Annotated in this window: 57 protein-coding genes and 1 tRNA gene (1 of these 58 cut by a window edge); 32 read left to right on the top strand and 26 right to left on the bottom strand. The window is 57.3% G+C overall.

Annotated elements, in window-relative coordinates:
* The 8 genes in view from AC2FNR_RS01105 to radC are tightly spaced (at most 35 nt apart) and all read left to right on the top strand, a layout consistent with a single transcriptional unit that may run on beyond the window.
* A protein-coding gene (locus AC2FNR_RS01105) for a thiazole synthase (protein WP_496847675.1) crosses the window boundary here: on the top strand, window positions 1–83 show its 3' portion. Its footprint begins 682 nt before the window's first position; the window shows 83 of its 765 coding nt (coding positions 683–765); the start codon falls outside the window, past its left edge; the stop codon is at window positions 81–83.
* Entirely contained in the window at window positions 80–676 is a 597-nt protein-coding gene (locus tag AC2FNR_RS01100) for a thiamine phosphate synthase (RefSeq protein WP_496847674.1), read from the top strand. Before AC2FNR_RS01105 ends, AC2FNR_RS01100 begins: the two co-directional genes overlap by 4 nt.
* The gene (locus tag AC2FNR_RS01095) at window positions 673–1,638 is read left to right on the top strand and encodes a ThiF family adenylyltransferase (protein ID WP_496847673.1); all 966 of its coding nucleotides are present in this window, start codon (window positions 673–675) and stop codon (window positions 1,636–1,638) included. The genes AC2FNR_RS01100 and AC2FNR_RS01095 overlap by 4 nt, the downstream gene beginning before the upstream one ends.
* Window positions 1,639–1,655: 17 nt before the next feature.
* A complete protein-coding gene (locus AC2FNR_RS01090; RefSeq protein WP_496847672.1) occupies window positions 1,656–2,591 on the top strand; it encodes an ABC transporter substrate-binding protein in 936 nt (311 codons plus the stop codon).
* Complete coding sequence (tenA, locus tag AC2FNR_RS01085) at window positions 2,588–3,262, top strand: thiaminase II (RefSeq protein ID WP_496847671.1); 675 nt, start codon at window positions 2,588–2,590, stop codon at window positions 3,260–3,262. Before AC2FNR_RS01090 ends, tenA begins: the two co-directional genes overlap by 4 nt.
* The gene (locus AC2FNR_RS01080) at window positions 3,259–3,984 is read left to right on the top strand and encodes an ABC transporter ATP-binding protein (protein ID WP_496847670.1); all 726 of its coding nucleotides are present in this window, start codon (window positions 3,259–3,261) and stop codon (window positions 3,982–3,984) included. Before tenA ends, AC2FNR_RS01080 begins: the two co-directional genes overlap by 4 nt.
* Complete coding sequence (locus tag AC2FNR_RS01075) at window positions 3,981–4,715, top strand: ABC transporter permease (RefSeq protein ID WP_480868973.1); 735 nt, start codon at window positions 3,981–3,983, stop codon at window positions 4,713–4,715. Before AC2FNR_RS01080 ends, AC2FNR_RS01075 begins: the two co-directional genes overlap by 4 nt.
* A 35-nt stretch (window positions 4,716–4,750) precedes the next feature.
* Entirely contained in the window at window positions 4,751–5,506 is a 756-nt protein-coding gene (gene radC / locus AC2FNR_RS01070; protein ID WP_496847669.1) for a RadC family protein, read from the top strand.
* A gap of 3 nt (window positions 5,507–5,509) precedes the next feature.
* On the opposite strand, the gene AC2FNR_RS01065 is transcribed toward radC, so the two are convergent.
* The 3 genes from AC2FNR_RS01065 to secA form a co-directional block, all read right to left on the bottom strand.
* The gene (locus AC2FNR_RS01065) at window positions 5,510–7,066 is read right to left on the bottom strand and encodes a substrate-binding domain-containing protein (RefSeq protein WP_496847668.1); all 1,557 of its coding nucleotides are present in this window, start codon (window positions 7,064–7,066) and stop codon (window positions 5,510–5,512) included.
* A gap of 24 nt (window positions 7,067–7,090) precedes the next feature.
* On the bottom strand, window positions 7,091–8,011 hold the full coding sequence (locus tag AC2FNR_RS01060) for a hypothetical protein (protein WP_496847667.1): 921 nt from the start codon (window positions 8,009–8,011) through the stop codon (window positions 7,091–7,093).
* A gap of 99 nt (window positions 8,012–8,110) precedes the next feature.
* Window positions 8,111–10,828: a preprotein translocase subunit SecA gene (secA, locus tag AC2FNR_RS01055; RefSeq protein WP_170755467.1), complete on the bottom strand. Its 2,718-nt coding sequence runs from the start codon at window positions 10,826–10,828 to the stop codon at window positions 8,111–8,113.
* A gap of 176 nt (window positions 10,829–11,004) precedes the next feature.
* Here secA and AC2FNR_RS01050 point away from each other — a divergent pair, with 176 nt between their 5' ends.
* The 3 genes from AC2FNR_RS01050 to mutT are packed head-to-tail and all read left to right on the top strand — an operon-like array spanning window position 11,005 to window position 13,480.
* Window positions 11,005–11,853 carry a peptidylprolyl isomerase gene (locus AC2FNR_RS01050; protein WP_496847666.1) on the top strand — a complete coding sequence of 283 codons (849 nt, stop codon included), beginning with the start codon at window positions 11,005–11,007 and terminating at the stop codon, window positions 11,851–11,853.
* A gap of 5 nt (window positions 11,854–11,858) precedes the next feature.
* Complete coding sequence (gene argJ / locus AC2FNR_RS01045) at window positions 11,859–13,085, top strand: bifunctional glutamate N-acetyltransferase/amino-acid acetyltransferase ArgJ (RefSeq protein ID WP_170755465.1); 1,227 nt, start codon at window positions 11,859–11,861, stop codon at window positions 13,083–13,085.
* On the top strand, window positions 13,082–13,480 hold the full coding sequence (gene mutT / locus AC2FNR_RS01040; protein WP_170755464.1) for an 8-oxo-dGTP diphosphatase MutT: 399 nt from the start codon (window positions 13,082–13,084) through the stop codon (window positions 13,478–13,480). Before argJ ends, mutT begins: the two co-directional genes overlap by 4 nt.
* Window positions 13,481–13,574: 94 nt before the next feature.
* On the opposite strand, the gene AC2FNR_RS01035 is transcribed toward mutT, so the two are convergent.
* A complete protein-coding gene (locus AC2FNR_RS01035; protein WP_170755567.1) occupies window positions 13,575–13,985 on the bottom strand; it encodes an ester cyclase in 411 nt (136 codons plus the stop codon).
* A gap of 353 nt (window positions 13,986–14,338) precedes the next feature.
* Between AC2FNR_RS01035 and AC2FNR_RS01030 the strand changes: the two genes are divergently transcribed.
* The 10 genes from AC2FNR_RS01030 (at window position 14,339) to AC2FNR_RS00985 (ending at window position 25,247) form a co-directional block, all read left to right on the top strand.
* The gene (locus tag AC2FNR_RS01030) at window positions 14,339–16,282 is read left to right on the top strand and encodes an AMP-binding protein (protein WP_480869039.1); all 1,944 of its coding nucleotides are present in this window, start codon (window positions 14,339–14,341) and stop codon (window positions 16,280–16,282) included.
* A 79-nt stretch (window positions 16,283–16,361) separates the two neighbouring features.
* Window positions 16,362–17,180: an ABC transporter ATP-binding protein gene (locus AC2FNR_RS01025; protein ID WP_170355671.1), complete on the top strand. Its 819-nt coding sequence runs from the start codon at window positions 16,362–16,364 to the stop codon at window positions 17,178–17,180.
* A 29-nt stretch (window positions 17,181–17,209) separates the two neighbouring features.
* On the top strand, window positions 17,210–18,196 hold the full coding sequence (locus AC2FNR_RS01020) for a branched-chain amino acid ABC transporter permease (protein WP_170755463.1): 987 nt from the start codon (window positions 17,210–17,212) through the stop codon (window positions 18,194–18,196).
* A 3-nt stretch (window positions 18,197–18,199) separates the two neighbouring features.
* Window positions 18,200–18,457 carry a hypothetical protein gene (locus tag AC2FNR_RS01015; protein ID WP_170355673.1) on the top strand — a complete coding sequence of 86 codons (258 nt, stop codon included), beginning with the start codon at window positions 18,200–18,202 and terminating at the stop codon, window positions 18,455–18,457.
* 3 nt (window positions 18,458–18,460) lie between these two features.
* Complete coding sequence (locus AC2FNR_RS01010) at window positions 18,461–19,537, top strand: branched-chain amino acid ABC transporter permease (RefSeq protein ID WP_170355674.1); 1,077 nt, start codon at window positions 18,461–18,463, stop codon at window positions 19,535–19,537.
* A gap of 75 nt (window positions 19,538–19,612) precedes the next feature.
* Complete coding sequence (locus AC2FNR_RS01005) at window positions 19,613–20,893, top strand: ABC transporter substrate-binding protein (RefSeq protein WP_170355675.1); 1,281 nt, start codon at window positions 19,613–19,615, stop codon at window positions 20,891–20,893.
* Window positions 20,894–20,966: 73 nt separating this feature from the next.
* Entirely contained in the window at window positions 20,967–21,800 is an 834-nt protein-coding gene (locus AC2FNR_RS01000; RefSeq protein ID WP_170755462.1) for an ABC transporter ATP-binding protein, read from the top strand.
* Window positions 21,801–21,819: 19 nt separating this feature from the next.
* Entirely contained in the window at window positions 21,820–23,037 is a 1,218-nt protein-coding gene (locus AC2FNR_RS00995; protein WP_480868988.1) for a phenylacetate--CoA ligase family protein, read from the top strand.
* A 119-nt stretch (window positions 23,038–23,156) separates the two neighbouring features.
* The gene (locus tag AC2FNR_RS00990) at window positions 23,157–24,824 is read left to right on the top strand and encodes an ABC transporter permease (RefSeq protein ID WP_496847665.1); all 1,668 of its coding nucleotides are present in this window, start codon (window positions 23,157–23,159) and stop codon (window positions 24,822–24,824) included.
* A 72-nt stretch (window positions 24,825–24,896) separates the two neighbouring features.
* Entirely contained in the window at window positions 24,897–25,247 is a 351-nt protein-coding gene (locus tag AC2FNR_RS00985; protein ID WP_209195876.1) for a DUF2794 domain-containing protein, read from the top strand.
* Here AC2FNR_RS00985 and AC2FNR_RS00980 read toward each other — a convergent pair.
* From AC2FNR_RS00980 to AC2FNR_RS00970, 3 genes are all read right to left on the bottom strand, one after another.
* Window positions 25,244–25,981 carry a C40 family peptidase gene (locus AC2FNR_RS00980; RefSeq protein WP_496847664.1) on the bottom strand — a complete coding sequence of 246 codons (738 nt, stop codon included), beginning with the start codon at window positions 25,979–25,981 and terminating at the stop codon, window positions 25,244–25,246. The genes AC2FNR_RS00985 and AC2FNR_RS00980 overlap by 4 nt on opposite strands.
* Window positions 25,978–27,360: a leucyl aminopeptidase family protein gene (locus tag AC2FNR_RS00975; RefSeq protein WP_496847663.1), complete on the bottom strand. Its 1,383-nt coding sequence runs from the start codon at window positions 27,358–27,360 to the stop codon at window positions 25,978–25,980. Before AC2FNR_RS00975 ends, AC2FNR_RS00980 begins: the two co-directional genes overlap by 4 nt.
* A gap of 63 nt (window positions 27,361–27,423) precedes the next feature.
* Window positions 27,424–27,804: a hypothetical protein gene (locus AC2FNR_RS00970; RefSeq protein ID WP_414478922.1), complete on the bottom strand. Its 381-nt coding sequence runs from the start codon at window positions 27,802–27,804 to the stop codon at window positions 27,424–27,426.
* A gap of 153 nt (window positions 27,805–27,957) precedes the next feature.
* On the opposite strand from AC2FNR_RS00970, the gene AC2FNR_RS00965 reads away from it, so the two are divergent.
* Window positions 27,958–28,608, top strand: a complete 651-nt coding sequence (locus tag AC2FNR_RS00965) for a carbonic anhydrase (RefSeq protein WP_170355681.1) — start codon at window positions 27,958–27,960, stop codon at window positions 28,606–28,608.
* A 63-nt stretch (window positions 28,609–28,671) separates the two neighbouring features.
* On the opposite strand, the gene AC2FNR_RS00960 is transcribed toward AC2FNR_RS00965, so the two are convergent.
* The 4 genes from AC2FNR_RS00960 to AC2FNR_RS00945 form a co-directional block, all read right to left on the bottom strand.
* The gene (locus AC2FNR_RS00960; RefSeq protein WP_496847662.1) at window positions 28,672–30,282 is read right to left on the bottom strand and encodes a DUF4139 domain-containing protein; all 1,611 of its coding nucleotides are present in this window, start codon (window positions 30,280–30,282) and stop codon (window positions 28,672–28,674) included.
* A 123-nt stretch (window positions 30,283–30,405) separates the two neighbouring features.
* Window positions 30,406–31,428 (bottom strand): aspartate-semialdehyde dehydrogenase, encoded by a 1,023-nt coding sequence (locus AC2FNR_RS00955; RefSeq protein WP_420585615.1) that lies wholly within the window; start codon window positions 31,426–31,428, stop codon window positions 30,406–30,408.
* Window positions 31,429–31,539: 111 nt separating this feature from the next.
* The gene (locus AC2FNR_RS00950) at window positions 31,540–32,574 is read right to left on the bottom strand and encodes a glycosyltransferase family 4 protein (protein ID WP_496847661.1); all 1,035 of its coding nucleotides are present in this window, start codon (window positions 32,572–32,574) and stop codon (window positions 31,540–31,542) included.
* Window positions 32,575–32,597: 23 nt separating this feature from the next.
* The gene (locus tag AC2FNR_RS00945; RefSeq protein ID WP_170724650.1) at window positions 32,598–33,770 is read right to left on the bottom strand and encodes an MFS transporter; all 1,173 of its coding nucleotides are present in this window, start codon (window positions 33,768–33,770) and stop codon (window positions 32,598–32,600) included.
* A 141-nt stretch (window positions 33,771–33,911) separates the two neighbouring features.
* Between AC2FNR_RS00945 and AC2FNR_RS00940 the strand changes: the two genes are divergently transcribed.
* The gene (locus tag AC2FNR_RS00940; RefSeq protein WP_353392593.1) at window positions 33,912–35,054 is read left to right on the top strand and encodes a DUF3095 domain-containing protein; all 1,143 of its coding nucleotides are present in this window, start codon (window positions 33,912–33,914) and stop codon (window positions 35,052–35,054) included.
* Between the two features lie 3 nt (window positions 35,055–35,057).
* Here the strand turns inward: AC2FNR_RS00940 and AC2FNR_RS00935 are convergent, their stop codons facing one another.
* On the bottom strand, window positions 35,058–35,828 hold the full coding sequence (locus AC2FNR_RS00935) for an HpcH/HpaI aldolase family protein (RefSeq protein ID WP_353392594.1): 771 nt from the start codon (window positions 35,826–35,828) through the stop codon (window positions 35,058–35,060).
* 177 nt (window positions 35,829–36,005) lie between these two features.
* On the opposite strand from AC2FNR_RS00935, the gene hpaR reads away from it, so the two are divergent.
* Both hpaR and AC2FNR_RS00925 read left to right on the top strand, forming a co-directional pair.
* Window positions 36,006–36,440, top strand: coding sequence for a homoprotocatechuate degradation operon regulator HpaR (gene hpaR / locus AC2FNR_RS00930; RefSeq protein ID WP_170355688.1), 435 nt, complete (start codon window positions 36,006–36,008; stop codon window positions 36,438–36,440).
* Window positions 36,441–36,851: 411 nt separating this feature from the next.
* Window positions 36,852–37,550 (top strand): fumarylacetoacetate hydrolase family protein, encoded by a 699-nt coding sequence (locus tag AC2FNR_RS00925; protein ID WP_496847660.1) that lies wholly within the window; start codon window positions 36,852–36,854, stop codon window positions 37,548–37,550.
* A gap of 3 nt (window positions 37,551–37,553) precedes the next feature.
* On the opposite strand, the gene AC2FNR_RS00920 is transcribed toward AC2FNR_RS00925, so the two are convergent.
* On the bottom strand, window positions 37,554–38,765 hold the full coding sequence (locus AC2FNR_RS00920) for a winged helix-turn-helix domain-containing protein (RefSeq protein WP_353392596.1): 1,212 nt from the start codon (window positions 38,763–38,765) through the stop codon (window positions 37,554–37,556).
* Between the two features lie 4 nt (window positions 38,766–38,769).
* The gene (locus tag AC2FNR_RS00915; protein ID WP_170755452.1) at window positions 38,770–39,795 is read right to left on the bottom strand and encodes a LacI family DNA-binding transcriptional regulator; all 1,026 of its coding nucleotides are present in this window, start codon (window positions 39,793–39,795) and stop codon (window positions 38,770–38,772) included.
* Between the two features lie 114 nt (window positions 39,796–39,909).
* Here AC2FNR_RS00915 and AC2FNR_RS00910 point away from each other — a divergent pair.
* From AC2FNR_RS00910 to AC2FNR_RS00895, 4 genes are all read left to right on the top strand, one after another.
* Window positions 39,910–39,986: transfer RNA gene (locus AC2FNR_RS00910), tRNA-Arg, on the top strand.
* A gap of 155 nt (window positions 39,987–40,141) precedes the next feature.
* On the top strand, window positions 40,142–40,999 hold the full coding sequence (locus AC2FNR_RS00905) for a hypothetical protein (RefSeq protein ID WP_496814484.1): 858 nt from the start codon (window positions 40,142–40,144) through the stop codon (window positions 40,997–40,999).
* A complete protein-coding gene (locus tag AC2FNR_RS00900) occupies window positions 40,996–41,463 on the top strand; it encodes a plasmid mobilization protein (protein WP_496814486.1) in 468 nt (155 codons plus the stop codon). The genes AC2FNR_RS00905 and AC2FNR_RS00900 overlap by 4 nt, the downstream gene beginning before the upstream one ends.
* The gene (locus tag AC2FNR_RS00895; protein WP_496814488.1) at window positions 41,463–43,031 is read left to right on the top strand and encodes a relaxase family protein; all 1,569 of its coding nucleotides are present in this window, start codon (window positions 41,463–41,465) and stop codon (window positions 43,029–43,031) included. The genes AC2FNR_RS00900 and AC2FNR_RS00895 overlap by 1 nt, the downstream gene beginning before the upstream one ends.
* 302 nt (window positions 43,032–43,333) lie before the next feature.
* Here AC2FNR_RS00895 and AC2FNR_RS00890 read toward each other — a convergent pair whose 3' ends face one another.
* The 4 genes from AC2FNR_RS00890 to AC2FNR_RS00875 all read right to left on the bottom strand — a co-directional run bounded on the left by AC2FNR_RS00890 (window position 43,334) and on the right by AC2FNR_RS00875 (window position 45,866).
* Window positions 43,334–43,882, bottom strand: a complete 549-nt coding sequence (locus AC2FNR_RS00890; protein WP_496814490.1) for a c-type cytochrome — start codon at window positions 43,880–43,882, stop codon at window positions 43,334–43,336.
* A 38-nt stretch (window positions 43,883–43,920) separates the two neighbouring features.
* On the bottom strand, window positions 43,921–44,388 hold the full coding sequence (locus AC2FNR_RS00885) for a DUF411 domain-containing protein (protein ID WP_496814492.1): 468 nt from the start codon (window positions 44,386–44,388) through the stop codon (window positions 43,921–43,923).
* Window positions 44,389–44,466: 78 nt separating this feature from the next.
* The gene (locus AC2FNR_RS00880; protein ID WP_496814521.1) at window positions 44,467–45,057 is read right to left on the bottom strand and encodes a cation efflux transmembrane domain-containing protein; all 591 of its coding nucleotides are present in this window, start codon (window positions 45,055–45,057) and stop codon (window positions 44,467–44,469) included.
* 38 nt (window positions 45,058–45,095) lie between these two features.
* Window positions 45,096–45,866, bottom strand: a complete 771-nt coding sequence (locus AC2FNR_RS00875; RefSeq protein ID WP_496814494.1) for a transglutaminase-like domain-containing protein — start codon at window positions 45,864–45,866, stop codon at window positions 45,096–45,098.
* Window positions 45,867–45,936: 70 nt separating this feature from the next.
* Between AC2FNR_RS00875 and AC2FNR_RS00870 the strand changes: the two genes are divergently transcribed.
* The gene (locus AC2FNR_RS00870) at window positions 45,937–46,353 is read left to right on the top strand and encodes a MerR family transcriptional regulator (RefSeq protein WP_496814496.1); all 417 of its coding nucleotides are present in this window, start codon (window positions 45,937–45,939) and stop codon (window positions 46,351–46,353) included.
* A gap of 387 nt (window positions 46,354–46,740) precedes the next feature.
* Here the strand turns inward: AC2FNR_RS00870 and AC2FNR_RS00865 are convergent, their stop codons facing one another.
* From AC2FNR_RS00865 to AC2FNR_RS00850, 4 genes are all read right to left on the bottom strand, one after another.
* Complete coding sequence (locus AC2FNR_RS00865; protein WP_496824721.1) at window positions 46,741–47,976, bottom strand: HlyD family secretion protein; 1,236 nt, start codon at window positions 47,974–47,976, stop codon at window positions 46,741–46,743.
* Entirely contained in the window at window positions 47,969–48,418 is a 450-nt protein-coding gene (locus AC2FNR_RS00860; RefSeq protein ID WP_145975742.1) for a hypothetical protein, read from the bottom strand. Before AC2FNR_RS00860 ends, AC2FNR_RS00865 begins: the two co-directional genes overlap by 8 nt.
* Before the next feature lie 90 nt (window positions 48,419–48,508).
* The gene (locus AC2FNR_RS00855; protein WP_496814500.1) at window positions 48,509–50,056 is read right to left on the bottom strand and encodes an arylsulfatase; all 1,548 of its coding nucleotides are present in this window, start codon (window positions 50,054–50,056) and stop codon (window positions 48,509–48,511) included.
* Between the two features lie 45 nt (window positions 50,057–50,101).
* Window positions 50,102–51,064, bottom strand: a complete 963-nt coding sequence (locus AC2FNR_RS00850; protein ID WP_496814502.1) for an alpha/beta fold hydrolase — start codon at window positions 51,062–51,064, stop codon at window positions 50,102–50,104.
* A 146-nt stretch (window positions 51,065–51,210) separates the two neighbouring features.
* Here AC2FNR_RS00850 and AC2FNR_RS00845 point away from each other — a divergent pair, with 146 nt between their 5' ends.
* Window positions 51,211–52,131, top strand: coding sequence for a helix-turn-helix domain-containing protein (locus AC2FNR_RS00845; protein WP_496814503.1), 921 nt, complete (start codon window positions 51,211–51,213; stop codon window positions 52,129–52,131).
* A gap of 523 nt (window positions 52,132–52,654) precedes the next feature.
* Here the strand turns inward: AC2FNR_RS00845 and AC2FNR_RS00840 are convergent.
* The 3 genes from AC2FNR_RS00840 to AC2FNR_RS00830 are packed head-to-tail and all read right to left on the bottom strand — an operon-like array spanning window position 52,655 to window position 54,282.
* On the bottom strand, window positions 52,655–53,554 hold the full coding sequence (locus AC2FNR_RS00840; protein WP_496814504.1) for an HNH endonuclease: 900 nt from the start codon (window positions 53,552–53,554) through the stop codon (window positions 52,655–52,657).
* A 4-nt stretch (window positions 53,555–53,558) separates the two neighbouring features.
* Window positions 53,559–53,855 carry a hypothetical protein gene (locus AC2FNR_RS00835; protein WP_039966215.1) on the bottom strand — a complete coding sequence of 99 codons (297 nt, stop codon included), beginning with the start codon at window positions 53,853–53,855 and terminating at the stop codon, window positions 53,559–53,561.
* Between the two features lie 4 nt (window positions 53,856–53,859).
* Window positions 53,860–54,282, bottom strand: coding sequence for a helix-turn-helix domain-containing protein (locus AC2FNR_RS00830; RefSeq protein WP_496814507.1), 423 nt, complete (start codon window positions 54,280–54,282; stop codon window positions 53,860–53,862).
* A gap of 367 nt (window positions 54,283–54,649) precedes the next feature.
* Here AC2FNR_RS00830 and AC2FNR_RS00825 point away from each other — a divergent pair, with 367 nt between their 5' ends.
* Entirely contained in the window at window positions 54,650–55,744 is a 1,095-nt protein-coding gene (locus AC2FNR_RS00825) for a tyrosine-type recombinase/integrase (RefSeq protein ID WP_496814509.1), read from the top strand.
* A 72-nt stretch (window positions 55,745–55,816) separates the two neighbouring features.
* Here AC2FNR_RS00825 and AC2FNR_RS00820 read toward each other — a convergent pair.
* On the bottom strand, window positions 55,817–56,272 hold a 456-nt coding region (locus AC2FNR_RS00820), incomplete at its 5' end, for a tyrosine-type recombinase/integrase (RefSeq protein WP_496847659.1).

Here is a 56,272-nt window from a genome sequence, read left to right as displayed (position 1 = left end):
TGGCCCATCAGGCCGACCCGATTGAGGCGCGCGATATGGCCGAACCCTCGACCCCTGTGATCGGAAAGGCGTTTCTGTCATGAGCCTCGACCGCTTTTACCCGATCTTTGATCACTCGGACTGGCTGCGGCGGATGCTGCCATTGGGTGTCAAACTGGTGCAGCTGCGCGTCAAGGATCAGCCCGATGCGGTGGTGCGTGAACAGATTACCCTGTCGCGCGATCTGTGCCGCCACTATGGCGCGGTTCTGGTGGTGAACGACTATTGGCAGGCCGCGATTGATCTGGGTTGTGACTGGATTCATCTGGGGCAGGAGGATCTGGACGACGCCGACCTGCAAGCCATTCGCAAGGCTGGACTGAAGCTGGGCGTATCGACCCATGATGACGACGAGTTGGAACGCGTTCTGGCCATGGACCCGGATTATGTGGCGCTGGGGCCGGTCTATCCGACCATTTTGAAAAAGATGAAGTGGCATCAGCAGGGCCTGCCACGTGTCACCGAATGGAAGTCGCGGGTGGGCGATATCCCTTTGGTCGGGATCGGCGGGATGAGCGTCGAACGCGCGCCGGGCGTTTTGCAGGCGGGGGCGGATATCGTCTCGGTCGTGACAGACATCACCCTGAACACGGACCCCGAAGCGCGCGTGCGCCAATGGATCGAGGCCACCCGATGAGCCGTTATGCCCGCCAAACCATCCTGCCTGAGGTGGGGGCAGAAGGGCAGGCGCGGTTGTCTGCGGCGCATGTGTTGGTCGTCGGGGCCGGAGGGTTAGCTGCGCCGGTTCTACCCTTGCTGGCTGGGGCTGGAGTCGGGCGGATCACGGTGATGGACGGGGATACAGTTGATCTGTCCAACCTGCATCGCCAGACTCTGTTCGCGCAGGCGGATTGTGGTCGACCCAAGGCTGATGTGGCGGCTGAGCACTGCCGGAGCTTGAATGATGAGATTGACGTTGAGGCGCTGAAACAGGCTCTAACAAACGAAAACGCGCCCAATATGGTCGCGCAGGCTGATGTGATCCTGGATTGTGCGGATAGCTATGCGGCCAGCTATATTCTGTCGGACACGTGTCTGGCGCAGGGGAAACCGTTGGTCAGCGCCTCGGTGCTGGGGTTATTGGGCTATGTTGGTGGGTTCTGCGGAGGGGCACCATCGCTGCGCGCGGTGTTCGCTGACGCGCCCGATAGCGGAGCGAGCTGCGCAACCGCCGGTGTACTAGGTCCGGTCGTTGGGACAATAGGCGCGATGCAGGCGCAGATGGCGCTGAACCTGATCCTTGGGGTCACGCCCTCGCCCTTGGGGCAGATGGTGCAATATGACGCCCGTATCCTGCGCACCAGCACCTTCCGGTTCGACACCGCGCTCGAGCCGAATAGCTGTTTTCGGTTCGTCTCAGCCAGCCAACTCAGCACGGATGACCAGATCGTCGAGCTGCGCGATGAGGCAGAGGCAGCAGTCCCAGCGCATCCGAACGCGCAGCGCGTTTCGCCTGAAAATTTGCAAGAAATAGAGCCTAAACAAGGCAAAAGACTGGCCTTGTGCTGTGCAACTGGTCTGCGCGCATGGCGTGCTGCCGAACAGATTCAACCGGATTGGCCGGGCGAGATTGTCCTCGTCGCGGCCTCGACCTCGTAAAGAAGGATACGCGAGATATGAAAAAACTGATTACTGCCATTGCCCTGCTGGTCGCTGCGCCGGCCTGGGCCGAGGATAAGATGACCGTCCTGCTGGACTGGTTCATCAACCCCGATCACGGCCCGATCATCGTGGCGCAGGAAAATGGCTATTTCGCCGAGCAGGGGCTTGAGGTTGAAATCGTCCCGCCGGCCGATCCTTCGGCTCCGCCGCGTCTGGTGGCAGCAGGTCAGGCTGAACTGGCGGTGTCCTATCAGCCGCAGTTGCACCTGCAAATCCACGAAGGTCTGCCGCTGAAACGCGTAGGCACGCTGGTTGCGACCCCGCTGAACTGCCTACTGGTGTTGGAAGACGGCCCGATCAAATCTTTGGCCGACCTCAAGGGTAAAAAGATAGGCTTCTCGGTCGCGGGCGTGGAAGAGGCCATTCTGACCGCGATGCTGAACGCCCATGGGGTGGCGCTGGACGATATCGAATTGATCAACGTGAACTTCTCGCTGTCGCCGTCGCTGATGACCGGGCAGGTGGATGCGGTGATCGGTGCGTTCCGCAATTTCGAACTGAACCAAATGGATATCGAAGGTGTCGCGGGCCGCTGCTTTTACATCGAGGAAGAAGGCGTACCGCCCTATGATGAGCTTATCTACGTGGCCAACCCCGAAACCATGGATGCTGACATGATCGCGCGTTTTCTGGCCGCGACCGAGAAAGCTACGCAATATATCGTCAACAACCCGGAAAAAAGCTGGGAGATTTTCGCCGCCACCTCGCCCGAGCTGCAGGATGAGCTGAACGCCCGTGCATGGGTCGACACGCTGCCCCGTTTTGCCTTGCGTCCCGCTGGTTTTGACGCTGGTCGGTACGCACGGTTCGAGACGTTCCTGAAAGACAGCGGCATGATCGACAGCATCAACCCGGTCAGTGACATCACCATTGATGTGACCGCGCAATGAGCGGCTACGGCAGAGCATTCGCGCTGATGCGTGATGCGGCACAAGGGCCGTGGCGGGATTATACCCGCCACGCCTTCGTCGAAGGCATGAAGGACGGCACGCTGCCGCGTGAGGCGTTCCTGCACTATCTGCGGCAGGATTACGTGTTCTTGACCCATTTCAGTCGTGCCTGGGCTTTGGCGGTGGTGAAATCGGAAACACATTCCGAGATGTTGACCGCTGTGGGCACGGTGAACGCTCTGGTCGCCGAAGAAATGCAGCTGCATATCGGCATCTGCGAAGCGGCCGGGATTTCGCAGGAGGAGCTGTTCGCGACTCCCGAGCGAGCCGAAAATCTGGCCTATACGCGGTTCGTGCTAGAGGCTGGATACAGTGGTGATCTGCTCGACCTGCTCGCGGCTCTTGCGCCCTGCGTCATGGGTTATGGTGAGATCGGCGCGCGGCTGGCTGCCGAGGCGACATCCGAGACCTATCGCGATTGGATCAACACCTATGCCGGTGAGGACTACCAAGGCGCATGTCAAGCGGTCGGAGAATTGCTGGATCAGGCTCTAACGCGGCGTATTGGGGCAGATTTTGAGGCTTCACCACGCTGGGATCGACTGTGTCAGACCTTCCGCACTGCGACCGAGCTTGAGGTCAACTTCTGGCAAATGGGCCTGACCCCGTGACCCAAGCGCCTGATCTGACCATCAGTGGCTCGGCCACAATCGACGGCGCGCCCTTGTTCGCGCCGTTGACCCTGACCCTTGGGGCGGGGCAGTGGACTTGTCTGCTGGGCGGATCGGGTGTGGGGAAAACCACCGTTCTGCGCTTGATTGCTGGATTGGAGACGGGCGCGGATTTCAAAGGACAGATCACAGCCAGCGACACGCAGCCAGTGCCAAGCCGCGTCGCTTACATGGCGCAGGACGACCTGCTGCTGCCTTGGGCGACGGTGGCGCAGAATGTTTCTCTGGGTGCACGTCTGCGGGGCGAGAAACCCGACCTGGCCCGCCGGGATCGTCTGATCGAGCGGATGCGATTACAGGATCATCTGACCAAGAAACCCGGTGAATTGTCGGGCGGTCAGCGTCAGCGCGTGGCCTTGGCGCGTACGTTGATGGAGGACCGGCCCATCGTGCTGTTGGATGAGCCGTTCTCGGCCCTCGACGCCCGCACCCGCGCCGATATGCAGGATTTGGCGGCCGAGGCGCTGGCCGGGCGCACCGTGTTGCTGGTGACGCATGATCCGGCCGAGGCCGCAAGGCTGGGTCAATCCATCATGGTGATGACGGCGCAGGGGCTGACGCCCTGCGAGCCGCCTTCGGCCCCGGCCCCGCGCCATGTGGATGACCTGGAAACGTTGGAGACGCAGGGCGCGTTGTTGCGGTTGTTGAGAGAGGCGGCATGAAGATCCTGTCCGCCCTTGCCGCAACTGTATTCGCGCTGGCCGTTTGGCAGGCGATTGTCAGCTTGACGGGTCTGCCGAAATTCATCCTGCCCGGTCCTGCGCTGGTGGCTGAGACATGGTGGCAGAACCGCTGGGTGATTGCCGAACATACATGGATCACGGCGGTTGAGGTGGTGATCGGATTGGCTTTCGGCACAGCTCTCGGCGTGATCACCGCGCTTCAATTGGCCAATTCGCGGGCAGCGCGTGTGTTGGTGCAGCCGATGCTGGTCTTTACACAGGCGCTGCCGGTGTTTGCTCTGGCCCCGTTGCTGACCCTGTGGCTGGGTTATGGGCTGTGGTCCAAGGTCGCGATGGCGGTGCTGATCATCTATTTCCCGATCACCTCATCCTTTTTCGACGGGCTGATGCGTACGCCCCCCGGCTATCTGGACCTTGCACGCACCATGCAGGCCAGCCCGCGTGCAGTGTTGTGGCATATCCGCATTCCGGCGGCGCTGCCCTCGTTGGCGTCGGGGATGCGGCTGGCGGCGGTTTATGCGCCCATCGGGGCCGTGATTGGCGAGTGGGTGGGCTCGTCTCAAGGCTTGGGCTATCTAATGCTGCTGGCCAATGGGCGCGCCAAGACCGATCTGATGTTTGCCGCGATGCTGACCTTGGGCGTGTTTTCGATTCTGCTGCATCTGATCATCCGCCGCGCCACGGCGCGCATGGCAGGTGAAGCGCGTTAACGGTTTGGAAACCGATTCGGCGTCAGGGTTGGTACATGACCAAGAACGCCTTTGCCGAAGCCCCGATGCTGTTTGAAACGGACGAAGCGTCCGCGCAGCCGCTGCCAAGTGGTCGATTGCCCTCCTATATAAAAGACCATCGCAAGCGGCTGCGCGAAAGGTTCATGTCGGGTGGGTCCGACGCAATGCCGGATTATGAGTTGTTGGAGCTGGTGCTGTTCCGGTCCATCCCCAGGCAGGACGTGAAACCTCTGGCGCGGGCGCTGATGGATACGTTTGGGGATTTCAACCGCGTGCTGACCGCGCCCGAAGAACGGCTGCGTCAGATCAAGGGTGTAGGTGATACAGTCATCACTGATCTGAAAATCCTTGAGGCTTGCGCCCATCGCATGGCCCGCGCGCGGGTGATGCAACGGCACGTGATCTCGGGCTGGGATGCGTTGCTGGACTATTGTCACACCACAATGGCCCACCGTGAGACCGAGCAGTTCCGGGTGTTCTATCTGGATCGTAAAAACGTCCTGATTGCGGATGAGGAACAAGCCAAGGGCACAGTTGATCATGTGCCTGTTTATCCGCGCGAGGTAGCGAAACGGGCGTTGGAACTGAACGCCTCGGCGCTCATTCTGGTGCATAACCATCCGTCGGGCGATCCGACGCCCTCGCAGTCGGATATCGACATGACCAACCGGATTCAGGATGTATGTCTGGCGCTTGGCCTGACTCTGCATGACCATCTGATCATCGAAAAATCAAACGAACTGAGTTTTCGTTCGGAAGGTTACTTGTAAAGGTTACTCGACCCACACTTCGACCCGGCGATTGATTTTGCGACCCCATTCAGTGTCGTCACAGGCCATGGGCATCGCCTCGCCAAAGCCATCAACTTCAAGCGTCACGCTGTCTGCGATTTTGGTTTCAACCGCATCGAGCACCGCGTTTCGGACGGTTTTCGCCCTCAGTTCGGCAATCCGGGCGTTTGCGGTGGCGGCGCCGTCTCCGTCACTGAATCCGACAAAGGTCAGTGTTCGTCCATCAAACTTGCCGGATTCCAAAAGCTGGGCCAGATGGAGCAGGTTCGATCTGGATTGCGCGTCCGGTCGGGAGGAGCCTGCCTCGAACCGAAACGACAAGGACAAACGGGATCGCGGCCGTAATGTTTCGACCATCCGTTGCAATTCGTCCAGACCGACTTCTGAGGCGCCAGATGCCACGGCGTTTGCCAACCGATCACCCTGCGCGCTAAGAGGCAGCAACTCGGGCGATTGATCTACGAAACCGGCATTCCGGATCACATCCTGAGCTTCGGCGCCTTGGATATAGGCCAGAAACTGTCGTCCAACTCGCGGCAACCGACGATTGGGCAGATACAGAAACATCGGCGCGGTCAGAGGGTAATCCTCGGTTTTGATAGATTGGCGCGTGGCTGCCAGCGGATGACCACAGCCACCGGTCAGGGCCAACGCGCGGGCCGCACCGGCCTCGGCCTGGCTGGCGATCCCGATTGCAAACGGATCTTTGGCAACAGCCCGCGCCATTGCAGTGCTGCGTTTGTGTCGGATAACCGTGTCGGCAAGCGTAACGTCTGCGGGTTGCAAAAGCTGTTTTTCAACACCTTGAGTCAAACCTGAGCCAACCTCGGGCATATGAACGGAAATTGGCGCATCGGGACCACCGAGTGCGACCCAGTTGTCGATCTGGCCGGACAGAACCTGAACCAGCTGCCCCAAGGATATCTGTCCCACAGGATTGTCGGTGGCCACGATCGGCACCAGTGCGTCTAATGCAATGACCCGCGCACGCCGACTATGCTGAAGGTCCCCCAGTCCGGCGTCCTGCACGGCCTCTTGTTCCTGGGAAGTGATCTCACGCAGGGCCATCACGATGTCGGTTTCATTTTCAATGAAATCCGAAAACCCGCGGGCTGTAGTACCAGGGTCAAAGTAAAACCGACCAAGCGGTGCCTCACGATCAGTTGTTTTCAACTCATAGTAAAATCGGCCTGAGGATTCCCGAATAGGCGCCGCCGACAACCCTTCTTGTCGGGCAAAGCCGATGATCAATTCGGGCAAGATTTTTTCCGCCATGACCGATGCACCGGAAAAGCGCAGCTCGGCGACGAAATCCGTGAGGCTGGGGCAGGCAGGCCCGGCACATGTGACGCCTGAGCCGTCTACGGTCAGCTCTCCGAACTGCGTATCCACGCGATAGAATTCACCGTCAAATCCCAACAGGTTACCCACGACCTCGACCTTGCCGTCATGTGAGGTAAGAGAGATATCCTGCGCCGATGCATTCAGGGTATATATCGCCGAAAACAGTGCGGCCACCGCCACACGATAGAAAGTCATCAAAAGCCCGAGCCTGCCTGCGTTTTATTTGGCCGCGATTGTCAGGTCTTCGAGCAGATTATTCAACACCAGAAACTCGCCAGACTGGCCGCAATCAGGCAGAGTCAGCGACAAATCGCGTGACCGCAGACGACGGTCGCCGCGTAACTCCAGCGATTGCAGGGCCAGTTCCTGACCGCAATTCTCGGCGGTCACTTCGGCCTCGACGGACAGGGCAATCGAACCGGATTGGGCGGACTGGCCAGCCGGGTAGGAATACACCTGAATGTTTTTGGCATCGCCTATCCCGGTGTGTCCCAGATGTACGACTTTGCCGATTCCCTGGGTTTCAGGATCGGCTGAGACATGCCCCTTGCCGCCATAGCTGGCACCGAATTCCAGAGCATGAATCTGAAGATCGGTCTGCCCGGTCCATTGTAGGGCGACCCGGTTGTAATGCGCGATTTCTGGAATATGAGTCGTGGCAACCGTTCCTTGTTGATCCTCTGTCGAGATCAGAAAGATCGCGTATTCCGACAAGGCTGGAACAGTTAGGTCTGCCTTGCCGTTCTTATCAGTCTTCTGGGTGACAGTCAGACCCCTGTGGTGGACATCGATGCGCGAATTGCTGTGGCAGGGGGCAATGACGCTTAGATGTGCGGCGGCACCGGGAACGGCAACTGCGCGTGCGCTGATGGCACAATCGCTGTTGTCCGCGATCGATTGCGCGGTCGTGACCACGTGTCGTTGAGAGTGCGGTTCGCTGGCGCCATTACCGGAAGGAGCCGAGGAGGTCAGAACGATATGCTCAAGCCAGGTTATCCCGACACTCTGATACGAGGCCGAGTTTGCTGCGACCTGCGTGCCTTGCGGCTGCGCAGGTGTTCCATTCTGCATTAAGTAACCAATGGCGAGGGCGCATGCGACTGTTCCCCCGGTGGTCACGTAGTTCTTGATTACAAACAAAACACCCTCCCCAGTTGAAGGAGCGAGTCGGATGTTTAAGCCGAAACACGGCCAATATGTGGCCGTGGCGCGGACTCATTGTGACTGAACCCGGTTAAATCAGGTCAGTCTGCCGTGGCAGTGTTTGAACTTTTTGCCCGATCCGCAGGGGCAGCGGTCATTGCGCGATGGGTTACCCCATGTGTTGGGATCGTTTTCATCAAACCCGGGGAGCGGATCGCCTGAGGCTTCGGCCTCGGCCACTGCTTCGGCCTGTTCGGTTGCTTGGTCGACAGCTTGCTGAGCCTGCGCCTGTTGCGCCTGCATCTGAGCCAGCATCTCGCGCTGCTCTTCTTCGGTCAGCGGGCGCACGCGTGACAATTGTTGCGTCACGGTTTCGCGAAGACTGTCCAACATGCTTTCGAACAGCTGGAAGCTCTCGTTCTTGTATTCGTTCAGCGGATCACGCTGGGCATAGCCTCGGAACCCAACGACCGAGCGCAGATGTTCCAGTGTCAGCAGGTGCTCGCGCCATTTGCCGTCGATGGTGTTCAGCAGAACCTGCTTTTCGATGTTGCGCATGTTTTCGGGGCCAAAGGCGGCGGCCTTTTGCGCCATCATCTCATCGGCGGCATTGACCAGACGCTCGCGCACCTGTTCGTCGTCCACGCCTTCCTCGGCGGCCCAGTCCTGAACCGGCGCGTCGATGGTCAGCTTGTCCTTGATCGCCTCATGCAGACCGTCGGTGTCCCACTGATCGGCATAGGTTTTGGGCGGCATGTATTCGTCGATCAGGTCGTCGATTACCTGTTCGCGCATGTCCGAGACGATCTCGGAGAGGTCATCCGCAGACATGATCTCGCGTCGTTGGCTGAACACCACTTTCCGTTGGTCGTTCATCACGTCGTCAAACTTCAGGACGTTCTTGCGCATGTCAAAGTTGCGACCTTCGACCTTGGATTGCGCGCGCTCCAGCGATTTGTTGACCCAGGGGTGGACGATGGCCTCACCCTCTTTCATGCCCAGAGTGGTCAACACCTTGTCCAGCCGTTCCGAGCCAAAGATGCGCATCAGGTCGTCTTCGAGGCTTAGGTAGAACACGGTACGGCCCGGATCGCCCTGACGGCCCGACCGGCCGCGCAGCTGGTTGTCGATGCGGCGGCTTTCGTGGCGTTCGGACGCCATCACGTAAAGGCCACCGGCGGCCAGTACCTTTTCTTTTTCCTCAGCGTGGCGCGCCTCTTCGGCTGCACGCAGTTCGGCCGGGTCGGCCTCGGGGTTTTCGGCCAGGGCCTGCAAAACCTTCATCTCGACATTCCCGCCCAACTGGATGTCGGTTCCGCGACCGGCCATGTTGGTGGCGATGGTCACTGCACCCAGACGGCCCGCATCGGCGACGATCTGCGCCTCTTGTTCATGCTGGCGGGCGTTCAGAACGTTATGTTCGATGCCTTCTTTCTGCAGCATCTGGCTGAGAAGTTCGGATTTCTCGATCGAGGTAGTGCCCAGAAGAACTGGTTGCCCCTTCTCCTGCGCCTCTTTCGTCTGCTCGATCATGGCGCCGTATTTTTCCATCGCGGTGCGATAGACCTGATCATCTTCATCCACGCGGGCAATCGGCTTGTTGGTCGGCACTTCGACCACGCCCAGACCATAGATTTCTTGGAATTCTTCGGCCTCGGTCAGGGCGGTGCCGGTCATGCCGCCAAGCTTGTCATACAGGCGGAAATAGTTCTGGAAGGTCACGCTGGCCAGCGTCACGTTCTCGGGCTGGATCGGAACGCCTTCCTTGGCTTCGATGGCCTGATGCAAACCCTCGGACAGGCGGCGGCCCGCCATCATACGGCCGGTAAACTCGTCGATCAGGACCACGTTATTGTCACGAACAATATAATCCTTGTCGCGCTGAAACAGCTTATGCGCGCGCAGTCCCTGGTTCACATGGTGCACCACGGTCGTGCTTTCGGGATCATAAAGCGAATGGCCTTCGGGGATCAGCCCGTTGGCGATCAGTTGCTGTTCCAGAAACTCATTGCCCTCATCGGTGAAGGTCACGTTTCGCGATTTTTCGTCCAGCGTGAAATGATCATCGGCCAGCGAAGGGATCAGCGCGTCAATCGCGGTATACAGATCAGATCGGTCCTGCGACGGCCCTGAGATAATCAGCGGTGTCCGCGCTTCGTCGATCAGGATCGAGTCGACTTCGTCCACAATCGCGAAGTTGTGGTATTTCTGGTAGATCTCGGCAAGGTCCGATTTCATGTTGTCGCGCAGATAGTCAAAGCCCAACTCATTGTTGGTGGCATAGGTGATATCGCACCCATAAGCGGCTTTTTTATCGGCGTCAGGTTGCCCCGACCAGATCACGCCGGTTGTCATGCCAACCGCGGCGAACACCTTGCCCATCCATTCCGAGTCGCGCTTGGCCAGGTATTCGTTCACCGTGACCACATGCACGCCCTTGCCGGTCAGTGCGTTCAGATAGGCTGGGAAAGTGGCGACCAGGGTTTTGCCCTCACCCGTCTTCATTTCCGAGATATTGCCTTGATGCAGGAAGGTGCCGCCCATCAACTGCACGTCAAACGCCCGCAGACCCAGCGCGCGCTTCGCGCCCTCGCGCACATTGGCAAAGGCCTCGGGCAGCAAATCGTCCAGGCTTTCACCGTCCAGCGCGCGTTTGCGCAGTTCGGCGGTCTTTTCGATCAGACCTTCATCGGTGAGCTTTTCGAACTCGGGCTCCAGTGCGTTGATCTTTTCGATCAGGGGGCGGGTCGCCTTGATCTTGCGGTCGTTCGGTGTTCCGAACACCTTTTTGGCGAGCGTTCCGAGTCCCAGCATGTTCACTCCAGCGGATCTGTTCTTGTCTTGGTTGCGACAGGCTTGCCCACCTTGCGCGCAACCCATAGATACGGGGGGTGAAAGGCGGCCCTGTCCAAGGCTTCAAAGCGATGTAAGCGGCAGGTTCCACAGTGTCAACGCTGCGCCCCGTCGTGGCAAAGAAATAGGATGATTCCATGCCCAAAGGCCTCACTTTTCTGCCATCGCTGGCTCTGACTGCCGTGCTGGCCCTGCCGCTGGCCGCCGAAACCAAGCCTGACGCCAGCACCGTGGTCGCTCGCGTGAACGGAGATGAGATCACTTTGGGTCACGTTATCGCCACTGTTGCGACCCTTCCGGCGAATTATCAGCAGATTGAAGACGACGTCTTGTATGACTTCATCATCGAACAGTTGATCCAGCAGCAGCTATTGGGTCAGCAACAGGACGAGCTGACCAAGCTGAACGCATTGGCGCTGGCGAATGAAACCCGCTCGTTGCTGGCCGTTCAGACTGTGAACGCTTTGATCGGCGATCTGGTCACCGACGAGGCGATTCAGTCCGCCTACGACGCGCGGTTCGCCGAGTTCGAAGGTGAAGATGAGTTCAACGCCAGCCATATACTTGTCGAAACCGAAGAAGAAGCCAACGAGATCAAGTCGCAACTGGATGACGGTGCGGATTTCGCGGAAATCGCCAAAGAAAAATCGACCGGTCCCTCTGGCCCGAATGGGGGCGAGCTGGGTTGGTTCGGAAAAGGGCGGATGGTTCCGGAATTCGAGACAGCCGTCGTAGGATTGGACAAAGAACAAGTTTCTGATCCGGTGCAGACTCAGTTCGGTTGGCACGTGATCATCCTGAACGACAAACGCAAAACCGAGGCACCTGAGTTGGCCGCTGTGCGGGACGAACTGTCTCAGACCTTGCAGAACGAAGCGATTCAGGCCCGCATTGATGAGCTGACGCAAAGCGCTCAGATCGACCGCCCGGAAATCGAGGGCGTGACCCCGGGTATCGTTCGACAGCTGGACCTGATTCAGGAGTAAACCCGGTGGCCACGATTACCAAAGTGTCCCCGCTGGCTCCGGCGGCATTTCCCGACCTGCCCGCGATTGACGGCGTGCGCTTTGCCACCGTTGAGGCTGGCGTGCGCTACCAGGGCCGCACCGATGTGATGCTGGCGGTGCTGGACCCCGGCACCTCGGTAGCGGGTGTGTTTACGCGATCCGCTACCCGCGCCGCTCCAGTGCTGGATTGTCAGGACAAGATCGGTGGGGCCAGCGATGGCCCGGCGGCCATTCTTGTGAACTCGGGCAATGCCAATGCGTTCACCGGGCATTACGGTCAGACCTCGGTGGCCGAAGTGACGCAGGCCGTGTCCAAAGCCACCGGCGTCACGGTCGAGCGGGTCTTTACATCGTCCACCGGCGTGATCGGCGAACCGCTGCCCCATGATCGTATCGTATCGCAGCTTGAGACGCTTAAGGCCGGTCTCAGCCGTCACGCGATCGAGGACGCAGCGCGGGCGATCATGACCACCGATACCTTCCCCAAAGGGGCGTCGGCGCAGGTCGAGATTGATGGTAAAACGGTCTCAATTGCGGGGATTGCCAAGGGTTCCGGTATGATCGCGCCGGATATGGCGACGATGCTGGTTTATATCTTCACCGATGCGCAGGTCGAACAATCGGCGCTGCAGTCCATGCTGGGCGCGCAGACGGATCGTACGTTTAACTGCATCACGGTGGACAGCGATACCTCGACCTCGGATGGTTTGCTGCTGTGCGCCACCGGGGCCTCGGGCGTGGATGCCACCGGCAACGCCGCATTTGCGCAGGCGCTTGAAACGGTGATGCTGGACCTTGCGCAGCAGGTGGTGCGCGACGGTGAAGGGGCCACGAAATTCGTAGAAATTCGTGTGACAGGCGCGGCCTCGGACGCGGACGCCAAGGTGCATGGGCTGGCGATTGCAAACTCACCACTGGTGAAAACGGCGATTGCGGGCGAAGACCCGAACTGGGGTCGTGTGGTCATGGCCATTGGCAAATCCGGAGCGGCTGCGGATCGCGACCTGCTGAGTATTTCTTTCGGCGATATTCTGGTGGCCGAGAAAGGCTGGGTCAGCCCCGATTACCGGGAGGAAGACGCGGCCGCCTATATGAAAGGTCAGGATCTGGTGATCGCGGTTGATCTGGGACTGGGTGAGGGCGCATCGACCGTTTGGACCTGCGACCTGACCCACGGCTATATCGAAATCAACGCGGATTATCGCTCGTGAAGACTGTATTAGTGTCTGCTGTCGCCCTGATCGACGTCGAAGGCCGGGTGTTGCTGGCGCAGCGCCCGGAGGGGAAGTCCATGGCCGGTCTGTGGGAATTCCCCGGCGGCAAGGTCGAACCCGGCGAAACCCCCGAGGTCGCCCTGATCCGCGAGCTGGAGGAAGAACTGGGCATCAACACCTGGGCCTCCTGCCTCGCACCGCTGACCTTTGCCAGCCACAGCTATGACGATTTCCACCTGTTGATGCCGCTGTTCGCTTGCCGGAAATGGGAGGGGATACCACAATCAAAAGAAGGTCAGGCGCTGAAATGGGTCCGCGCTAATGATCTGCGGAACTATCCTATGCCCGCAGCGGATGTGCCGTTGATCCCGATTCTGCGGGATTGGTTGTAGTGTCGCGGCAGGGCGCATGCCCCCTGTGGCCAAAAGAGAGCACGCGGTGGCCGGAATTGCGTGATCTGTGACCTGTGCCCCTGTTCCGAAAGTATTAGGCCCAGCCGAGCTGTTTCAAGGAATGCGCATCATTCCATATCTTGGTCATGTGTTTGATTTTGTCACCGTCAAACTCAATGGCATAGACGTATTCCGCGGCCAGAGTTTTTCCCGTAGCAGGCACTGGGCCATCCACGGAATGAGTTCCATGGAACACGGCAAATATGCTTGCAATTCCACGCTCTTCATCAACAGAAAATGATTTGAGCTCATAATGACCATCCGGGATCGGAGTCAGCAGGTTTTTCATCCAGTCTGCGTAACCTTCCAGGGAAGTGACGTCGGCCAATGCGTCGGCTTGTGCTGAAAACGTCGCGCCCTCATGGCAATAGTTTTTGCAGGCGTCCCAGCCTTTGCCTGTATCGCAGGCCTCAAAGAATTCTCTTGCGGCTTTTTGGATAGACATGTGTTTCCCCCCTACGAAACTGTGGCCAACCGTGTTGGCCATCAACTGAAGCAGTAAGAAACAGGGTACGCTGAAATAGCTCATTATCAAAATGCGCAGAAATATCGTGGCGTGGTGACGACATTGTGACTGATGTGCTCCGGCGATCCATCCAATCCATCACCCTTCCACCTCTGTTACAATTCGTAAGAATTGAGAAAACATCAGGCAAAACTTGACGCTGATCGTTCTCGTGTCTCTTAATCGGGGCATTGGCGTTCGGGCACCAACCCGGACCCGCCAGTTCCGGCCCGGGGAGGGGTCGGATGGGGAGGAGAAAAAGATTGGCTCAGATGCAGTCGGGCGCGGGGGGGATGGTATCTCTTCCGGCGCTGTTACATCGCAATGCGACGCAGTTCGGGGATGCCCCGGCCTACCGGGAAAAGGAATTCGGGATCTGGCAATGCTGGTCCTGGGCTGAAACCGCCGCCGAGGTGCGCAAGCTGGCGTTGGGATTTCTGGAGATCGGCGTTGAGAAGGGCGACCATATCGCCGTCATAGGCCGCAACCGCCCGGCGCATTACTGGTCGATGGTCGCCGCGCAGATGGTGGGGGCGGTGCCGGTGCCGCTGTATCAGGACTCGGTCGCGGAAGAGATGGCCTATGTTCTGGAACACTGCGGTGCGAAGTTCGTCGTCTGTGGCGATCAGGAGCAGGTCGACAAGGTCATCGAGATTCAGCAGGGGCTGCATCAGGTCAAGCATATCCTCTACACCGACAAGCGGGGGATGCGGAAATACGACCACTCCCAAATGAACGCATTGGACGACATCATGGCCGAGGGCAGCGCCGGTCACGCGCGGTTCGATGCAGAACTGGACAAACGTATCGCGGCGATCACCTACGACGATACTTGCGTGATGCTCTATACCTCGGGCACGACGGGAAAGCCCAAAGGTGTGGTTCTGTCGAACCGCAATGTTATCGAAAGCGCCAAGAACTCGGCCGAGTTCGACCATCTGACCCGCAACGAAGATATTCTGTCCTACCTGCCGATGGCTTGGGTGGGCGATTTCATCTTCTCGATCGGTCAGGCCTATTGGTGCGGGTTCTGCGTGAACTGCCCTGAAAGCGCCGACACAATGATGACCGACCTGCGCGAGATAGGCCCGACCTATTTCTTTGCCCCGCCGCGCGTGTTTGAGACGCAGCTGACCAACGTGATGATCCGGATGGAGGATGCGGGCAAGCTGAAGAAGCGCATGTTCCGTCACTTCATGGATCACGCCAAGAAGGTGGGCGGTCTGTTGCTGGATGGCAAGCCGGTTGGGTTTGGCGACAAGGTGAAATACGCGCTGGGCAATATGCTTGTTTACGGTCCGCTCAAAGATACTCTGGGCTATGGCCGGTTCCGCGTCGGCTATACGGCGGGTGAGGCGATTGGGCCTGAGATTTTTGATTTCTACCGCTCGCTGGGTATCAATCTGAAGCAGCTATATGGTCAGACCGAGGCGACCGTTTTCATCACTGTGCAGCCCGATGGCGAGGTGCGCGCGGATACGGTTGGTGTTCCCGCGCCGGATGTCGAGTTGAAGATCGACGACAAGGGCGAGATTCACTATCGCTCGCCGGGTGTGTTTGTCGAGTATTACAATAACCCGGACTCTACCGCCTCGACCAAGGATGCCGAGGGTTGGGTGGCTACAGGTGATGCAGGGTTCATCGAGGAAGGGTCCGGCCATCTGCGGATCATCGACCGTGCCAAGGACGTGGGCAAAATGGCCGACGGGTCGATGTTTGCTCCGAAATATGTCGAGAACAAGCTGAAGTTTTATCCCGATATTCTAGAAGTCGTGCTGTTTGGTAATGGCAAGGATCGTTGCGTGGCCTTTATCAATATTGACCTGACGGCGGTTGGAAACTGGGCTGAGCGCAACAATGTGGCTTATGGGTCCTATCAGGAACTGACCAGTCATCCCCGCGTGTTAGAGACGATCAAGTCGCATGTGGAAGAGGTCAACAAGTCGGTTGCGGCAGATGAGATGCTGTCGGGCTGCCAGGTGCATCGCTTTGTGGTTCTGCACAAGGAACTGGATGCGGATGATGGTGAGATGACCCGGACTCGTAAAGTGCGGCGCGGTTTTGTGGAAGAGAAATTTCACGACATCATTGATGCGCTTTATGACGGTTCATCTAGCGTTTCGACTACGACTGAAGTGACCTATGAGGACGGGCGGAAGGGGTCGATCTCGGCCACGCTGGAAATCGTCGACGCGCCGGTTGTTGCTGCGGCCTCGCACAAGGTTGCGGCGGAATGAGGGCCGTTCGAGCGCCGCTCGACCTTGCGGTCATCGCCCCGCCCGCCGTCCCGTTTTTTCGCAGCTCAGGGAGGATCTGATGCTGGATAGTTCCGAAGGATATGTCACCGAAGACGGCCGCAAGATCGGTGGTGTGGTGATGGAGATGAAGAACATCACCCTGCGTTTTGGCGGTGTGGTTGCAATCAAGGATATCTCGTTCGACATTCGCGAGGGTGAGATCCGGGCCATCATCGGACCGAACGGTGCGGGTAAGTCCTCGATGCTGAACGTGATTTCCGGGTTCTATGTGCCGCAGGAAGGTGAGGTTTGGTTTCACGGATCAAAACGCCCGCAGATGCGACCCTTTGAGGTGGCGCAGCAGGGGATTGCACGGACGTTCCAGAATATCGCTCTGTTCGAGGGGATGAGCGTTTTGGATAACGTCATGACAGGGCGTTTGGGCTTCATGAAGACGAATATTATCCAACAGGCCTTGTGGAAGGGTAAAGCCGAGGCGGAAGAGACGGAAAACCGCGAGGCGGTCGAAAAGATCATCGATTTCTTGGAAATCCAGCACATCCGCAAAACACCTGTGTCTCGCCTGCCCTACGGGCTGAAGAAACGGGTCGAACTGGCGCGAGCCTTGGCGGCGGAGCCAAAGCTGCTGCTGCTGGATGAGCCGATGGCGGGCATGAATGTCGAGGAAAAAGAGGACATGAGCCGCTTTATCCTGGACGTGAATGACGAGTTTGGCACCACCATCGCGCTGATCGAACACGACATGGGCGTTGTGATGGACCTGAGCGACCGCGTGGTGGTGATGGACTATGGCCGCAAGATCGGTGACGGCACACCCGATGAGGTGCGCAACAATCAGGAAGTCATCGACGCTTATCTGGGGGTGAGCCATGACTAAACATCTGACAGACATGAGAGGGGGCGGACATGCCTGATCAGTTGGTATTCGCGATGGAGGTCATCCTGAATGGCCTGATGGCTGGGGTACTTTATGCTTTGGTCGCGCTGGGTTTTGTGCTGATCTACAAGGCCTCGGGGATTTTTAACTATGCCCAAGGGGTTATGGCGCTGTTTGCGGCGATGACTTTGGTCGGGATTATGAAAGGGCAGGTGCCGTTTGCGCATCTGATCAATGCCACGTTCGGGACGCATATCCACTATTTTGGCTGGAACGTGCCTGCGCTGCTGGCGATTATTCTGACCATGGCGGTGATGGTTCTGCTGGCTTGGGCGGTGCAGCGCTTTGTGATGCGCCATCTGGTGGGGCAGGAGCCGATCATTCTGTTCATGGCAACGATTGGTCTGGCCTATCTGCTTGAGGGTGTTGCAGACCTGATGTGGGGGTCCGAAATCAAGACGCTGGACGTGGGCCTTCCGCAGGGCATCAACCTTTGGATCGATGAGAGCACGTTCAACATCTTTGGCTACGGCTTCTTCATCGACAATCTGGACATTGTTGCAACAGTGATCGCGGCATTGCTGGTGGCGGCGCTGGTGGCGTTCAGCCAGTACACCAAACAAGGGCGTGCGATGCGCGCGGTGGCCGATGATCATCAGGCTGCGCTGTCGGTCGGGATCTCGTTGAACTTCATCTGGGTGATGGTCTGGTCAGTGGCCGGTTTTGTGGCCCTTGTCGCGGGCATTATGTGGGGCACGAAATCGGGCGTTCAATTCTCGCTGAGCCTGATCGCGCTCAAGGCGCTGCCGGTTCTGATGTTGGGCGGCTTCACCTCGATCCCCGGCGCCATCGTTGGCGGCCTGATCATTGGTGTGGGCGAAAAACTGTTTGAGTTTGCCATCGGTCCGATGGTGGGCGGGGCGACTGAGAACTGGTTTGCCTATGTACTGGCGCTGATCTTCCTGGTTTTCCGGCCGCAGGGTCTGTTCGGCGAAAAGATCATCGAGAGGGTGTAGGGCATGACCAAACTGATCGCCATCACCAATGTCATTGCCTGGGCCGGGTTCTGGGCGTTTGGATATATCGCTCTGACGTCGGACGACCTGTCGGACGGGCAAGTGACAATCGCAGCCATTCTGGCTTTTGCCGGTCTGGTCATGGGTGTTCTGGCCTATTTGAAACTTGTGCGCGCGTCCGAAGCGAGCGGCTACGCCAAGGGATCGAACCAACTGGATGCTGCGGCCCGGAACCGGGCGCAGGAACAATGGGGAAAGTAAGACATGTTCTATCGTGAAGCAGGGGATTTCAAAGTCTCTTACGTGGATGACAGCCAGACCTTCCCGATCAAGTTCGACCGGTATCGGTACTATGTGGTGCTGGCGGTGGCATTTGGGATCATCCCGTTCATCATCAACGACTACTGGGCGAACGCTTTGCTTTTGCCTTTCCTGATCTACGCGATTGCAGCGATCGGGTTGAATATCCTTGTGGGTTATTGCGGTCAGGTCTCGTTGGGGACAGGCGGATTCATGGCTGTGGGGGCCTACGCTTGCTATAAGCTGATGACGGCCTTCCCTGATGTCAGCATGTTTATCCATGTTATCCTTGCAGGTGGCATTACCGCGCTGGTGGGTGTTTTGTTTGGTTTGCCAAGCCTTAGGATCAAGGGCTTCTATCTGGCCGTGGCGACACTGGCGGCGCAATTCTTCCTGGTTTGGCTGTTTAACCGCGTGCCGTGGTTCTACAACTACTCAGCCTCGGGTCAGATCAACGCGCCTGAACGGGAAGTATTTGGTATCATCATCACAGGTCCGAATGCGCCAGCCTGGGCCACCTACCTGTTTTGCCTGATCTTCCTGACAGTCTGTGCCGTGATTGCCCGCAACCTGACGCGCGGTACGACCGGGCGAAAATGGATGGCGATCCGCGATATGGACATCGCTGCAGAGATCATCGGCGTGAACCCCCTGCGGGCGAAGTTGACGGCCTTTGCCGTCAGTTCGTTCTTTGTGGGCGTCTCGGGTGCGCTGTTCTTTGCGGTCTATCTGGGCGCGGTCGAGGTCGGCGAAGTGTTTGGCATCCAGAAGTCGTTCCTGGTGCTGTTCATGATCATTATCGGCGGGCTGGGCTCGATCTTCGGGTCTTTCGCGGGGGCTGCGTTCCTTGTTCTGCTGCCAGTCGTGCTGAAGGTCGTCGGTGCGGACATGCTGGGTTGGCCCACCGATATCGTGGCGCATTTGAATCTCGTCATCGTCGGCGGACTGATCATCATGTTCCTGATCCTTGAACCACATGGTCTGGCGCAACTGTGGCGCGTCGCGAAAGAAAAACTGAGACTCTGGCCATTCCCGCACTAGCGGGTCGGCCCAATCACATAACGGGTGGTACACGCCCGAGCTCACCATCGGACAAACCAAGGGAGGAGACACCCGATGAAATTGAAACTGGCAACCATGGCGCTGGGCGCTGTAATGGCGGCAGGTCCGGTTATGGCCGACCTCGTCTTTCCGTCGCTTAGTTATCGTACGGGGCCATATGCGGCGGGCGGTATCCCGTTTGCGGATGGCTATGCCGACTATTTCACACTGCTGAATGAACGCGATGGCGGGATCGGAGGAGTTCCGACCAGGGTGATCGAATGCGAAACCGGCTATAACACTGAAAAAGGTGTGGAATGCTATGAATCGACCAAGGGCGAAGGCTCGTTGGTGTATCAGCCGCTTTCGACAGGCATTACCTATCAGCTGATCCCCAAGACCACCGCAGATGGCATTCCGATGCACACGATGGGTTACGGGCGTACCTCGGCCAAGAACGGTGACGTGTTCAGCCATACCTTCAACTATCCTGCGAACTACTGGGATGGGGCCTCGGGTGCGATCAACTATCTGTTGGAGTCGAACAACGGCGACCTCAGCGGTAAGAAAATCGCGCTGGTCTATCACAACTCGGCCTACGGCAAGGAGCCGATCCGCACACTCGAAGAGCTGTCGGCAAAGCATGGCTTTGAGCTCGTTGCGCTGCCCGTTGATCACCCAGGTCAGGAGCAGAAATCCCAATGGCTGCAAATTCGCCGCGATCGTCCCGACTTCGTCCTGATGTGGGGCTGGGGTGTGATGAACCAGGTCGCTGTTCAGGAAGCTGCCAACATCCGCTACCCGATGGAAAACTTCATCGGTATCTGGTGGTCGGGTTCCGAGAATGACGTGCTGCCTGCGGGTGAAGCCGCCAACGGCTACAAGGCACTGACCTTCCACAACGTGGGCACCGATTTCCCGGTCTTTGACGACCTGCAGAAATATGTGGTCGACGCCGGTAAGGCTGCCGGTGCGGGCGATCAGGTAGGTACGGTTCTGTATAACCGCGGTCTCTATGCCGCTATGTTGGCCGCCGAAGCTGCCAAGAAAGCGCAGGAAATCCACGGCACCGACGACATCACCCCTGCGATGATGCGCGATGGTATGGAAGCGCTGGAAATCACCGAAGCCAAGATGACCGAACTGGGTCTGCCCAACTTTGGTCCAGCCTTCTCGGTCTCGTGCGAAAACCACGGCGGGGACGCTTTGGTTGGCGTGACCCAATGGGACGCGGCCAGCAAGACCTGGAGCTTGATTTCAGAGTTCAAGGCCACCGATGGCGACGTGATCGGCCCGCTGATCAACGAAGACTCGAGCGCTTATGCGACCGAGAACAAAATCGACGGACGTTGCTGATCCGATCTTCTGAAAAACGGGGTGGCGCATTGACGCCGCCCCGACCCTAACACAAGCCTGAGGACACGCACTGATGCTGGATGCGGCTCAAAACACCGAAGTGCAGGCTGAAACCCTGCTTGAGGTCAACAATATCGAGGTGATCTACAACCACGTGATCCTCGTTTTGAAAGGCGTCAGCCTGACCGTGCCCAAGGGCGGGATAACCGCTTTGCTGGGTGGCAATGGGGCGGGCAAAACAACAACGCTCAAGGCGGTGTCGAACCTGCTGCATTCGGAACGGGGCGAGGTCACGAAAGGGACGATCAAGTATCGCGGGACCAGCGTGCATGAAAGCGATCCGGCGGATTTGGTTGAAAAGGGCGTCATCCAGGTTATGGAAGGCCGCCATTGTTTCGAACACCTGACGGTCGAGGAAAACCTGCTGACCGGTGCCTATACCCGCAAGGACGGTGCGGCTGCGATTCAGAAAGACCTTGAGCTTGTCTATTCCTATTTCCCGCGGCTGGCCGAACGCCGCAAATCCCAAGCCGGATATACCTCGGGCGGTGAGCAACAGATGGTCGCCATGGGGCGCGCATTGATGTCACGACCCGAGACGATCCTGCTGGACGAACCCTCGATGGGTCTGGCCCCGCAGTTGGTCGAAGAGATTTTCGGCATCGTGAAGGACCTGAACGAGAAAGAGGGTGTGTCCTTCCTGTTGGCCGAACAGAACACCAACGTGGCGCTGCGGTTTGCGCATTACGGCTACATCTTGGAATCGGGTCGTGTGGTGATGGACGGTCCGGCGGCGGAGCTGCGCGAAAACCCGGACGTGAAGGAATTCTACCTCGGTATGTCTGATGAGGGCCGCAAGAGCTTCCGCGATGTGCGGTCCTATCGCCGCCGCAAGAGGTGGCTGTAAGCGGATGGAGGATCTGGCGATGACCTATTTCGACGCACTCGAAACCCGATCAGCCGACAAACGCGCCGCCGATCAGGCCGAGGCGCTGCAAAAGCAGCTTGCACGGGCCCTGTCTGCCCCGGGTTTCCAAACGCATCTGGCGGATGTGGAGACAGATGGTGTCGCATCGGTTGAGGACTTGCCCAAGCTACCGGTGCTGCGCAAATCAGACTTGGCGCAGGCACAGGCTGCACGTCCTCCGTTTGGAGGGTTCACCGTCAAACCCGCACGGCATTTCCACCATGTGTTTCAATCTCCGGGCCCGATCTACGAACCGGGCAGCACCGATCCCGACTGGTGGCGCATGGGCCGATTCCTGCACGCTGCTGGTGTGGGGCCGGGCGATATCGTTCAGAATTGCTTTGGCTATCACCTGACGCCCGCGGGTATGATCTTTGAAAGCGGCGCGCGCGCGGTCGGGGCAGCTGTTCTGCCCGCAGGCACCGGCCAGACCGAATTGCAAGTGACTGCTGCCCGCGATGTGGGCTGCACTGCCTATGCCGGGACGCCGGATTACCTGAAGGTCATACTGGACAAGGCGGATGAGATGGGCGTCCAGCTTCATTTCACCACCGCCGTTGTAGGGGGCGGGGCCTTGTTCCCGTCACTGCGGCAGGAATACGCGGATCGTGGAATCTCGTGCCTGCAATGCTATGCGACCGCGGATCTGGGTAACATCGCCTACGAAAGCCCCGCAATGGAGGGGATGATCATCGACGAACATGTCATTGTCGAGATCGTGACCCCCGGCACCGGTACCCCGGTGGCAGAGGGTGAAGTGGGTGAGGTCGTTGTGACCTCATTGAACCCCGACTATCCGCTGATCCGTTTCGCGACAGGCGATCTATCGGCGATCATGCCCGGCCAGTCATCTTGCGGGCGCACCAATGCACGGATCAAGGGCTGGATGGGCCGCGCCGATCAGACCACCAAGATCAAGGGTATGTTTGTGCGCCCCGAACAGGTGGCCGCGCTGGTCGATAAACATGCCGAGATCGTCAAAGCTCGCGTCATTGCCGCCCGCCAGGGTGAGATGGACATGATGACCGTTCAGATCGAAAGCCCCGGTGGCGATGACATGGCCTATGCCAAATCGGTTGTCGAGCTGCTGAAACTGAAAGGCGCGATCGAGGTCGTCGCACCGGGATCACTGCCCAAGGATGGGTTGGTGATCGAGGATCAGCGCGTTTACGAATGACGCCAAGCAGGTCTGCGGCAGTATGTGCCGCAGATTTGTACCCCTGCCCACTGGTGTTTCCGACCGTTTTGGTCGATTAAAGACGAAACTTGCGCCTTAGCCAGTAACAAGCCGGGATCATGGCCGACGTCGAATTCTCAGAACACGGAACGCGCAACCGCGGCGCGTTGGGCACCCGGTTGGTGGCGACAGTGGCCTGTCTGGTGGCGGCGGCCTGTCTGCTGCCTATGCTGGCCGTCGTTCTGGCGGCGGTGACGGGCGGGACGGACACGATCTCTCACCTAATGGAAACGGTCTTGCCGGGCTATGCGCTGACCACTGCGGTGCTGGTTGTTTTGGTGGCGATGGGGACGTTTTCCATTGGTGTCGGTGCGGCGTGGCTGGTGACGATGACCCGTTTTCCTGGTGTTCGGTTCCTGGAGATCGCGCTGGTGCTGCCGCTGGCTTTTCCGGCCTATGTTCTGGCCTATGCCTATACGTTCATTCTGGACCACCCAGGTATCGTTCAGACCACCCTGCGCGACATAACCGGCTGGGGTCCGCGTGATTACTGGTTCCCCGAGATCCGCTCGACCGAGGGTGCAGCGGCAATGCTGATCCTCGTGCTTTATCCTTATGTCTATCTGCTGGCCCGCGCGGCATTTCTGCAGCAAAGCGCCAGTGCCTTTCTGGCTGCACGTGCGCTGGGCAAAAGCCCGTGGCTGGCCTTCTGGCACGTTTCGTTGCCAATGGCGCGCCCGGCGATTGCCGGGGGTGTGTTGCTGGCCATCATGGAGACCATCGCCGATTTCGGCACCGTCGCCTATTTCGGCGTGCAAACCTTTGCCACCGGGATCTACACCAGCTGGTTTTCCATCGGAGATCGTGCTGCCGCCGCGCAACTCGCGTTGTGCCTTCTGGGTTTTGCACTGCTGATGGCCGTGGCTGAACGGATGCAACGCGGCAAAGCGAAATATTACCAGGCGGGCAAAAGCCACGCATCTCTGCCCTCGGCCCAACTGAAAGGATGGCAGGCGGCGGCAGCGTTTACGCTATGTGCCATTCCGGTACTGTTGGGCTTTTTGCTGCCGGTATTCATTCTGGTTCAGATGGGGATGGAATCAGAGCAGAACCTGCTGTCGCGGCGCTATATCGGCTTCATCCAGAACTCGCTGACTTTGGCGGGGACGGCCGCGGTGATTACAGTGTTTGCTGCGATCTGTGTCGGGTTCTTTCAGCGTCTGCGCCCTGGTCGGGTATCCTCGGGCGCTGGCTATATGGCGCGGCTGGGCTATGCGGTGCCGGGCGGAGTTATCGCCGTCGGCTTGATCGTGCCCTTTGCAAGTTTCGACAATGCTCTGGACGCGTGGATGCGGCAGACCTTCGATATCTCGACCGGGTTGCTTGTAACCGGCTCGATCTGGCTGCTGGTTGCGGCCTATATGGTCCGGTTCCTGGCCGCTGCGCTCAGCGCTTATGAGGGCGGTCAAAGCACGGTACACGCCAATATGGACGCGGCCTCTCGGTCCTTGGGACAAAGCCCGCTGGGCACGCTGCGCCGCGTGCACCTGCCGATTCTGACACCATCGCTGCTGACCGCGCTGCTGATCGTGTTTGTGGACGTGATGAAAGAGCTGCCAGCGACCCTGATCATGCGCCCGTTCAACTTTGACACACTGGCGGTGCAAGCCTATCGGCTGGCCTCGGACGAACGGCTTGAGGGGGCTGCGGTGCCGTCGCTGGTTATTCTGGCTGTGGGGCTGTTGCCGGTTATTCTGATCTGCCGGCAAGTGGGGCGCAGACGCTAGGTCGCTTCAAAATTACCACACCTTGCGTTGGGTGGGCTTGATTCAGACGCGTTTTCCGGCAAGGCTTAACGCATGAACATGCAGCCTCCTAGCCGGTTCTCTGGCAACTCGGCCCAGATGCCCGTCGCCTTCAACCGCCACGAGATGTCGCATATCCTGTCCGTCTATGGCCGGATGGTCGCCGCCGGAGAGTGGCGGGACTACGGCATTTCCAACCTGCGCGACATGGCAGTGTTTTCCATCTTTCGCCGCACGGCTGAACATCCGATCTATCGGGTCGAAAAGCACCCGCGCCTGCGGCAAAAACAGGGGATGTATTCGGTGGTGGGCATGGATGGCCGTATCCTGAAGCGCGGCCATGATCTGCGCACTGTGCTGCGGGTATTGGAACGCAAGCTGATCCGTTCGGTTGACCTTGATTAGAGCCTTTTATGGCTGGTCACTGGCCCGTCACCCTGATCCTTGATACGCTCGATCGCCTGCGTCATCGGCTCGAACGTCACATCCATGTGGAAGGCGTTGGCATGTAGAAGCATGTCCTCAGCGTAAACCCATGCAACATGGCCTTTCCAGAATAAAAGATCGCCACGTTGGGGCGGTGTACCGTCGGGCAGCGTTCTGCCAACTTCACGCTCTTGATCCCCGCTATCGCCAGGACAGGGCATTCCGCAGGCCAGCATTCCGGCCTGCACCAGGCCCGAGCAATCCAACCCAAACCGGCTGTTGCCACCCCATAAGTACGGTGTGCCCAAAAACAGTTCGGCAACGGCGACCGGATCGGTCAGGGTGACGCCGACAGGTTTGGCGTGAACAGCGGGAATAAACCCAAGACCAGTTTCCAGAAACCCATTTTTCTCGGAACTGGCGGTTATCTTGCTGCCGAAACTCAGCGACGCGGAATCCGGGCTTTTCATGTCCGGCTGCGCGTAGATATGCGTCGCCGGTGCAGTGATCCAATGGGTAGCAGGAACGTGCAGACCAAGCTGGTTCGAGCGGACCCAGCCACGGTATCCATCCTTGTCCGCTTTGATCTGCTTCCATCCATCTGCGGCATCGGTCACCGCGACAGTGTCCCCGTATAAAAGCTGTCGATCCCGAGGGCCATCGGGCGCGCGCATCAAATCGACGACCGGTTTGATGATGCTATGTCGCGTCATAGGTTCAGCATCTCGGGCAAGGCGGCCAGCAGGGCGCGTGGACCTTGTCCCAAACCGCCTTTGCTGCGCCCCGGTTCCTTGCTGCGCTGCCACGAGAAGATATCGAAGTGCATATAACGGTTGTCACCCACAAAGCGGCGCAGGAACAGAGCGGCGGTGATTGACCCGGCAAACCCACCAGCCGGCGCATTGTCCAGATCGGCGATGCCAGGTTCTATCATCCCTTCATACGGCTCGTGAAAGGGCATTCTCCAGACCGGATCGGCTGCTTGACGCGCGCCGCGGGCCAGGGCATCCGCCACGTCGTCATCATTGGTGTAAAACGGCGCAAGATCGGTTCCTACCGCCACGCGTGCTGCGCCGGTCAATGTCGCCATCGAAATCACAAGGTCTGGTTGCCCCTCATCCGCCAGCGCCAGCGCGTCTGCCAGAACAAGACGCCCTTCGGCATCGGTATTATTGATCTCGACCGAAAGGCCCTTGCGCGAAGCCAGGATATCGCCGGGTCGGAATGCATTCCCGGCCACCGAATTCTCAACCGCTGGGATCAGGACACGCAGTTGCAACGGCAGGTTCAGCGCCATGATCATCCGCGCCAGACCCAGCACATTGGCTGCCCCGCCCATGTCCTTTTTCATCAATCCCATTGATGCACCGGGTTTAAGGTTCAACCCGCCGGTATCGAAACAGACACCCTTACCGACCAGAGTCAGTTTCGGCCCCGCGTTACCCCAGTTCATCTCGATCAGACGAGGAGCCTGCGCGGCCGCACGACCCACCGTGTGGATCATGGGAAAATTCTGGTTCAACAGATCATCGCCCACAATTACTGAACAGGATGCGCCGAATTCCTGCGCCAGCGCTTCAGAAGCGGCCTGCAACTGATCCGGCCCCATATCTGATGCAGGTGTGTTGACGAGATCGCGGATCAATGCCTCGGCCTTGGCAACAATCTCCAACCGGGTGGTATCCACGCCGTCCGGGGCGATAAGGCGGGCCTTGGCAGCGGATTGGCTGGCATAGCGGTCAAAACTATACCCTGTCAGCAACCATCCCAGACATTCGGTCTCAACCACGTCGTCTGGCAGGCCCGAAGCGATGTGATACGTGCCCTTGGGCAAAGCTTCGGCAGCGGCGGCCAGCGGGAACCGTTTGCGTGCGCGACCCGCAGGCTTGCCATAGCCCGCCAGCGCCATGGACGGCGCACCGTCTGCATTGGGAATCAACAAGGTTTGACCCAAACCAGCGGTAAAGCCGCTGTTTTCAACCCAAGCCCTCACAGCGCCCGACTGATCCGCCAGCCAGCTTTCGAGCTGGGGCTGCGCGATCACGTGCAATGGCAGGGACGGGTCAGAGGCGGAGGCAAAGGACAGAGTCATGGGGATCTCAACTGGTTCGGTTTGCGCCCAGCCTATCCGTCCACGATCCGTCCGCAAGCCCCGTCAGACCGAAAGATCCTGCTGGTCCCAAATAACGGTCAGCGATTTCTCACCCACGCGGATCAGGCGCGACAGTGTTGCGCCGGTGGCGACGGCATCGCCGACATCCACGTTATGCGCCACATCGCCCGCCACGCGCGCCAGCGCAGTCATGCCGACCTGTTCGGAAATCGCCACCAGGGAACGCGCACATTTGCGCAAGCTGGTCCAATCACGCCGCCGCCAGTAGCGTTCGCAATTCGACAAGCGCACGGCCAATTCCTCGACTGTGCGGCATAGCACGTCCAGTGCATTCTGATCACCCAGTTGCCCGCAAAGACCATTCAACTGGTCCGGATCCAGACGGACGGATTCCTTGTGTTCAAGTGTGACTATCTTTTCCACCACATTTACCCCAATTCTAAACGCCCCCACGGCGTGGATTGACTGTTGCGCGGAATTCCTTTGCAAAACCTTGCAGCGCACTGGGATAATGGCTCGAATTTTCGGCGAATTCAGGTTACAGCACTCGTCAGACACAAGACTAAGGACATAAAAATGGATCGCGCCAAACCTTTGCCGAACTATCTGGTCAAGCGATATCACGGCTGGAAAGCTACGACGTATTCGGAAAATCAGGTCTGGTACCGGCGTCTTGCCACCGAAGGACAGCGCCCGCGCGCCATGGTCATTTCCTGCTGTGACAGCCGGGTGCACGTGACTTCGATTTTCGGAGCCGATCAGGGTGAGTTTTTTATTCACCGAAATATTGCCAACCTGGTTCCACCCTATGCCCCGGACGGAGACCACCACGGCACCAGCGCAGCAATCGAATACGCTGTAACTGCGTTGAAAGTGGCGCATCTGATCGTTCTGGGCCATTCGCAATGTGGCGGTGTTCAGGGCTGTATCGACATGTGCAAAGGACAGGCCCCGCAGCTTGAAGCGAAAGACAGCTTTGTGGGGCGTTGGATGGATATCCTTAAGCCGAAATATGATCTGGTAGCGGATATCGAGGACAGCACGGACCAGGCGCGCCAATTCGAGCGCCACGCGGTTGTCGCCTCGCTGGAAAACCTGCTGACCTTCCCGTTCATTGCTTCGGCTGTCGAGGACGGATCACTGAGCCTGCACGGGTTGTGGACCGATATCGGAGAGGGCGGGCTGCAATGCTATGACCCACATGAAAAGAAGTTCGTGGTTGTTTGACCATCAGTAAGTGCGCTGCGATCGGAAGGGCCGGTCAGGCCCTTCTTGAAACGCAGTTACTCATCACTTCAGAACCATTCCTTCGGGCCAGCTGAGCTTGGATTCGATCTCAACGGTTTCGGTTTGGCCGGGCGCAAGCTCCATTTCCCATGCCAGAATACCGCGCCGGTTGTCGACATTCTCGTCGGTCGGCTTGGGGGTCGCGGTCCATTCGATAGTAAGATCATCCTGTTCGGAATATGGAACACTGTCGAGCAACCGCAGGGGCCACGTCTCATCCGAGAGGTTTTCAACACGAATTTGCGCACGTTCGGCGCGTTCGTTCGAGCGTGCAATCAAACCGACATCACCACTGCGCCGACCCAGAACCTGCCGCCGCAAGGTGAGCGCGTATAGGGGGCCAAATCCCAGCTCTACCTCTTCGCCGGGGCCGATATCAGGGCTGGAGTCGACCGCGACCAAAACACCGTCGACCTGCCACCGGGCGTAGTCAGATGAAAACAGGTTTTGCGAATAAGGGTTCGTAAACCGCGCGGTCCGATAGGCTGTGGTATCCCGGCTGGGATTTGCCAGGGCAAACACTTCCGCAGGTTGGGACATGCTGTCCAGTTCCAGCTCGGCGGCCCCATATCCGCTGGAAATCGAGATCGGCACAGGCAGTGTATAGGTCGTGCCTGTCCCTTGAATTGTCGCGGCGCTCGGTCTCCATCTTTGAGTTAGTTCGAAAACGGGCGCCTCTACAACCGGTTCTTCCAGCGCTTTGGGTTTTTCACGAATGGAGCGGCGTTTGTCTCTAATCCTTGACGCGGCGCTTTGATCGTTGGGCTGTAGTGTGGAAACGCTGAGGGTGATGTCGTTCCAGTTCTCGCCGGTCATTTGACCCACCAGAACGCTACGACTGATCTGTACCTCCGGGACACTTCCGGTCTTCAGATCAAATACATAAGCCGGCTGCCAAGTTGCGGTTTCATAACTGAGATATGACAGCGATAATGTTCCTTCTGTATCTTCTTCGGCAACAACATCTACGGCGATAAGGATACGTTCATTCGCTTCGGGCAAAAGGGCGGCCAGATCAGCGCGGGCGGCGTCCAACTCGATCTCAAGCTCGGTCAGTTGGGTTTCTATTTCGCGGGCCTCAAGCTCTGCCGCCAGCGCAGTGTTTTCAGCCTCAAGGGCTTCGTTTCCAACCATGCGGGCAATGTTGCGCAGGTTTTCGGGATCCGATCCGGCCAAACCAACATTACGCCCCAGATTGGACAGGAACGTAATCGTGTGATCGGCAGCTTGGGCCTTCAATCGGACGGTTTCGGCCTGATCTTGAACCGATTGAATTCGCGTTTCTATGTCTTTGATGCGGTCTTCTACCTGTTTGACGGCGTCGCCGACATATTCACGCCAGGGCACGTCTTCGAAACGTGAAATAAGGGCTGTTTGGGTTAACCCATCGGCGCGGAACTGCATGGTCGCGATTTGGTGGCCTAAATCGTCGTTCTCTGGGGTGCCCAGCAGGATCAGGCGATGAGTGCCCGCCGGAACTTCGAACTCAGCTGTTCGGGTGATCAGGGCGCTGTCCGGGTAAACGGTCACGGCGCTGACATCTGTATCAAGGGTAAAGGTTTCGGCGGACAGAATGGTCGGCACAAGGGCCAACAAATAGAACACTGGCTTCATAATCACTCGCGGAAATAAAATTGCAAACTACCGTATTGGTTGCAATTGAACCACAATACATCAAGTCAAAATAAAAAGAGCCGCCCAAAAGGCGGCCCTTCATATTGGTTCAGGTTAGCGATTTCAGCCCTTTTTCAGAACCTCACGGCCCAACAGTTCGGCAATCTGCACCGCGTTCAGGGCGGCGCCTTTGCGCAGGTTGTCGGACACGCACCACAGGTTGATGCCGTTTTCCACGGTCGAGTCCTGACGGATGCGGCTGATGAAAGTCGCGAAATCGCCCGCGCATTCGATAGGCGAGACGTAGCCACCGGCCTCGCGCTTGTCGATCACCATGATGCCCGGTGCCTCGCGCAGGATGTCGCGGGCCTCATCTTCGTCCAGGAATTCCTCGAACTCGATATTCACGGCCTCGGAGTGGCCGACAAAGACCGGAACGCGGACGCAGGTGGCTGTGACCTTAATCGACGGGTCGACGATCTTTTTGGTCTCGACCACCATCTTCCATTCTTCCTTGGTCGAGCCGTCTTCCATGAAGACGTCGATCTGCGGGATGACGTTGAAGGCGATCTGCTTCTGGAACTTCTTCGGCTCCACTTCGGTTGTGGGGTTGTAGACCGCTTTGGTCTGATCCCACAGCTCATCCATGCCCTCTTTGCCCGCGCCCGAGACCGACTGATAGGTCGACACGACGACGCGCTTGATCTTGGCACGATCATGCAGCGGCTTGAGCGCGACAACCATCTGCGCGGTCGAGCAGTTGGGGTTCGCGATGATGTTCTTGTTCTTATAGTCGTGGATCGCCTGCGGGTTACATTCCGGCACGATAAGCGGAATGTCGGGGTCGTAGCGATAGAGCGACGAGTTATCGATCACCACACAACCAGCCTCCGCCGCCTTGGGCGCGTAGACCTTGGTTGCGTCCGAGCCGATGGCGAACAGCGCCATGTCCCAGCCGGTGAAGTCGAAGGTATCGATGTCCTGGGTGGTCAGTGTCTTGTCGCCAAAGCTAACTTCTGTACCCAGCGAACGACGGCTTGCCAGCACGGCAAGTTCATCGACGGGGAACTGGCGTTCTGCCAGAATGTTCAGCATTTCGCGGCCCACGTTACCCGTGGCGCCGGCGACAACGACGCGATAGCCCATTTCATGTCTCCAAAGTTAAGGACGCGCGTTCATAGCTGCGTTGCGGCAAAGAAAAAAGGGTTTTCGGGTCAGATTCCGCCCGATGACACCGATTTGACGCGGCGCATCGCCTCAGGTGTCGGTCAAAAGCCGTTCGTAGAGGGCGACAAGGGTCTTTGCTTCGCCGTTGATGTCGAAATTCTGCTCGACATGGGTACGGGCGGCGCGGCCGGATTGCGCTAGAGAATCGCGGTTTTCCAGCATCCGGGCTGCGGCATCGGCCAAGGCCGGGATATTGCCTGGCTCCACCACATGGCCCAATGACGGGTCAGTAACGATCTCAGAGAACGCACCGACATCGGTGGCCACGACGGGTACGCCGCAGGCCATCGCCTCCAACGGGGTCAGGCCGAAGCCTTCCCACCGCTGGGGTGCGATGAAGAGGTCCAGAACCTGATACCATTCGGCGATCTGGTCGACTGTAACCTCGGGCATGAAGAGGATGCGGTCGGACAGGCCCGCCACCGCGACCTTGTCTTTCAATTCGGACAGAAAGGTGGTGTGTTGTTCCGTGGCGCGGCCCATGACGATGCCATGCACATCGTCAAAGCGGCCACATAGCTCGATCATTGCATCCACAAAGGCGTCAGTACCCTTCTGGTGGCGGATGCGGCCATAGCAGCCCAGCAGGAGGCCATCAGGCAGGCCCAACCGGGCGCGAACGGTCGTTTTATCCTCGGGCGGGGTAAAATCCTGCAGGTTGATACCATGCATGATCACCTGTGCATCCCGATCCAGATACCCGGCGGTTTTGCGCGAGGTGGCGACTACGGCGTCCATCTTGTCGATCAGCCATTTGGTATAGCCCGTATGCGCCCGCTGCGACGCGCTGGTGAACAGCAGTTTCAGCCGCAACCGCAGGATGTTGCGCAGGAACAGACCCAACAGCATCTCGGTATTGCGACGCGCGTGCCAGACGCGCAGGGTTTTGCGCGACAGAAAGGGCAGGCGGCCAAGCGGGATATGCGGGATATCGGCAGGCAGGCCCGGACCGGTGGCTGCAATGTCGATCCATTGCACCTGCAACGGCACCAGCCGCGCAATCGTTGCCGTCACGCCCGAAAGCCTGCGTTTGAGATTGGGGGCAATGACGCGCGGGTCAGACATGGGCTCTCCTGACGGGGTTAGCGTCAGTCGACGCTGTCCCGGCTGAATAGATAGATCACGCAGCCAATGGCAAGCGAGATGGCAAAAAAGCCGAATATCGCTGTGTAGGGTGCAGAGGGGCTGATGTCTACCGTGGCCGCGTGGACGCGGCCGGTGACGAATTGGGCAAGGCCGACGCCTCCGATCCCGAACAGGTTCAACAGGGTCACGCCTCGGCCCACTAGGTGTGGAGGAACAAAGGCGCGGCCATGGGCCATGATGACAGGAAAGCTGGCCCCGGTGAACCCGATGACCGAGATTAGAACTACCGACAACCAGACCGCATTGTCGATCCACAGGCACAACAGAGTCAGGGCGACCACGCCCAGCGCGTTGCCGCCAAAGATCACCCATTTCCGCGTTCCCAATATCCGGTCAAGCGGGCCATAGGCGAAGGTGCCCGCAATCATCGACGCGCCCATGATCAGAGTGGCGGTTCCGATCTGTGTTGTGCTGAGTGCGAAGATATCGCTCAGATAGGGCCCGGCCCAAAGGCCGCGGGTTGCAGCCGATGGCGCATAGGCCACCAACATCAGGGGCAGGATGGCCCAGAGTGCGGGCTGCTTCAGCAGATCCAGAACCGATCCTTTGTGGTCGGTTTCAACGCGTTTGGGATCATGAACTGTGAACAGGATGCCGATGGCGATCACGCCCGAAAACAGGGCCAAAGTGACCATTGTGGCGCGCCAACCCATCAGCTCAACGGCCAGCGCAGTGGGGTAGGAGGCGACCAAATTTCCGACCGACCCAACACCCAGCATCAGGGCGGCCAGCGTGGCGAAACGGGCCGGGGGGTATTCGCGGGCGAAGATAAAGTAAGACGCCATCAGGATCGGCGAGCATCCCACTCCGATCAGCCCCATGGCCAGGGCGACATGAAAAGGCGTGCTGGCCACGGCAAAGATCAGTGCGCCGCCTGCGCCACCGACCAGCAACAAAACAGTCGAGGTCAGCCGCGGCCCGACCCGATCCAGCGCCCAGCCCACCGGCAGTTGCATGGCGGCAAAGACCAAAAACCAAAGACCTGAGGCAAAAGCGAGGTCCTCTGGCGTGGCGCCGATATCCCGGCCTAGATCGACGCTGAGTACGGCTAAAAACGCGCGAAAAAACTGGCTGAGCACATAGCCCAGGCACAACACGACCAAACCTGCTTTCATGAAATGACACTCTCCCCCGCGGCTAACCGGCTATGCTTGGCACGGCAGGACTCCGCACACAAGCATGTGTGTAATGACGATTTCGCGGGACAGGTGCCACAATCGGTCTATGTTCAGGGATAATTTCGACAAGAGGTTATTATGAAGGACGCTCAGGTCGCGTTTTACGACAGCCTGCCCTTGCTGCGGGACTTTACCCGTTTGGCCGACCCTCAGCGGTTTTCGGCCATTCCCAGTGACTGGGTTGTTGGTGTTGCGGACATTGTCGACTCGACCGGGCAGATCGCGCAGGGACGCTACAAAACGGTCAATACCGTCGGGGCAGCGGTTATTTCAGCGATGATCAACGCCATGAGCGGGCGCGAGTTTCCGTATGTCTTCGGTGGTGACGGCGCAGGCTTTGCCGTGCCCGCCAGTGCAGCTGAAGCGGCCCGCGAGGTTCTGGCCGCCATGAGGCGCTGGGCTGAGGAAGAGTTTTCCATTCCGCTGCGCGCAGCATTGGTGACGGTGGCCGAAATCCGCAAGGCGGGCAAAGACCTGCGCGTCGCCCGTTTCGCACCATCGGACGGGGTCGACTATGCGATGTTCTCGGGCGGGGGGCTTGCTTGGGCGGAAACACAGATGAAGGCCGGTCACTTTATGGTGCCCGAGGCCGACCCCGGTGCGCGCCCTGATCTAACCGGTCTTTCATGTCGGTGGTCCAACGTTAGGGCGCAGCATGGGCAGATCGTTTCGCTGGTCGTGGAACCCACGCCGCACGCCACCGAGGCGGATTTTGCCGACCTCGCCCAATCGGTTCTGTCTGCAGCCGAAGGGTTGGAGCGCGCGGGTCACCCGGTACCGGAAAACGGCCCACCGATCGGATGGCCACCACCTGGTCTGAGCATTGATGCCCATGTCTCGCGCGCCGGCGGCAGCCTTGTTGGTCAAACGCTCAAACTGTTGGTACAGAATTTGCTGATCGCATTGCTGTTTCGGTCCGGCAAACGGCTGGGTAACTTTGAGCCGGATCACTATAAACGCATGGTTAGTCGGAATGCGGATTATCGAAAGTTCGACGACGGGCTTAAAATGACGCTGGATTGCGATCCTGCGACGTTGGCGCAAATTCAGATGATGCTGGAACAAGCGCGCGGGCGCGGCAAGGTGCGTTACGGCTTGCACGCACAGGACGAGGCGATGATGACCTGTTTTGTGCCTTCAGCTACCCGCGATGACCACGTGCATTTCGTTGATGGCGCGTCAGGTGGATATGCGCAGGCCGCTGCGGCGATGCAGAGCTGATCGTTACCGGGTCTTCCACTTCGTCGCCAATGCGCGCGCCGCCTGCGTCAGGATCATGACGTCGATTCCAACAGCCAGAAATTGTGCGCCCATCTCAAGGTAGCTTTGTGTCGCCTCTTCATGAGTGCCCAGAATTCCGGGAGCCTTGCCGGCTTTTTTGATTCGGCTGATTGCGTCGGCAATCGTTTCGCGAACCTCCGGCGCCGCGCTGTTGCCCTGGTATCCCATATCCGTCGACAAGTCCGCTGGACCGATAAAAACGCCTTCGACGCCATCGACTTTCAAAATATCATCAAGCGCGGCGATACCGGCACGGTTTTCGACCTGAACCAATAGGCAGACTTGCGCATCTGCTGTCTGGATGTAATCGGAGAAAGATCCATACCCGGTCGCCCGCGCGGCGCCGGCACCGACGCCGCGGACCCCTTCTGGTGGATAGCGACACGCGCGCACCAATTCGCGCGCTTGATCGGCGCTGTTGACCATGGGAACCAAAATTGTTTGGGCACCGGCGTCCAATACCATTTTGATCAGCGCGGTGTCTCCGACGGGCACCCGAACAACCGGATGTGTGGCACTGGCCGACAAGGCCATTAGCTGGTCACGAACCGAACGGATATCGTTGGGCGCATGCTCTCCGTCGATTACCAGCCAGTCGAAGCCAGCGGTTCCCATGATTTCAGCGGTGACGCTTTCGGCGAAGCTGGTCCAACAGCCGATCAAGCGATCCCCATTGGCCAGAGCTTCTTTGAATGTGTTTACAGGGGCTGGCATCGCGGGGCCTCCAAGGCGGTGGTGGAAACGCCTGACAGTGATGGCCATTCGGGGGAAAAGGTCAATCAGATTTGGCATTGGGTTCGAAGGTGATGCGGGCAAATCTGGACAACAAGGCTCTGAATAAGGGGTTTTCCGCGCTGTTGCAGTCTTATTGGATTTCGGTCAAGATTCCGTATGACCAAAGACCTGCCATCGACATCCCGCTCGTTGCCGATTGCGTTGCTTCGGGCCCGCGAACGGGTCATGGGCCCTATTCGGAAGATGTTGGCAGACGCCGGCGTAACCGAGCAGCAATGGCGTGTGTTGCGTGTTCTGAACGAGGAAGGTCCACAAGAGCCCACGGTGATTGCTGACCGGGCGTGTCTGTTGTTGCCCAGCCTGACACGGATTTTGCAAAAGCTCGAGGTTAAGGGACTGATCCGGCGCAGTGCCCATCCAATCGACAAGCGCCGACAGATTGTCGAGATCATGCCAACGGGTGAGCAGATCATCCGCGACAATATCGACGTCACAGTCCGGCTGGCGGATGAGATAAAGTCGCAATTGGGCCCCAAAAGGCATGAGACGCTGCTGGACCTTCTGAACGATCTTTATGATCTCAAAACCTGAGAGGTAACTCTGCGCCCCGCCAGAGGCGGTGATTGGTGTCCCCTGGCGGGAGAGTCGGACTTAGACTTGTGTTTTGTGTCCGACCGACGCTTCAGAGGACCAGCCAACCTGAAATGAGGCGACATTGCGAAAGTTGCGACCCTTGGGGGGGCGGGCCACGACCGCGGTTCTCTGAAACAGGTGCACCCGGTCTTTTGTGCAATCTGCCCTATCTTGGGGCTTTGGGCGGGCAAGAATGGTCTGGGTGCAATTCAACGTCTGTTTGTTGTCTGCAACCTTTGATTTAGTGCTTCGATCTGTCATTCCAAGATGTAGGGCTACAAAGTAACCCGGGTCAGGACGTCGCTTTGGCTTGTTCAAACCGGGTGTATCCTTAGGATGCGTCCAGTGCGTTGCAAGAAGGGGCCAAAGATGTCTGATACGTTGTTTTCCTTGCCAGACCCGATCGAGGTACCGATCCACGGGGAGTCGTCCTTTTACCCCGTCGGTCGCATTTTCTGTGTCGGACGCAATTATGCAGCCCATGCCGCGGAAATGGGCCACGAGGTTGACCGCGAAGCGCCGTTCTATTTCACCAAATCGGCAGCCAATGCCGTTCTGTCCGGTGCGACCGTGCCGTTTCCGTCCGGAACCCAGAATTTTCATCATGAGATGGAATTGGCAGTCGCGCTCGGAAAGCCCGTTTTCAATGCCAAACCTGCCGAGGCCGCAGATGCAGTCTACGCCTATGGCTGTGCTCTGGACATGACCCGTCGGGATTTGCAGATCCGCGAGCGTAGCAAGCAACGCCCTTGGGATCTGGGCAAAGACCTTGAAAATGGCACCGTTCTTGCCCCGCTGACGCGCGCCTCGGACTGGATGCCCGAGGATGACAAACGCATTTTTCTCAGCGTGAACGGCGACGTTCGGCAAGATGCGACCTTGCACGAACTGATCTGGAAGATTGATGAGATCATCAGTCACCTTTCCGGATATTACCATCTGCGACCCGGAGACATAATCCTGACCGGTACACCGGCCGGAGTGGGGGCGCTTGCGCCCGGAGACGTTCTTGAGGGTGGAATAGATGGGCTGCAGCCAATCTCTCTAACGCTGTCAGATCCTGAATAGCCTCTATTTAGGCTCTTTCAGCCAGTGCTTAGAAAACTCCACGCGATCCAGCCCTGCAAACCTGCGGACCCGGTCCAACTCCGAGGTCAAACGACTTGTCCGTGCCGCGGACCATTTGACCGAGCGTTCTGGCCACAACGCACTGACTTGCAGAACGCCCCGATCGCGATGAGCCTTCATGTCGATCCGGCCAATAAGCCGGTCGCCTTCAAGCAGCGGGAAGACGTAGTACCCATAGGTACGCTTCGCTTCGGGGACGAAGACTTCGATACGATAGTGAAATCCGAACAATCGCTCGGCCCGGTTTCGATCACGCAGCATGGGGTCAAAGGGGCTGAGGACGCGAATGCGACCCGGCGGGGCAGCCTGGGGCTTGGTGTCGGCCAAGACCGGTTTTGAAACCAATTTGCGGGTCTGCCCATCCGCACATGTGATTTCGACTTCCTCAATTTCTCCCCGTCTTAGAGCCTGCTTTACCCATTCTCGCGCCTCTGTTGCGCTGACTGTGTCCCAGAATGCTGCCAGCTCACCGGACGTGGCGAACCCCAACCTGTCCAGGGCTGCGTTACAAAGCCAATTCACTGTTTCCGGCGCATCAATATCTGCATCGCCGGGGCAAAGATGCGTGTCGATCACCCGTTCCGTCAGGTCGTATCGTTTTTGGAACCCGCGCCGTCCGACAACCGTCAACGCGCCAGATCGCCAGAGAAATTCAAGCGCGGTTTTTGAAGGGTGCCAGTCCCACCACCCGCCCGAGCCCTTCTTTTCGTCCTTCCCGACATCGGACGACGATACAGGGCCATGATCACGAATATGGTTCAGAACGCTTTGGAACTGCTGTTCGAAGCCATCGCGTCGCCAATTCTTCCACCGGGATTTCAGCAGTTCAGCATCGCGTTGAAAGCGCAGATGCCAGTGTCGGTAGAATTCCATCGGAATAACGGCGGCATCATGGGTCCAGTGTTCGAACAGCGCGCGGTCGCGTTCATAAAGGCGCTTTAGGTTTTGCGCGCGATAGCTGGGCCTGCGTGAGAACAGGATCATATCATGGGCGCGCGCAACCGTGTTGATACTGTCCAGTTGAACAAAACCCAGCCGATGGATCAGATCCAGCAGCTCTGCCCCTTTGGCCCCCCCTGAAGGCTGTTCTGCCAATGCATGACGGTCCATGAACAGCAATCGGGCTGTGCGATTGTCCAGCTTTTGAATAGCCACGGCGTCAGCGCCGTTTCAGCGTGTCACCATAGCTGATTTTCGGCGTCAGGGTAACGCGAGACTCTAATTCAGCCTCGGGATCGGCCAGTTGGGCGGCTATGATCTCGGCGGCTTTGCGCCCGATCTCAAGACGACAGGCATCCATCGTGGCCAGCTTGCGCGGCAGGCCCTGCAACAGTTCAACGTTGTTGAACCCGGCAAGACCAATCTGTCCGGGCACGTCTATACCTTGCTCCAGCAGGTACAGCAGCCCTCCGGCACCAATCATATCATTGGAATAATACAGAAAATCCAGATCCGGAGAGCGTTCCAGCATGGCCTGCGTCATCTCACGCCCCTTGGCAAGGGCTGACCCGCCGGAATAGAACTCGCGGTCTTCAATTTCGACCCCGTGTTTGCCCAGCACTTCGGTGAAGCCTTCGAACCGTTTGCGGGCGCGGTGATCCAGCGGCATCTTGGTGCCCATAAACCCGATATGCTCGTACCCCGCCTTCAGGATTGCCTGCGCCATCTCGCGTCCGGCGCGGCGGTGCGAAATGCCAACCATTGCATCCACGGGTTTGCCATCAGTATCCATGATCTCGACCACTGGAATCCCCGAGGAGTCCAGCATGGCACGCGCGGCCTCGGTATGTTCCAGCCCCGCGATGATCACACCTGATGGCCGCCACGAGAGCATCTCGTACAGTACCTTTTCCTCTTTCTCGGGAAGGTAGTCGGTAACGCCGACCACGGGCTGCAATTCGGTATCTTCCAATACTTGGTTGATGCCGGTCAGCACCTCGGGGAAAACCATGTTCGAAAGTGAAGGGATGATCACCGCGACCAGATTCACCCGGCTTGAGGCCAGCGCGCCAGCGATCTTGTTGGGCACATATCCCAGTTCTTTTGCTGCGGCCAAAACGCGGGTGCGGGTGGCGTCCGACACGTCACCCCGGTTGCGCAGGACGCGGCTGACCGTCATCTCGGACACCCCCGAGGCCTCAGAGACATCCCGAAGAGTGAGCGGGCGTTTGGTTTCTGTTGTCACGATGGCACCTGCGTCGTTGTTTTAAGGGATGGTAGCGTGAACAGGACGCATTTTACAACTGCCCATCAAAGGTCATGACAACCTGAAAAATCCGGGGTACAGAGAGCCTTGCGCGGCCCCGTGGCTCAACTGGATAGAGCAGCCCCCTCCTAAGGGGCAGGTTGCAGGTTCGAATCCTGCCGGGGTCGCCAAAAACACCTGAAAAATATGGCTTATTTACAGGGCTTTGTGCGGAAGCGTGCGAAAAGTCCCGTGAGCTTTCAGGCCGAAATCAGCTGAAACGGCCGATTTCTCGTACAAAACCTGTACAAAATTCGCACGTTTGTGCGTACTTCGGGGGGCAATCATGAGCCGTCATAGCTTTGATCCCGAAATCGCCGGGCGAGTGGGCCTGAACGCAGCGGTGATTTTCCAGAACATCACCTTCTGGATCGAGAAGAACCAAGCCAACCGCCGCAACCTGCGAGACGGGCGGTATTGGACCTACAATTCCATCTTGGCCTTTGGCGAGTTGTTCCCCTATCTGACCGAGAAGCAGATCCGAACAGCGCTCGAAAAGCTGGTCAGCGCAGAGCTGATCATAAAAGGCAATTTCAGCGATGATCGATATGACCGGACCTGTTGGTATGCCCTGGGCAACTCCATTTGCCCAAATGGGCAAATCGATCCGACCGAAAGGGAAAATGATGCATTTGCCCCTGAGGGCAAGCCATCTGCCCCAGAGGGCAAATCCTATAAGAACAGATATAAACCATATCAAAAACCAAATCCTTCGCACGCGAAGGCGGCGGTGGAGGATGAGATTTCAGAAAAGATTTTGTCCGCCTATCCCGAAGATCGCATTCGCGGCAAAGCGGTTTGCCTCTCACAAATCCGCCACGCGCTGGCCGATGGTGTGGATGCTAAAGACCTCGAGGAAGCCGTGCGGGCCTATGCGAGTGAGAGCGAAGGTTTCACCCGATCCAAGGTGTGCTTCTCCGACAACTGGTTCACCTCTGGCCGTTGGTTGAAATATCTTCACGACGTTGAGGAGGCACGAGAAGCGGGCAAGGCCAAAGAGGCCGAGTTGCTGAAAGGCTTGGCCGAATGGGTCACAGATCGCCATCCACTGTGCCGTCACATCACGCCCGGCCAAGTGACCGCCTTGCTAGCTGCAAACCTGGTCAGCCCCGCCGAAATCGAGGCCGCAGGGCTGAGATCATGAACGCAACTGATCCCCACAAAGAGCAGAGAGCAAGGTTACCCACCGATTACATCGGCGGGACTTGTGAGGGGCGGCAAGCCTCCCCTTCAAACCCCAACCAGACGCGCGCAAGCGGCGTCAAAGAGGGCCTTTCCGAGAGCGTGATCTTTCGATGCACACCGTCCGAAAAGGCAGCGCTTGTAGCCAAGGCGCGCGCCGCTGGCCTGCCCAATGCCACGCTGATGCGCGAGGCCTTGGGCCTGACCGAGGCACGTCGGCGCAAGCCCGTCCCCCGAGTTGATCCGAAGCTGACCTTTGCGATTGCCCGTGTCGGCGGCAACCTCAATCAGCTCTCCCGCTGGATCAACGGCGCGGTCAAATCCGGCCGCGCGAGCCAGATCGATGCGCTCAAGGTCGCGACACAACTGGTGGTCATCGAGCGGCAGATGGCGCAGATCGTGGCGGCGCACACAGGCGGTGGCTAATGATCATCTCGTTCTTCTCCACCGGCACTGGTGGCGGTGCAGCTCCCGTAGATTACCTGACAGCGCGTGAAGTTCTGGCCTATGACGAGAACCGCAATCTGATCCGTGATGACAACGGCCAGCCGCAAACCAAGATCCGCGACCCGCTGCCCGAGGTGCTGCACGGCAATCCCGATCAGACCCGCGACCTGATCGATGCGAGCCCCAACAAATGGAGCTACACGGCAGGTGTGATCAGCTTTGCCGACAGCGACGATCCCAGTCCCGCCGCCCAGCAAGAGGCCATTGAGCTATTTGAGGCTCTGGCCTTTGCTGGGCTGGACAGGGATCAATACGACTGCCTTTGGGTGCGCCACTCGCATGAGGGCAACGTCGAGCTGCACTTCTGCACGCCACGCCTTGAGCTCAGCACCGGCAAGGCGTTGAACATCGCGCCGCCAGGGCATGAAAACGCCTTTGCCAGCCTGCGCGATCTATTGAACCAAACCCACGGTTGGGCGGACCCTTTAGAACCGGAGCGCGCGCGCGAAGTGAGGGCGACGATTGAAGCGCCGACGCGCGCGCAGGGTCGCGAAGCGCTGCACGATTGGATCCTCGATCAGATCAGCATCGGAACCATCACCGACCGCGCCAGCATGATTGATGCACTCACCGACGCGGGCTTCGAGATCCCCCGTGCCAGCAAGAATTATATCACCGCCAAAGACCCCGACACCGGTGAGCGCTGGCGATTGAAAGGAGAGATTTTCCATGACGACTGGCAAACCGAACCGCCTCGCCGAGAAATTGAACGCGGACCTGGAGACGATCCGGAGCGACCACGCCGCCTTGATGGCATCTCAACTGGAGAGCTTCAGGAGCGATTTCAGCAGCATTGCGACCAGCGCGCTGCATACAATCGAGACCGATATCAGGTTCTTTCTGAGCGACAGCAAGAGCGAGTTGGAGAGGCGGAGCGAGACGATCAGGCGCTGGTTGACGATCTCACCTTGGGTGATCGTGGGGATGGTCTCAACCTGGATCGCGACAGTGCTGATGGCGAGTTGGTTTTGGACGGGTTTGATCACGCGCTCGGAGCTAACGCAGATGGGTATGACGCGGATCGAACAGGCGGGACAGACATGGGTGACGCTGGACCCCGACCGGACGGAGTTGAAGACCTGCACGATGGCGCAACGGCCCATCATCTGTATCGAGATCAAGGAGCCTTAGATGACCATTCCACCGATAACACCCCTGACAGCTTTGGAGCGCGAATTGCTCGCATCCGTCGAACGGTTGGTGACGGCCTGCGAGAGCTCAGCCAAGGAATTGCACGCCTTGGAGAAACGCTCGACCAGCAGAATCGAAAGCAAGGTGAATGGCTTGGCGCACTGCGTGGCGCTATTGATGAAATCACATCTCACGTCCGTAACCACATTGGCCGACTTGCTGCGCGAGGAGCAGACTTACGAGACGCTTCAAGCGGGATTAGAGACCAGCTGGAAACTAGCGAAAGACGCCGAGAAGCGGCTGAACGAGAGTTAGACGCGAGAGATAGCCACCGCAGCGCGGGCCACTCGCTTTGATCTAACTGCAAATGTTGGCGTGGTTCGAGGGTCTGCAGCGGGAATCTTAGATTCGTTCTGCAGCAATTCACCACACGTCTGCGATTTCTTTGCTGGGTGGGCATGCGGATAAACCGGAAGTTCATGTAGAATGCAGCGAAGAGCTTGAAAGAGCCCATAACGGACCTTGGTGCATTGTGTAGCGAACGGCAGGTCAGAGCCCACTTTACAGATCTTCTGTAGTGCGGCGAATGTCGGCATTGGCGAAATTGCACACTTTTGGAAGCACTGCGAATAGCTTCAAAATGCGTTCGCGATGGACGTTACTGCGGGAACCCTGCGCGCATGTAAGCGATGATTTTCCAGATTTCTTCTTCAGTCAGCGTTTCCCTGAAGGGTGGCATGTCTGTTCCGAAGCGCTCACCACCTTCAGAAATTGCCCAGAGCAGATACTCGTCTCCCGACATCGGCATCTGAACGAACCATCTAAGGAGAGCGGGAGAAGGCGCGAGAGAACGACCGGCTTCGCCATCTCCGAGCCCCTCGGCTCCATGACAACTTGCGCAGTTCGCTGTGTATAGCGTCTGGCCTTCCGAGATAACATCAGGTGTTGCACGAATGGTGTTCCGAGCACCCCGATAAGCTGCGGGTACGCCCTCGTTCATGTAAGTCCAATGTCGTTGCATGCGCTGTTGCTGGCCCGGACCCATGTTGCCGTGCCCCCAGCCTGGCATGCGTTCAGACCACATGTGCCGCTGTCCCATTGGCCCGTGACCCCACCAGTCGCCTCGCTGCTGCTGCGCGAGGGCCACAGTGGCAGTGATGACACACAACGCGGCCACACCCAAATAGCGTAATCCATTCTGCTTCATCGTCTTCTCCCTATTGTTTCTGATCGTTGAACTTCACCTCAGGCTGCGTCGTAACTCGTGAACACTTCGGTGCTACCGTCGTGCCGGATCAAGAATACTTCGTAGGCTTCACGCTTATCTTCCGGCCCCATTCCGGGTGATCCATAGGGCATGCCTGGAACGGCGAGACCGACTGCATCTGGACGTTCGTCCAGAAGGCGACGGATGTCTGCAGCCGGCACATGGCCCTCGATCATGTAGCCATCGATCTCGCCCGTGTGGCACGACATCATGTCTTGAGGGATGCCATTGTCCAACTTGTGCCGAACCAGCAGAGTGCCAAAGCTGCGCTCCTCGGTTACACGAAAGCCTTCCGCTCGAAGAATATCGACCCACACCCGGCAACAGCCGCAATTCGGGTCCTTGAGAACGTGGATGGACGGAGTCCCCTGCGCAATCGCGGCGAAGGGTGCAATGCTGGCAAGACCTACAGCGGCGGTGATAATGTGACGGCGCGTTATATGCATATGAGTCGTCCTTTTGCTCTGTATTGGATCTTGTCATCCCTTGGCGGCTGTATCCGAGCCAATGTGTCGTGATCTTGCTCAAGCATGCTGATGATCGACGACCTCGCGGCGCTCGGCGAGCGCCTGGCGAGTGATCTGGAACGAGGACGACAAAAACAGGCTCGCCATGATAGCGGCTACGACGAGGTCAGGCCAACCTGACGCCGTGCCCCAGACGCCCAAGGCGGCGATCATGACCGCCACATTGCCGATGGCATCGTTTCGAGAGCAAAGCCAGACCGAGCGGACGTTGGCATCCCCGTCCTTGTAGCTCACCAAAAGGAAGACGCTTGCAAGGTTCGTCGCCAAAGCCAGAGCACCAACAATGCCCATGATCTCGGCTTCCGGCACACCGACGTAGAACACGCGGTAGACAGTTGAACCGAACACCCAAGCGCCCATCAGGAACAGGCTGATCCCCTTGGCCAAGGCCGCATTTGTGCGAGCGCGGATCGAAGCTCCGATCACGGCGAGCGAAATGCCATAGGTGAGCGCGTCTCCCAGGAAGTCGAGAGCATCCGCCTGAAGCGCCTGTGACTTCGCCAAGTGCCCCGCCGTCATCTCGACCACGAACATCGTGGCGTTCAGCGCGATGACGATCCAGAGCCGCCGCTTGTACACGTCTGACATGCCGTCGAACTTGGCGCCATTGCCGCAGCATCCTGCCTTCACACACCCTCCTTCAGTTCGAGAGGCATTTGTGCCGGACTGAGATTGCCTTCGCCGCCGGGTATGGTCGGCACTTGGCCGCGCCGGATGCGCGCCACGCGCCGGTTCATCCAGTGTCGGACGACAAGGCGATAGAACAGACCGCGCCAACCCGAAAGTTGGCTGTGGTCCGCATAGAAGTCGTCGGGGCTGTCGAAGACACCGAAGTCGTGGTTGATGCCTGTCTTCTGGATGTAAGTGCTTGCGCCCGTCCATTCGACGCGTGGGGCCTGAAGGCAATCTGTCCCCGCGCCATAGGCGCAGAGAGACGTGCGATCCGGGAAGGTCTCCTGAAGCGCGCTCAAGACGCTGTGGTCAAGGATAAAACCCTCGAGGTTAATCCAAGTGCCGTCAGTTAGGACATCGACCCAGGAATGGAGGATGTCTCTCGGAGCGATTGGGTAGACCAACTCCGGCACAACGCCACGCTGCAAGCCTTTGTCGATCGTGAAGCCATGAAACCGACAGGGGATGTCCAGCGCCCTGAGTAGGGCCATCAGGAGCGTGCCTTTCGTGTTGCATTGACCATGTCCATCGGCGAGTACGCGAGAGGCAGGCAGCGCATCGTTGCTGTTGTATCCGAAGAGAATTTCGTTGCGCACGAAATCATAGGCCGCGCCAATGCGAGCGTGGGGTTCAAGCGAAGACCATCCTCGTTCAGCGATCAATCCTTGAATGGCACTGGATCGAAAATCGAGCATGGGGGTTTCGGCGAGGTATTTCTGAGACATGAATCACTCTAGTTCTGGCGTCCCACATCATATACAATCTCTAGTGACTAGAGGTTCAAGAGGTTTCTTCATGTTTTCTATCGGCGAGCTTTCCAAGCGCACAAAAGTTAAGGTTCCGACCATTCGTTACTATGAGGAGCTGGGACTTTTGGCAGAAGCCGAGCGCACTGAAGGCAACCAAAGGCGATACGATAAAGCGGGGTTAGAGCGCCTAAGCTTTATTCGCCATGCCCGCGATTTAGGCTTTTCCATAGAAGCAATCCTGTCCCTCATCGAACTTCAGGAACACCCAAATCGTTCTTGCCAATCAGCAACTGAGATTGCGACATCGCAGCTCACGGACGTGCGTATTAAAATCAAACGGTTGCGCGCCCTTGAGAAAGAACTCGTTCGAATGTCCAAGGGGTGTGACGGTGATGGCATATCCAAGGATTGCTACGTGCTGGCGTCACTGGCTGATCACAAGCTTTGTGACCGCGAACATTGATCTGGCAAAGACCTCTTTTAGCAGCAGGACTTGCCTTCTTGGATCGGTGGACATGGAACCGTTGCGTAAGACCAATAGATGCAGCAATCCCCCTCAAACCGGACATCAGTGTTAATGTAGTGAAGGTCGGAAAAGTCCCGCACTGCGGACACTGGACTTGACAGTTTCGAATGACTGCAACGCGGACTCTTCTGCCGTTCGCTGATGCAGCGAAATTGACTTCCGCACGACGGCCTAATTTCTGAGCCAGTTGTGGCGGCGCAGCATGATTTCCCATTAGCGGTCGTTCAAAATGGTCAAAACGGCCGAAGCCAGAGCCAGCCGTTCGCTGCGCCAGCGCTGGATGTCTCGCCATGGTCTCCGATCACTTCCCTAATGAGCTCCAAATCAATGGCCACTCAAGACCAAAGAAAACACCGGGAGCATAAATACTTGAATTCTCAGAATAATCGCGTGCACCAACCCCAGCGTATCCACGGCGTGTAGATAGACCCGCTCGACAGAACCAACGTCACCCTCGTGTAGAACGTCATGATGATTGCTGTAGGCATTCGCCAGACACGTGGACCCGGTCAAAACTTCGTCGACACTGCCAGGATAAACAGGCTCTAGGAAAACCGTTAGGCTGCCCGGCAACAGGCCAATCTGCGGATCAAGAAGACGGTCCTCCTGCCTAATCTGCCCCGAGGGTAGAACATCCTGAATATCGACCACCACCATTGGAATTACAGTGAAAGGTTTGGAAAGGCAGGACATTTCGACGTAGCTTCCCACCTTGATGACAGGCGCGGAAATCTGGCCGAAACTGGCTAGGAATCGCTTATTGCTGGAGAACTTTTCAGGGATAAGGATCCCTGCAGGGCGCAAGATCGGATTGACATAGTCTCCGACCTGCAAAGTGAATTGCTCGACTGAACCATCCACACCTGCGTAGACGTAAGTTTTGGCGAGCTCTGCTTCCGCTTGTTCCAGGGTCGCTTTTGCCGCCTCCAATTCAGCAGGTATTTGTTCCTTCAAACGCTCTTGAGCGGCCAGCTGATTGGCCTTGGCAGCTTCCAACTCGTTCTGCCTCACCAAAGCCAGATTCGACGCTCTCACCAGTCGCTGTTCGAGAGCTGCGCCGGAATTCCTGTCAGCAAGTTCTCTTTCCTGGGCAAGGTCATATTCTGCTTGCGCCAGATTGGCCTTCGCCATTTCTACTGTTGCACCGGCAGCCGCCAAGTTCGCCTCGGCTACAGGGATCGAAGCTTCGGTTTGCAGAATTCTTGTTTTGGCCGCGAGAACAGCCGCATCTTGGCTGGCGCTGTCCAAGCGGAAAAGAAGCTGGCCACCTTTTACAGATTGCCCGTTTTCGACCAAAACCTCAGACACCCGTCCCCCGGTTTCCGGGAGAATTGTAACCGTTCGAAAGAACGAACGGACATTCGTGGCAGATGGGTGATAGTAGAAAACTACGGTGATCAAGGCCAGCGTAAGAAGCAGACATGTCGTCAAGCCATATCTCAGCTCGTACCATACCGAGAAGAGGTTTATCTCCTGCCCCCATTTCTTTCCTTGCCAGTAACGGCGAAAAAGGTAATCCGGGAAAATTGTGACTAAAGAGCAAAGCAGGAACTCAAGCATTTCCGTCACTTTCCATTTTAGGCTGGGCAGTTTTCTCACCGCGGGGCGCAGCGACAGAAAGTTGAATTGCGTCAAGAGATGACGCAATCGATTTCAGTGGATTGAGAGACCGAGCTATGGATTTGATAGGGGTCAAGAAGTCGGGAAACTTGAAAGCCGCAATGACCAAGGCAATCACCCAAAACAGATTATTGTGCGTGAACAATGCAAGCAGTGCCAATATCCCCACCACTTGAAACTGGGCATGGCCAGCTTCATGTGCGATATTTTCCGGCACGGAATGAAGTGTAAAGTACACGGCACCTGCGACTACGAAAATTCCAATGATTGCAACCACGACCAGGATGAACAATAAGTCGCTTCCGTCGCTTGAAGGAAAAAACGACGGCAAATGGCCCGTGGCCAACGGGTGCATGCTTTGTGTCTCAGAAAGAGTACTCATACTTTATTTCTCCGTCTCGAATCTGCTGCGATCGTGCGATGCCTATAAGGCGCATTTACAAACCATTTGAGCGCGCCCATGATTTTCGCGTCAGTTGTTGTTTGACTGGATACGCTGCAGGATGACCTCTGGATTGAACGACGACGCTGCCTGTTGCGGTGGAAACTCCAAAAGACTCCTGAAAAAGTTCCTGGCCGTGGCTTGAGCGATCGCGCCGACAAACGTTCTGTCAAATGCCCACTGGTCATAGCTGTTGCTGTTGAAGTCTGCCGTTTCGAAGGGGTCTGTTCTGAGGTTGTAGAGCTTTGGGAAGCTGAGCGGGATCATCGGCTCTTGCCAAGCGCCCAAGGCAGTGCCTCGTTGCTCGCTAAAGACCAGCTTCCAATCACGGAAACGCATGGCCGCCACACCTCCGTTGTCAGTAAAATAGAAGAACTCCTGTCGAGCACCTTCCTCGGTTTCGCCGGTCAACAGAGGCAATTGATTGTAGCCATCCAGATGCACACGATATGGTTTCCCATTTAGCTCATGGCCTTCCCTCAGCTTCTCAACAATGTCTACTTCGCCTGCGGCTGCCAGCAGTGTTGGGAACCAATCAAGATTGGACATAATCTCGTTGGAAACCGTTCCGGAGGGAATGCGGCCTGGCCATCGTACCGCTCCGGGAACACGGTATGCACCTTCCCAATTGGTGAACTTCTCGCTCCGATAGGGAGTAATCCCGCCATCAGGCCATAGGCTTGTCTGAGGGCCATTGTCGGCATGGTAGATGACAATGGTATTCTCCGAGAAACCAAGATCATCCAGTTTTCCCAAAAGAGAGCCGACCCATGCATCATGCTGCAACAAACCGTCGGCATATTTGCCTTGTCCAGAAACTCCTTTCCACTCATCAGGCACATAGGTGGGGTAGTGCATTCTGGTAGAGTTCATCCAAAGGAAAAACGGTTGGTCGCTCGCTTTTGCCAGTTCAAGAAAATCGAAACCCTCGGAAAGCACCTCATCATCAAAGGTCTTCATGCGTTCCCGATCCAGCGGGCCCATATCCTCGATGGTCTGCGTGCCATCACCGTTTGCGACACTTCTGACAGGATTTCGAGGACCAAGATTTTCCTTGAAAACTGGATTTCCGGGGTAATCTTCGTTTTCTAGTTCGTTGTACGCATTCAGGTGGTACAATATTCCGAAAAAGCGGTCGAACCCGTGCATTGTTGGCAAGTGTTCATCGCGATCACCCAGATGGTTCTTTCCAAATTGCGCAGTGATATACCCCTGATCCTTCAAAGCCGCGGCTATCGTCGGATTCTGTTCGTTCATTCCATTCTTGTCGCCGGGCAGGCCCACCTTTGCGAGGCCAGTTCGAATTGTGGCCTGACCAGTGATTAGGGCGGAGCGCCCTGCGGTACAAGATTGCTCGGCATAGTAGTCCGTAAAGGCCATGCCGTCTTCGAACAAACCATCAATGTTCGGTGTTTTGTAACCTCTTGAACCTCTGTGATTGAAGCTGAGATCCCAGATTCCCGTATCATCACTGGTGATGATTAGAATGTTAGGCTTCCGCTCTTCGGCAAATGCAGCTCCCATGACCCCTGTCATCAGAGTTGCAACTATTACGCTTCGAATCAGGGATTTAGTCATAGCACTCCAAGTCCATTATTTGCCTTCGCCATTTCAGCGCAGCGCTTATTCAGCATGGCCACCATCGACCCAATCGTTGATCATTTGAGCGAAATCTTCTCGCTTATCCTGATATGAGAAGTGCCCGCACTCCTCAAAAACTCGAAGTTTCGAGTTTTTGAGTCGCTCCTGAAATTTATGCGCCGTTTCCACGAGCAAGAGTTTGTCATCCTCTCCCCAAAAGATTTGGATCGGCAGATCAATTTCGGGAAGATAAGGCTCAATCGAGTCGATGATTTCAGGATAGGCTTTGAACCATTGCATGACGGCGGGTATCCTGCCGCGGTAGGACGCAAAATAGTCCTCTACCTCGTCATCACTAGGAGTATAGTTTACATAGGCGAGCTTGTTGGCTCCAACCACGAATGGCCCGGCCCCTCCAATCTTAAATATCAGGCGCCACAATGGTGAAGTGACGGCCCGGTCGATGATTGAACCATTATGCGATGGGGTGACGCAAGGTCCGTCCCCCAAAACGAGACTCTTCAAACGATGATCACGATGAATGGCGTAGTGTAGCGCAACCGGCATGCCAACGTCGGGTCCAACCAGATGAAAATCCGAGATTCCAAGCTCGCGAACAAACAGATCCAGGATCTCGCTTTGAGCTTCGGTATTCATCACCTCGTAGCCGCCTTCGCTCCGGCCGAAGCCGGGAAGGTCGAGCCCGATCAACCGAAACTTTTTGGCAAGACTTGGCCAGATTTGTTCGAAGCAACGAATGCTCTGCGGTAGCGGACTCAGAAAGAGTATTGCCGGACCGCTTTCGTTGCCTGCAGCCGAGTACCTGAGGCGAAGACCCTTGATGGTCATGAACTGAAAGCTCATCTTGTAATCGGTCAACGCGTCCATTTTATCGAAGGACCTTTTCTGAACAGCTTTCAGCGCCCGATACTCGGGTGTTATGAGCATCAAACCTGACGCTATGAATTCGTTGAAGATTGCTCCGGGTATTGATGTGAACTTCATCGTCTGCCTCGCTGCTGGAGGTCAAGACTGCCTATGGCTAGGCAGGACGCGCAATCCATTGTACGAATCCGGCAAGTGAGGGGCCATCAGAGAGGAATAAATTCGGAAAGATGGAGGCCTGTGATCATCTGAACCAACTGAAACGCATGACACTGAGCCTCAGCCGTTTTGAGGACTTCCACTATGCGATTCCTGGCTGGCGGGGTGAGTTCACATTGCTGTCCAAGGGGGCATTTGAGGGTAAGCTCGAGGTGGCGCAAATGCCTCACTTGAGAGCGTTTGTCGCCGAGACCAGCAGTTCGCTCCTGACAAAGGGGCCTGCTGACGAAAACAGCGTCACCATCATTCCTATCACAAGACGCTCTCAGGCAACGCGTTGGCAAGGCAGACAGCTTGAGCGTGGCGACATTCTCATCAGAGGCACTGGTATTGAATATCATAACTGCACGGAAAGCTGTGCCCAAATTGAAGCCCTGATTGTCAGCAAGCGGGTTCTCCAGAACGCGATGCAAATTCTGTCTTATGGTGAATTGGACATTGATCTCGAGACTTGGACAGTTCTTCACACCAACCCTGCAGGTGCGATGCTTATTCAGCGGCAAATACAAATGCTATGCCATGGCGCAATATCGCATTTGTCACAAGCGGACACCGAGGCAAGAATCCTACGCTGTCTGGTCGAAGCGCTGCAAGTAACTCAGTTCAAATCCGAGCACACGATTGCAAACGAGAAGCAATACAAACTTGTCGCCTCAGTGATCGAATACATGAATGCAAATATTTCTGCCCCTCTGACCGCCTTGGGCCTGTGCAAAGAATTTCATGTCAGCGATCGTCTTCTTAGGCATGCTTTTCACAAGCACTATGGTATGGGACCAATAGCATTTTTGAATGCGATTAGAATAAACCATATAAAAAAATGTCTGGCATACAGTAACCCTCATGATGTTCTGGTGTCAGACGTATTGCGGGCTCACGGCGTAAAAAGGCCAGGAAGCTTCTCCCGCAAGTATTTCGACTACTTTGGAGAAAGGCCCAGTGAAACACTTGGAATACGCAAATATTGACCGCCTTTGAGCATTGTTTTTGCAGATAAGCTGCCCATGGATGAGGACACCCTGAGAATAACTGAGTCATCCAAGCTTGGTATTTGTCGATCAATTTTGGGCCAGGCGATCCATGCCTAGAAAACGAGCGGTGACATTTCTGATCTTCTTTGACTAAAGTTACACCAGAAATCCGGATAGTTGGTTATCCGGCGTTGGGGACAGCTATCCTGTACAGAAAAGGCAGGTCCAAGTATGTCTGGCAGCGCCTTGCTCTGCGCCGCCGCGACTAGTTCCGCAATTTATCGGGCGTTCGGCGGCGGGTTCGACAAAACCGCATCAGGCGATTTCGCCTGCAACTCGGGCATCAGCGCATAAAATCATGCTGACAAATGAATGAACGTCCGCTATTCGCGCTGCTTAGTAGCCAACGGCTATACTTGTTTCATCGCTGTATCTGCGAAAGTCAAAACCCGTGCACTTCCGGTGTGGGCTCATTCCGGCCGTTAGCTGCGTTTTGCACCAAGGTCCGCACTGAGTATCGTTAATGCTTGAAACAGTTCTCTCTGTGCCAGGTTACAAACTCAGTCCTTGGCTGGTTGGCGAGGCGGTCCGGCACCAAGATCTTGCCGGACGAGTTGATCATGGACGTCACGGCTTCGATGTCGTTGCTCTGACGGGAAACCAGAATTGTCAGGTCGTCAGCCAACCCAACGAGGCCGCGATCAAACATCCAATGCGCAGTTCCAGACAGGGCGAGCCCGTTGCTGACGATGTCGGGACCGTCATGCTCTATCGGTCTGATATGAGCGGCTTCCACTTCAGCTCGGCCACCGCCGTTGATGAGACGTAAACCAGTTATAGCGCAGCGCTCGCCGTAGGCGCGCAGGACGTTCTTTCTGAAATTACGATCGCGAACCGCGCGATTGGTCAGCTGGTTGACGCGTTCTCGAGCGGGCATGTGTTGAAAAGGTGTTTGAGCATCTTGAAACCCTGGCATCTGCATCGTGTCGCCCACGCGAGGCAGGATGTCCTCATCTCGTCCAAGGCCACGTTCGACTATTCGGGCAAAGTCTTCAGCTGAAAGGGTTCTTACTGCGGCTTGCGCGCGTCCGGATATCTTGCCTTGATCGTTCAGCAATCCTCTTTCGATGATTGAATTCTCGTCCCGGAATGAAACAGGGTCGCCGAAATCAAGATACGTTCCTGACTCGATGACCGCCAAGAACATGTCCTGCTTCCTAGGATCCGGAATGATCTCCTGGACCTTGGCGACAGCGAAGTAACCTTTGGTCTCTTTGACTTTGCTTGGCTCCAGGTAGACGATCCAATCCCCTTCGCACTGTTGGGCGCGAGAGAGGTATTGCTTGGGAAACTGATACCGCTCAGAGGGAATGTCGTCGTAGATCGAGTCGCTGCGATGGATGAAGATGCCGAAAGCCATCGGATCACCTGCGTTGTAGGCGTTCCAATTTTCGATCGGCCGCGCGTAGGGTCAGCACCGCGCCTGTCAAAAATGGAAGTGCCAAGCCCGCTGCAGCGATTGCGAAAATCATGATGGTGGCCAAAACCGAGTATTCGGCGGTCTGTTGTGCCAGTGATAGTCGACCCAAGCCAATCAGGTAGAACACGCTGGTTCCCAGGAAGATCAGGTAAAGCGGCCCAAAGGGTTCGATCACCTCACGGCGAGTGCGCTCCAAGACCGAATGCCGCAACATGTTCCAGCGTTTGCTTGCCTTGTTCACCAGATTACTCCCTTACCAACTCGATCCATGTGTGCACGTCATCATCCGTCACTTCACGACCTTCGACATGCGATTGATACCAGCGCGCGACAATGGCCCCGCGCTTTTCGCTTTTGATTTTTATGCCCTCATCGGTGAGGTGCTTATCCAGCAAGCTTTCGATGTGCTTGAGGGCCTCGAAATCATGTCCAGCCCGAATGGATTTGGTGCCGAGCAGTAGCCAAGCGACGTCAACATCGTAGCGGCTTTGCATCTTGACGAGGGCCTCGACCGGGACGCCGCGTTTGCCCTTTTCGTAGCTGTGATAGGCACGATGTGACACGCCAATAGCTTCAGCCATAGCGGCCTGCGAGACGCCTATCTCATTGCGACAGATCGCGAGGCGAGCGCCAATCTCTGCAAACAATTCAGCATCATCTCGCACCATGCAAGTTTCCCAATTGACGAGTGCGCAATTTTGTATAAACATAGCACAAAATGACGCATATTTACGGTTTGATCCATCTGACCACGTCAGAAGGTGCAGAACAAGCGATTCCATGCGTGTCGCCGATTCAACTTACGCGGACAAGGACAACTGAAATGGCAGAGACCAACTATTCAGAAAGCTCTCAGATCCTGGGGCTTGGAAAAACACCCGCGCAGTGGGTCGAAGTTATGGCCGGGATGGGGATCAATATTTCAGAACGCACTTTGCGTGAACGCGCCAATGAGACCGGCGCCTTTTATCGCCTTGGGCGGACTATGCTCATCACGCCCGCGCAAATTGATACGATTTTTGAAGGAGGCCAGTCATGCCGCTCCAAATTTACAAGAGGGGCCGTGTCTACTGGGCCAAGGGGTGGATTGAATACAACGGCAGGCCAATCGCCGGCCCATACCGGCGAAGCACTAAGGCATCTACAGAAGAGGGCGCACGGGACTGGATAAACCATGAGACTGAACGGCAGATCCGTCGCTATGTCGTGGGCGACGAACCGAGCAAGACGTTCTCTGATGCAATCATGCTCTACAACGCGTCCCCCAAAGCGGCGAAGCAGTTGATCCCGATTGTCGAAGCAATCGGCGATCTGTCGCTAGGCGCGATTTCTGGTGCGCTATTGAAGAGCCTTGGACCAAAGCTGAAACCTAAAGCATCGACCGATACTTGGTGGCGCGAAATCGTGACGCCCGCGAGTGCGGTGATCAACAACGCGCACGAGCTGGAAGGCACGCCGCTGATCCGCGTTAAGCCCTACGACAAGTTCGAGCGGATCGCGCAGGACAAGCGGCGCGGGAAACTCAGCCGCGTCGAGCGCACACCGGCTGACAAGGTATGGATCGAGGCGTTTTGCCGTGCCGCAGATCCGTATAACGCCGCGCTGGTCCGTTTTATGTTTGAGACGGCTGCGCGAATTGATCAGGCCGTTTCGTTGGAGCCTGATGACCTAAGGCCGCACGAGAACAAAGTCCGAGTGAAAGCGCAGAAGGGCCATCCGGAAAGTTGGATCACCGTCTCACCTCAGATGATGGACGAGCTGCTTGCACTGCCGCCTAAACGCCCCAAAAATCGCAAGACCGGCAAGCTCATGAAGGCGCGCGTTTTTGGCTATGGCAGTTCCACCGGTTACAACACGCGCTGGAAGACGATCTGCAAGCGCGCGGGCATCCCGTATCTTTCAGCCCACCCAGCAGGGCGGCACGGGTTCTTCACCGAATTGGTCGTCCGTCAGGGCGTCGATCCGGTTACTGCAGCCAAAGCTGGCCGCTGGTCAGACCCCAATTTGCCCATGCGAATCTATGCTCACGCGGAGACCGACGAGGCCGACATCAGGGCCCGTTTTCGTACAAACCACGTACAGGATGACGCTGTACAAACACCCAACAGTAAGAAATCACAAAAGGAATAGCGCTATGAACGCATCCCTCCTAAGGGGCAGGTTGCAGGTTCGAATCCTGCCGGGGTCGCCAAAGCTTCCATTTTAACCTTTCCCTTCAGTGGTTTGCGTCGTAGTTTTGTCCAACCAGTCCGAAAGGTTGGACACATTTTCTTCGGAATGAACACGCGCCATTCCAGACTCGGCCAGCTTTTTTCGCTGCGCCGCTCGGACGTATCGTGCGGCTTCTCTGGTGTTTTTGTGTGCCAGAAAAGCCATGATTTCCAATTCAGTCGCGCCAGCTTCTGCCATGCTGGTCGCGCCGCGTTTTCTAAGCCCATGTGCTCTACAGCGATCAGGCAAACCGGCTTCCTTGCACTTGTCTGCAAACCAGTTGCCGAAGCTTTCGACGGTATATGGATTACCGCTTTCATTAGTGATGAACACGGTAGTTCCCCGGGGCAATTGCTGAATCTCTGCAACCGGTGTTGTCACGTTAACTTCCGACCCACCAAGGAATGCTGATGCCCGGACTTCAAGCAGCTCGAGTGGCGGCATTCC

This window comes from Ruegeria sp. SATB045 (genome assembly GCF_059613525.1).
The sequence above is the reverse complement of the archived record's forward strand: the minus strand, read 5'-3'. Positions and strand labels throughout refer to the sequence as shown.

Coding starts and splice junctions, on each gene's coding strand:
- AC2FNR_RS01030 (WP_480869039.1), top strand. CDS start 14,339: ATGGTATCTCTTCCGGCGCTGTTACATCGCAATGCGACGCAGTTCGGG.
- AC2FNR_RS00980 (WP_496847664.1), bottom strand. CDS start 25,981: ATGACGCGACATAGCATCATCAAACCGGTCGTCGATTTGATGCGCGCG.
- AC2FNR_RS00890 (WP_496814490.1), bottom strand. CDS start 43,882: ATGAAGCAGAATGGATTACGCTATTTGGGTGTGGCCGCGTTGTGTGTC.
- AC2FNR_RS00960 (WP_496847662.1), bottom strand. CDS start 30,282: ATGAAGCCAGTGTTCTATTTGTTGGCCCTTGTGCCGACCATTCTGTCC.
- AC2FNR_RS00895 (WP_496814488.1), top strand. CDS start 41,463: ATGATCATCTCGTTCTTCTCCACCGGCACTGGTGGCGGTGCAGCTCCC.
- AC2FNR_RS00975 (WP_496847663.1), bottom strand. CDS start 27,360: ATGACTCTGTCCTTTGCCTCCGCCTCTGACCCGTCCCTGCCATTGCAC.
- AC2FNR_RS00925 (WP_496847660.1), top strand. CDS start 36,852: ATGTCTGATACGTTGTTTTCCTTGCCAGACCCGATCGAGGTACCGATC.
- AC2FNR_RS01000 (WP_170755462.1), top strand. CDS start 20,967: ATGCTGGATGCGGCTCAAAACACCGAAGTGCAGGCTGAAACCCTGCTT.
- AC2FNR_RS01015 (WP_170355673.1), top strand. CDS start 18,200: ATGACCAAACTGATCGCCATCACCAATGTCATTGCCTGGGCCGGGTTC.
- AC2FNR_RS00865 (WP_496824721.1), bottom strand. CDS start 47,976: ATGCTTGAGTTCCTGCTTTGCTCTTTAGTCACAATTTTCCCGGATTAC.
- AC2FNR_RS00935 (WP_353392594.1), bottom strand. CDS start 35,828: ATGCCAGCCCCTGTAAACACATTCAAAGAAGCTCTGGCCAATGGGGAT.
- AC2FNR_RS00825 (WP_496814509.1), top strand. CDS start 54,650: ATGCCGCTCCAAATTTACAAGAGGGGCCGTGTCTACTGGGCCAAGGGG.
- AC2FNR_RS00860 (WP_145975742.1), bottom strand. CDS start 48,418: ATGAGTACTCTTTCTGAGACACAAAGCATGCACCCGTTGGCCACGGGC.
- AC2FNR_RS00995 (WP_480868988.1), top strand. CDS start 21,820: ATGACCTATTTCGACGCACTCGAAACCCGATCAGCCGACAAACGCGCC.
- radC (WP_496847669.1), top strand. CDS start 4,751: ATGACCAAGAACGCCTTTGCCGAAGCCCCGATGCTGTTTGAAACGGAC.
- AC2FNR_RS00945 (WP_170724650.1), bottom strand. CDS start 33,770: ATGAAAGCAGGTTTGGTCGTGTTGTGCCTGGGCTATGTGCTCAGCCAG.
- AC2FNR_RS01095 (WP_496847673.1), top strand. CDS start 673: ATGAGCCGTTATGCCCGCCAAACCATCCTGCCTGAGGTGGGGGCAGAA.
- secA (WP_170755467.1), bottom strand. CDS start 10,828: ATGCTGGGACTCGGAACGCTCGCCAAAAAGGTGTTCGGAACACCGAAC.
- AC2FNR_RS01075 (WP_480868973.1), top strand. CDS start 3,981: ATGAAGATCCTGTCCGCCCTTGCCGCAACTGTATTCGCGCTGGCCGTT.
- AC2FNR_RS01020 (WP_170755463.1), top strand. CDS start 17,210: ATGCCTGATCAGTTGGTATTCGCGATGGAGGTCATCCTGAATGGCCTG.
- AC2FNR_RS00905 (WP_496814484.1), top strand. CDS start 40,142: ATGAGCCGTCATAGCTTTGATCCCGAAATCGCCGGGCGAGTGGGCCTG.
- AC2FNR_RS01090 (WP_496847672.1), top strand. CDS start 1,656: ATGAAAAAACTGATTACTGCCATTGCCCTGCTGGTCGCTGCGCCGGCC.
- AC2FNR_RS00880 (WP_496814521.1), bottom strand. CDS start 45,057: ATGTCAGACGTGTACAAGCGGCGGCTCTGGATCGTCATCGCGCTGAAC.
- AC2FNR_RS01010 (WP_170355674.1), top strand. CDS start 18,461: ATGTTCTATCGTGAAGCAGGGGATTTCAAAGTCTCTTACGTGGATGAC.
- AC2FNR_RS01035 (WP_170755567.1), bottom strand. CDS start 13,985: ATGTCTATCCAAAAAGCCGCAAGAGAATTCTTTGAGGCCTGCGATACA.
- AC2FNR_RS00830 (WP_496814507.1), bottom strand. CDS start 54,282: ATGGTGCGAGATGATGCTGAATTGTTTGCAGAGATTGGCGCTCGCCTC.
- AC2FNR_RS01100 (WP_496847674.1), top strand. CDS start 80: ATGAGCCTCGACCGCTTTTACCCGATCTTTGATCACTCGGACTGGCTG.
- AC2FNR_RS00850 (WP_496814502.1), bottom strand. CDS start 51,064: ATGAAGTTCACATCAATACCCGGAGCAATCTTCAACGAATTCATAGCG.
- AC2FNR_RS01065 (WP_496847668.1), bottom strand. CDS start 7,066: ATGACTTTCTATCGTGTGGCGGTGGCCGCACTGTTTTCGGCGATATAT.
- AC2FNR_RS00840 (WP_496814504.1), bottom strand. CDS start 53,554: ATGGCTTTCGGCATCTTCATCCATCGCAGCGACTCGATCTACGACGAC.
- AC2FNR_RS00965 (WP_170355681.1), top strand. CDS start 27,958: ATGGATCGCGCCAAACCTTTGCCGAACTATCTGGTCAAGCGATATCAC.
- AC2FNR_RS00870 (WP_496814496.1), top strand. CDS start 45,937: ATGTTTTCTATCGGCGAGCTTTCCAAGCGCACAAAAGTTAAGGTTCCG.
- AC2FNR_RS01005 (WP_170355675.1), top strand. CDS start 19,613: ATGAAATTGAAACTGGCAACCATGGCGCTGGGCGCTGTAATGGCGGCA.
- AC2FNR_RS00955 (WP_420585615.1), bottom strand. CDS start 31,428: ATGGGCTATCGCGTCGTTGTCGCCGGCGCCACGGGTAACGTGGGCCGC.
- AC2FNR_RS00990 (WP_496847665.1), top strand. CDS start 23,157: ATGGCCGACGTCGAATTCTCAGAACACGGAACGCGCAACCGCGGCGCG.
- AC2FNR_RS01025 (WP_170355671.1), top strand. CDS start 16,362: ATGCTGGATAGTTCCGAAGGATATGTCACCGAAGACGGCCGCAAGATC.
- AC2FNR_RS01050 (WP_496847666.1), top strand. CDS start 11,005: ATGCCCAAAGGCCTCACTTTTCTGCCATCGCTGGCTCTGACTGCCGTG.
- hpaR (WP_170355688.1), top strand. CDS start 36,006: ATGACCAAAGACCTGCCATCGACATCCCGCTCGTTGCCGATTGCGTTG.
- AC2FNR_RS00845 (WP_496814503.1), top strand. CDS start 51,211: ATGACACTGAGCCTCAGCCGTTTTGAGGACTTCCACTATGCGATTCCT.
- AC2FNR_RS00940 (WP_353392593.1), top strand. CDS start 33,912: ATGAAGGACGCTCAGGTCGCGTTTTACGACAGCCTGCCCTTGCTGCGG.
- AC2FNR_RS00985 (WP_209195876.1), top strand. CDS start 24,897: ATGAACATGCAGCCTCCTAGCCGGTTCTCTGGCAACTCGGCCCAGATG.
- AC2FNR_RS00950 (WP_496847661.1), bottom strand. CDS start 32,574: ATGTCTGACCCGCGCGTCATTGCCCCCAATCTCAAACGCAGGCTTTCG.
- AC2FNR_RS00885 (WP_496814492.1), bottom strand. CDS start 44,388: ATGCATATAACGCGCCGTCACATTATCACCGCCGCTGTAGGTCTTGCC.
- AC2FNR_RS00875 (WP_496814494.1), bottom strand. CDS start 45,866: ATGTCTCAGAAATACCTCGCCGAAACCCCCATGCTCGATTTTCGATCC.
- AC2FNR_RS00900 (WP_496814486.1), top strand. CDS start 40,996: ATGAACGCAACTGATCCCCACAAAGAGCAGAGAGCAAGGTTACCCACC.
- tenA (WP_496847671.1), top strand. CDS start 2,588: ATGAGCGGCTACGGCAGAGCATTCGCGCTGATGCGTGATGCGGCACAA.
- AC2FNR_RS00855 (WP_496814500.1), bottom strand. CDS start 50,056: ATGACTAAATCCCTGATTCGAAGCGTAATAGTTGCAACTCTGATGACA.